The sequence below is a fragment of the Amycolatopsis sp. genome, from assembly GCF_025464955.1.
Taxonomy (GTDB): Bacteria; Actinomycetota; Actinomycetes; order Mycobacteriales; family Pseudonocardiaceae; genus Amycolatopsis.
In genome coordinates this window covers 1-53,059 of sequence record NZ_JAODNM010000126.1, presented here as the reverse complement: position 1 = coordinate 53,059, position 53,059 = coordinate 1, and the positions used below count along the sequence as shown (strand labels likewise).

The window sequence follows — 53,059 nt, the reverse complement described above, 5'->3', positions numbered from 1 at the left end:
GCTGTTGAACCCGACGACCACCGAGGACGGCTGGACCCGCGAGGCCACCGTCGTCCAAGTGGTCACCGACGACATGCCCTACCTCGTCGACTCCGTGGCCGCGGAGTTCGCCCGCGACGGAGTGCAGGTCCAGCGGATCGTGCACCCGATCGTGGTGGTGAGCCGCGAGCTGACCGGCGAGTTGCTGGAGGTCTACCCGACCGCCGACGCGGCGTCGCCGCCGGAGGGCGCGGCCGCAGAGTCGTGGATGTATGTCGAGATCGATCTTGTCTCGGACCCGAACCGCGCCCGTGAGCTCGACAACCGGCTGTCCTCGGTGCTCGGCGACGTCCGCGAGGTCGTCGAGGACGCCGACAAGATGGCCGAAGCGGCGTGCCAGCTGGCCGCCGAGCTCGACGCCCATCCGCCGCTGCTGCCCGCCGACGAGGTTTCCGATGGCGCGGACCTGCTGCGCTGGCTCGCCGACGGCAATTTCATGTTCCTCGGCTACCGCCGCTACGAGATCGTCGAGGACACGAACCCCGGCACCGATGAGCCGGCGCTGCGCACGGTGCTCGCATCGGGGCTCGGCGTCCTGCGGCAGGACAGCCTCGCCGCCCGCAGCCTCACCGCCGGTCCGGACACCGCGCCCAGCGCGCTCGAGCCGACCCTCCTGGTGCTGACCCAGGCGAGTGCGCCCTCGACCGTCCACCGGCCGATCTATCCGTACTACGTCGGTGTCAAGACGTTCGACGAGCGGGGCCTGGTGACCGGGGAACACCGCTTCCTCGGCATGTTCACCACCACCGCGCTGCACGCCAACGTCCTGGACGTCCCGGTCATCGGCGGCCGTGTGCGGCAGGTCATCCACCGCGCAGGCTTCCCGATGGAGTCGTTCTCCGGGCAGCGGATGCTCGAGGTGCTGCAGAACTGGCCCCGCGCGGACCTGTTCTCCGCCGACACCGACTCGCTGTACTCGACCACCACCGGCGCGATCACGCTGTCGGACCGGCGGCGGCTGCGGCTGTTCTTGCGCCGTGACACCTACGGCCGGTTCTACTCATGCCTGGTGTTCCTGCCGCGTGACCGCTACACGACGCGTTCGCGGCTGGCGATGCAGGAGGTGCTGCTCTCCGAGCTCGAGGGCACCCAGCTCGAATACAGCGCGCGCATCGGGGAAACCGTGCTCGCGCAGGTGCATTTCATCGTGCACACCGACCCGGCCAGCCGGATCGAACCCGACACCGTGGCGATCCAGGAGCGGCTCAACACCGCCGTCCGCAGCTGGGACGACCTGATGGTCGAGGCCATCCTGGCCGAACGCCGGGAGCGCGCCGAAGACGGCACCACCGCGCTGGGCATGCTCCACGAGGAGTCCGCGGTCGAGCTGGGGCAGCGGTTCGCCTCGGTGTTCCCGGAGGGCTATCGCGAGGACTTCCGCGCGAGCGAGGCACTCGCCGACCTGCGCCAGTTGGACTCGCTGTCCAACGACGGCGAGCTCGCGATGTCGTTCTACGTCCCGGTCGATGCCGAGCCCGGCGAACGGCGGTTCAAGCTGTACCTGCTCGGCGAGGGCGTGACGCTGTCGAAGGTCCTGCCGATGCTGCAGCGGATGGGCGTCGAGGTGGTCGACGAGCGGCCGTACGAGCTCCGCCGTGACGACGGCACCTGGTCGTGGATCTACGACTTCGGGCTGCGCATCGAGCCGCGGGTGCTCGACCAGATCGCCGCCGGCGGCGAGTCCGACCTGCAGACCCGGTTCCAGGACGCGTTCAACGCCGCCTGGTGCGGCCAGACCGAGGTCGACGACTTCAACGCGCTGGTCCTGCGCGCCGGGCTGTCTTGGCGCCAGACCGCGATCCTGCGCGCGTACTCGCGCTACCTCCGGCAGGCCGGGAGCCCGAACTCCCAGGAGTACATCCAGGACGCCGTGCTCGCGCACTGCGATATCGCGACCGAGCTGGTGCGGCTCTTCGAGCTCCGGTTCGACCCGGCGCGCCCGGAAGCTGAACGCAAGAGCCTGGGCGACGCGCTGACGACGTCGATCTCCGAGCTGATCGACGAGGTCAAGAGCCTCGACGAGGACCGCATCCTGCGCCGCCTGCTCGCGGTCATCGGCGCGACGCTGCGCACGAACTACCACGTCACCGACGCCGACGGGAAGGCTCGGCCGTACCTGGCGATCAAGCTCGACCCGCAGGGCGTGCCCGATCTGCCCGAGCCCCGGCCGCGGTTCGAGGTGTTCGTCTACTCGCCGCGGGTCGAGGGCGTGCACCTGCGCTTCGGCCCGGTCGCGCGTGGCGGGTTGCGCTGGTCCGACCGGCGTGAGGACTTCCGCACCGAGGTGCTCGGCCTGGTCAAGGCGCAGGCGGTGAAGAACGCTGTCATCGTGCCCGTGGGCGCGAAGGGCGGGTTCGTCGTCAAGCGTCCGCCGTTGTCGACCGGTGATCCCGGCTTGGACCGGGAGGCGCAGCTCAAGGAGGGCATCGCCTGTTACCGGATGCTCATCTCGGGGCTGCTCGACATCACCGACAACCGGGTCGAGGGCAAGACCGTGCCCGCGCCGGACGTCGTCCGCTACGACGGCGACGACAGCTACCTCGTCGTCGCGGCCGACAAGGGCACCGCCACTTTCTCCGACATCGCGAACGAGGTGTCGGCGGATTACGGCTTCTGGCTCGGAGACGCGTTCGCTTCGGGCGGTTCGGTCGGCTACGACCACAAAGCCATGGGCATTACCGCCAAGGGCGCGTGGGAGAGCGTCAAGCGGCACTTCCGCGAACTCGGCAAGGACTCCCAGGCCGAGGACTTCACCGTCGTCGGTGTCGGCGACATGGCCGGGGACGTCTTCGGCAACGGCATGCTGCTCTCGGAGCACATCCGGCTCGTCGCCGCGTTCAACCACATGCACGTGTTCCTCGACCCGGACCCGGACGCCGCGACTTCATTCGCCGAACGGCGTCGCCTGTTCGACCTGCCGCGCTCGTCGTGGGACGACTACGACCGCTCACTGATCAGTAAGGGCGGCGGCATCTTCCCGCGCAGCGCCAAGATCATCCCGATCAGCCCGCAGGTGCGGCGCGCGCTCGGCCTCGGCGACGACGTCGTCAAGCTCGCGCCCACGGACCTGATGCGCGCGATCCTGCTGGCGCCGGTCGAACTGCTGTGGAACGGCGGCATCGGCACCTACGTCAAGGCCGAGCGCGAGACCAACGCCGACGCCGGGGACAGGGCCAACGACGCGGTGCGTGTCAACGGCAGCCAGCTGCGCGCGAAGGTCGTCGGCGAGGGCGGGAACCTCGGGCTGACCCAGCTGGGCCGAATCGAGTTCGCCCGGTCGGGCGGCAAGATCAACACCGATGCCCTGGACAACTCCGCCGGCGTCGACTGCAGCGATCACGAAGTCAACATCAAGATCCTGCTCGATCACCTGGTGGCGGCCGGCGGGTTGGAGCAGGGGCAGCGCAACGAGCTGCTCGAGGAGATGACCGACGAGGTCTCCGCGCTCGTGCTCGCCGACAACTACCAGCAGAACGCGGTGCTCGGGGTCAGCCGGGCGCATGCCGGGCCGATGCTCTCGGTGCACCAGCGCCAGGTCGCCGCGCTGGTGGCGGCCGGCGCGTTCGACCGCAAGCTCGAAGGGCTGCCGTCGACCTCGGAGTTCCGGGCGCTGGACAAGGCAGGCAACGGCCTGTCTTCGCCGGAGCTCGCGACGCTGCTGGCGCACGTCAAGCTGGAGCTCAAGGACGAGCTGCTCGCCAGCGAGCTGCCCGAGTCGGAGGTGTTCGCGAGGCGGCTGCCGGAGTACTTCCCGAAGCCGCTGCGTGACAGGTTCGGCACGGCGATCTTCGACCACCCCCTCAAGCGGCAGATCATCACCACGCTGGTCGCCAACGAGGTCGTTGACGGGGCGGGCATCTCGTTCGTCTTCCGCCTCGCCGAGGAGATGAACGCCACCGCGACCGACGCGGTGCGTGCCTATGCCGTGGTCAACCACGTCTTCGACCTGCCCTCGCTCTGGCGTGAGATCGCCGCGCTCGACACGGTGGTCCGCACCGAGGTTGCGGACGCGATGATGCTCGAGACCCGGCGCCTGCTCGACCGCGCGGCGCGGTGGTTCCTCACCAACCGGCCGCAGCCGCTGGCCCCGCTCGCCGAGATCAACCGGTTCGGCCCGGTGGTCGCCGAACTCGCGGCCAAGGCGAGCGGGCTGCTGCGCGGTCGCGAGGCCGAGTCCTTGCAGGCCGGTGTCGACAAGCTGGTGGCGGACGACGTCCCGGAGCCGCTCGCGCGGCGGATTTCGGTGCTGCTGCACGCCTACGGCCTGCTCGACGTCACCGAGGCCTCCGAGCTGGCCGAGCACCAGGCCGGCTCCGACGCGGTGCGGCACCCGGAGGTCACCGCGGAGCTGTACTACGCCCTGTCCGATCACCTGAACGTCGACCAGATGCTGACCTCGATCAGCGCGCTCGAGCGGGGCAACCGCTGGCACGCACTGGCCAGGATCTCGTTGCGCGACGACGTCTACGCTTCGTTGCGGGCGATCACGCTGGACGCCCTGCGGCACAGCGATTCAGAGGACACAGTGGACGAAAAGATCGAGTACTGGGAGCGGGCGAACTCGCTGCGGCTGTCCAGGGCGCGGGTTGCCCTCGACGAGATCAACCGGTTGGGCCGGTTGGACCTGGCGACCCTGTCCGTCGCCGCGCGGCAGATCCGCAGCACCGTCAGATGACCGACAGGGCCTACGTCGCGACCGTCCGGCCGCGGTGGACCGACATGGATCCGTACGGGCACATCAACCACGCCAAAATGGTGACGGTGCTCGAAGAGGCGAGAATCCCGCTGCTGTTCGGCGAAGCGAACCGCGCTGGTCTCACCGACCTGCCGAAGGGGATCGTGGTGGCGAGCCTGACCGTTCGCTACCTCGCGCCGATCATCGTGTCCGGGCAGGAGCTCCGGGTCGACATCACGCTGACCCGGTTGAAGTTCGCGTCGTTCACCCTCGGCTACGCCGTCCACGATGGACCGTCCGCAGAGGACAAGGTGGCCGTCACCGCGGAAACCCAGCTGGCGCCGTACGATCTCGTGTCCGGGCGGCCGCGCCGGCTGACCGATCCCGAGCGTGACTTCCTGCGGGACCGGATCGCCGCGGGCGACGCTATGAAGGGAACCTGAGCGTGCCTGAACTCCGCATTCCCGACGAGGCCGATCGGGAGACGCTCGGCGCGTTCGTGGCCAGGGCCGTCCGGCTCGACGGTCAGACGTTCGTGCGGTTGCGTCAACGGCCGGGAGCCGGCGTGGTCGAAGCGTGGGTGTCGACGCCGTTCGAGGTGCTCGCCACCAGGGCGGTCGCCGGTGAGATCACCCCCTCGGACATCACCGTCTCGGGGAACGAGCTGCTGGCCGCGCTTACCGTCGTCGGCGGCGAGCGGATGGACCCGGGACCCGCGCGCGACATCATGTGGCATTCGGAGCTGCCGGCGGCCGAGGGCTGGCAGCTGGTGGACGAACTGCCGGTGATCGTGGTGGCCGACCTCGCCGACCGCGGGGTCACCCTCGCCAAGGACAACGTCGGCCCGCACGGCACTCCGCCGGCCTCGTTGATGGATCAGCCGGTGCTGACCGTCACCGGGGAGAAGGTGGAGATCAAGGTGCAGCTCCGGTGCCTGTTCGCCTTGTCGGGCATGGGGTTCCTCGACTCCACCATCGCCGGCGACGTGGTCCGGGTGACCGCCACGGACTCCTGGATGCGCCTCGACGCCCGCTACGGTGCCGTGTTGAAACGCCGTCACGCACTGCTGCCGCTGCTCTTCTAACAGCTCCTAGCGGCTTCTGGCGTCGATTACGGGTTTCTTATCGCTCGCCCGGCTGGTGGTGCCGGGCGAGCGGCGGTGCCACAGTGGGGTCATGATCGAGCGACGCGGCACCGAGGACGACGGGGACCCGACGGCGGATTTCCTGGCCGACGTCGTGCCTGGTGAGACGCCGTGGCGCACCGAACGTCCCGCCGATCCTGCCCCTGAACAGGCAATGGAGGCCCATACCGTCGTGCGGCCCGCGCAGAAGTGGGCGCGGACCAGGGCGGTTGGTCGTGGCACGGCGAAAGCCGCGCCTTACGTCCAGGCCGCGGCGGTCGTCGGCTGGCTGGTCACCGAGGCCTTCGAAGCCGGACATAACTCCGGTGGATCCGCCTGAGCTTTTCCGGCTCAGTACACCTCGCAGGGCGATTGTCCGCAGCGCGGCGGATGGGATCGAAAGCTCCCCGATCGGCACCCTCGCCGTGCTGAGTTTTACCTGTTAAATCCCGGCCCTTCCGGGTGGGTGGCCGTTCACCTACGGTTACTCGGAAATCCGATTCCGCCGGGGAGGGCCGTGTGACCGTTCGTCTGGGGGAAACCGGTTCATTTCCGGAAGTGCTGCGTGCCGCCATCCGGGCCAGGGGACTGGGGTTGGAGCGCATCCAAGAGCGGTTGTCGCGCGAAGGGATCTCAGTCAGCCTGGCGACGCTGAGTTATTGGCAGAACGGCCGCAGCCGCCCGGAACGGCCGAAATCGCTGGTGGCGCTCGCCCGCCTCGAAGAAGTGCTCGGACTGCCGGAGGGGACGCTCCTCGGGCACCTTCCGCCGCCGCGCAAACGGGGACGATGGCTGAAGGCCGCTGGTGCGGACCACCGGATGTCCGCGTTCTGGACGCAGCCCGAGCAGGTCTCGGACCTGGTGAGCGGGCTCGACACGCGGTGGGACGACCGCCTGGCCAGGATCAGCCAGCACGACCGGGTCACCATCGGATCCGACCGCGGCGAGCGGTCCTTCCTGTCGCGTCAGGTCCTGCGCGCCGAGGCCGACGGTCCCGACCGGTGGGTCGTGATCATGCACCTCGACGAGCACAACCGGCCGGTTCCGCGGGTGCGGGCGCTGCGCAACTGCCGGACCGGCCGGGTCGTCGCCCGCCCGGACATTGGTTTTCTCGCCGCCGAGCTGCTGTTCGAGCGGCCGCTGCGACGCGGCGAAACGGTGCTCACCGAACACGAACTCGTCACTTCCGCGCCGTTCCCGCCGGCCACCAACTACGAGCGCAAGTTCCGGTTCCCCGTCCGCGAATACGTGCTCGAAGTCGGTTTCGACGGCGACGAAAAGCCCGCGCGCTGCATGCGATACGCCCGTCCCGATACCGGAAAGGAAGAGGTCATGGCCATGCCGATGGACGACGTGTCCTCCGTGCACGCGGTGGCGCTCAACTTCGGCCCCGGCTGCTACGGCTTCCGCTGGGAATGGGACTAGTGTCGCGTGAAAGGGACTTTCCGTGCGGTGGACGCAAGGAAAGTCCCTTTCACCGCACTGTGGTTACAAGGTGATGGACCAGCCGTTCAGCGTGCCGGTGTCGCCCGGTCCGTTGTCGGCGACCCGCAGCGTCCAAGTCCCCGAGGCCTGCTGGCCGGAGACCGGGACCGAGTACGTCTCGCCCGCGGGGTAAGCGTGGCAGGTCGCGCCGCCGGACCGCTGCAGCGTGTACCTGTTGCCGGACGGCGAGACCAGCGTGATCGTCAGGTCTTCCACGCACGTGTGCGTCGCCGAAACCCCGACGGTGACCGGTGAAGCGGCCGCGCCGGTGGCCGTCGAGCGGATCGGGCTGACCGACACTTGGAAGTCCTTGATGGGATAAGCCGTGGTGCTGCTGAAGACCCGGCCGCTGCTGCCAGGCGGCGTGCGCACGCTGACCTCCGAGCTCGCGGCCGAGGAGTTCCCCGCCGCGTCTTTCGCCTTGACCGTAAACGAGTACGCGGTGTCGGCGGTGAGACCGGTGATCGTCGCGGAGGTGCCCGAGACCGTCGTCGCCACCGTTGCGCCGTTGCAGACGTCGTAGCCGGTCACACCCACGTTGTCGGTCGAGGCGTCCCAAGCCAGCGAGACGCTCGTCGCGGTGGTGGACGTTGAGCGCACGTTCGCGGGAGTGCTGGGGGCCTGGGTGTCCGTTCCACTGCCGCCGCCGGTGAACAGGGTCAGCGACCACTTCTGGAGCGCCTCGTTCACCGGCTGGAAGATCGACTGGTTGTCGGCACCGCCCGGCGCGCATGAGGACTGCCCGCCGGAGTGCAGGCCGACGGCCTTGTCCGCGGCGAGCCACGCGCCGCCGGAATCGCCGCCCAGCGAGCACGCGTTGGTCGTCGACAGCCCGTCGACGACCACGCTGCCGTAGTCGATGCTCTGGTCGACCGCGGTCACCGTGCCGCACTGCCAGTGCGAAGTGTTGCCGGAATGGCACACGGCCTGGCCGACAAGTGGCTCGGTCGAACCGGTGACGGTCACCGCGGCGCCGCCCCAGGTGTTGACCGACGCCGACAGCGTCCAGCCGGGCTGGTCCACCGCGACTACACCCATGTCGCCTTCCTGCGCGTCGACACTGTGCGAGCCGCCGACGTTCGACGTGCCGACCCGGTTCTGCTGCCCGCTCGCGCCGTACACCGGCTGGTCGGCGTCGTTGGTGCAGTGCCCGGCGGTGACGAAGTCCTTGCCGCCCTGGGCATCCGTGGCGTCGAAGCCCACCGAGCAGTTGGATTCGCTGCCCGGCCACCACGGATTTCCCGGCTGCACGGTGCCCGACTGCCGGGTTGGCAGGCCGGCGACGTCCTTCGTGCGGACGCCTTCACCGAGTGTCGACACCGCGTCCAGGAACCGTGCCGTCACGGCGGTGGCCGCGGCTCGGTCGACCGTGACGACGACGCTGTCGGTCACCGGGTCGACACCCCAGCCGCCGATGCCGGGTACGTGCGGCGCGGCCAGTTTGCCGACCGCAGCGGCCAAGCCGTCGAGCTGGGCCTTCCCCCGGGTGACGAGGTGGGGCTGGGCACCGGCCGCGAGTGCCGCGTTCGCGGCGGCCTGATCGGTGACGGCCACGGCGAGTTGCCCGCTCTGCGCGTCGAACCATTCGCCCGCGAGCGCGGCGCGCAGTGACTGCGGGAGCGCTGCCGAGATTCGTTGAGCCCCGTCCTGCTGTTGTAGTCGTTCGCGTGCTTGGTCCGTCGAGAGGTGCAGAGCGTGGGCGACCCCGTCGACGGCGGCCGGCGGGGGTAGCGGTTGCGAGGCGGAAGCGGCCGGCGCAAACATGGACAGCGGAATCAGGGTCGTGGCGAAAACAGTGGAGAGCACCTTGCCGCGAATACGCATACTCGATCTCCTCTAAGCGGGGAAATAGTTGGGAGCAGACCGAGATTAAAAGAAATTCGCGTCGTTAAGAACGTTTAACACTTAACAGCCCGGTTCGCCTCAGACGAGCCAGGCAGCCGCGTCCGGGGGCAGTTTTCCGTCCTCCAGTGGACTGCTGGAAAGCAGAACTTCCCCTGGCGGCAACGTAATCGGTGAAGCCGAGGTGTTCAGCGCGCACACCAGCCCGCCCGCTTTGCGCCGGAACGCGAAACATCCCGCCGGTGCGCCGTACCACTCGAGTTCGTCGCCGGAAAACGCCGGATGCTTCTGCCGCAGCTCCACCGCGCGCCGGTACAGCGAGAGCGTGGACGTCTCGTCTTCGAGTTGTTTTTCCACCGTCAGCGGGGCCCATTCGGCCGGCATCGGCAGCCAGGTGCGGGTGGTGCGGGAGAACCCGAAAGGCGGTTCATCCCCTTCCCACGGCAGCGGCACGCGCGAGACGTCACGCCCGTACTCCGGCCCGCTCGTCCTCGCGCGCGGGTCGGCCATGGCCTCCGCCGGCATATCGACGTTCGCGAGCCCGAGCTCTTCGCCGTTGTACAGGTACACCGCGCCCGGCAACGCCAGCTCGACGACAGCCATCGCCCGCGCCCGGCGGACGCCCTGTGCGCCGCCGCCGTACCGGCTGACCTGCCGCCAGACGTCGTGGTTGGCCAGCGTCCACGTCGCCGGCGCGCCGGTCGCCATCGGGACGGCGAGGGACCGGTCGATCGTGGTGCGCAGCGCGTCGGCGTCGAAATGGGTCAGCACCAGCCGGAAGTTGAATGCCAGGTGCAGCTCGTCGGGCCGCAGGTATCGGGCGAGCCGCAGTTCGTCGGCGACCCAGATCTCGCCGACCGCCATCGTCTGCGGGTACTCGTCGAGCACCTTCCTGATCAGCTGGTGGATCTCGTGCACGCCGTCGTTGTCGAACCTCGGGTCGCCGTAGTCGCCGCTGCTGAGCGCGCTCACCCGCGGATCCATGTCCGGCAGGCCCGGCGGCTTGGCCATCCCGTGCGCGACGTCGATCCGGAAGCCGTCGACGCCCCTGTCGAGCCAGAACCGCAGTGTCCGTTCGAAGTCGGCGCGCACCTCGGGGTTGACCCAGTTCAGGTCCGGCTGCTGCGGCGCGAACAGGTGCAGGTACCACTGCCCGTCCGGCACCCGCGTCCACGCCGGTCCGCCGAACGCGCTGACCCAGTTGTTCGGCGGCTCCTGACCACTTTCGCCCTTGCCGTCGCGGAAGAGGTACCGCTCGCGCTCGGCGCTGCCCGGCGCGGCCGCCATCGCCGAGCGGAACCATTCATGGGTGTTGCTGGTGTGGTTCGGCACCAGGTCGATGGTGATCTTGATGTCGCGGCTGTGCGCGTCGGCCACCAGCGCGTCGAAATCGCCGAGGCTGCCGTACGTCGGGTCCACCTCGCGCGGGTCGGCGATGTCGTAACCGTGGTCGGCCATCGGGGAGGGGTAGAACGGCGTCAGCCACAACGCGTCGACGCCGAGGAGTTCGAGGTAGCCCAGCCGGGTGCGCAGGCCTTCGAGATCACCGACGCCATCGCCGTTGAAGTCGGCGAAGGAGCGGACGTAGACCTGGTAGAAAACGGCGTCATGCCACCACAGGGTCCCCTGCGGCTCGTCACGCCTGCCTTCGGTGGTTCTTCGCATCACTCAAAACTGTTCATCATGCTGTTGGCGGCCATCTCGAGGTAGGCCCACAGCTGCTGGCGGTATGGCTCTTCGAAGCCCACCTCGTCCACGGCCTGGCCGATCGCGCGCAACCACGCGTCGCGCTCGTTCGGGCCGACCTTGAACGGGTTGTGCCGCATGCGCAGGCGTGGATGGCCCCGCTGGTCGGAGTAGGTGTGCGGGCCGCCCCAGTACTGCATCAGGAACAACCGGAAGCGCTCCTCGGCCGGCCCGAGGTCCTCCTCGGGGTAGAGCGGCCGGAGTATCTCGTCCGTGGCCACCAACGCGTAGAACTTGGCTACGAGCTTGCGAAAGGTCGGTTCGCCACCGACCGCGTCGTAGAAGGTCTCCGGCTCTGCCGGGACTGCCTGACTGCTCACGTCTGCCACCACTCCATTTTGCCTCTTCCCGGCTACTTCTCGACGGCCGGAGTGTTGATGAACCGGCCGAGCGGCGGATCGAAGCCCGCTTCTTCCAGCGCGGCGATGATCGAGGCGCGCAGTGCACGCTGCACGACCCATTGCTTGCCGGGGCGGACTTTGGCCGTCAGCCGCAGTTCGATGCCTTCCGGTGTCACGCTTTCCACGCCGAGCACCTCCGGCGGCCCCAGCACCAGCGCCGACAGCTCCGAGCTCTTGACCGCCGAAGAAATCGCGTCGGTGATCACGGCGGTGGCGCGGTCGACGTCGGCGGTGTAGCTCAGCGGCACGTCGATGACGGCGACCGCGAAGCCCTGGCTGGAGTTGCCGACTCGCAGGACTTCGCCGTTGCGCATGTACCAGACGGTGCCCTTGATGTCGCGCAGCGTGGTGATGCGCAGGCCGACCGCTTCGACCGTCCCGCTGGCACTGCCGAGGTCCACGACGTCGCCGACGCCGTATTGGTCCTCGACCATCATGAACATCCCGGACAGGAAGTCCCGGACCAGGTTCTGCGCGCCGAACCCGATCGCGACCCCGACCACGCCCGCCGACGCGATGATCGGGCCGAGGTTGATCCCGAGCTCGCCCAGGATCAGCACGAAAGCCAGGCCGTAGATCAGGAAGGTGCTCATCGACTTCAGCACCGAGCCGATGGTCGTGGCGCGCTGACGCCGTCGCTCGACGACCACCGGGCCCAGCGTGTCCGGCGCGCGTTCACGCAGCGGCCGCAGCAGGGTCGGGAGCTTGCCACCGCCGCGCGGGATGGTGGTGAGCCTGCCGATCAGTCGCCTGACGAGGCGCTGGACGAGCAGTGCGACGAGCAGGATCAGCAGGATCCGGACCGGTTTGGTGATCAGCCAGCTGCCCGAACCGGCCAGCCACGCGTTGTGGGTCCACTGGAAGATCTGCGCGCACCAGGAGCCGGCTTCGTTGATGCAGGTTGGCTGCTGAGCGGACAGGGGATTCACAGCTGGAAGCACTCCTTTTCGCCTGGTGTGCCCCTCAGGTCCGCCTGCGTTCGGCCACGATCTCGTGGACGTCGTGTGACACGTCACCTAACACACGTGCGCGGAGGGGCACATCTATGGTCGACTATGGCTTGTATTGGTGGAGGTGGTCGAGTGCCAGACCGACAACCCATCCCCCTCGGTGTGCCGGGCCAAGCCGTGGCCGGGCAAACACCGGAGGTCGTTCTGTGTGCCCACTCGGGTGGGCCCGGATCGCGGCCAGGGGGTGTATCCCGACCGCCCGGACAGCGTAGAGGGCGGGACCCGGCGCCCGGGGCCGCACCCACTGCTCTGGCCACGGGCCGACGGCGAGTTCTCCTGCTCAACGCCACATTCGAGCCGCTCACAGCGTTGCCGCTCCGTCGCGCTGTGGTGCTCGTCATGTGTGGCAAGGCCGAGGTGGTGCACGGCGATCCGGCCGGGCTCCTGCTGCACGCGGCGTCGGTCTCCCTGCCGGTGCCCTCGGTGATCCGGTTGAGCACCTATGTCCGCGTCCCCTACCGCGCGAAAGTCCCGTTGACCCGCGCCGGCCTGATGCATCGTGACCACTTCCGGTGCGCCTACTGCGGAGGCAGGGCCGAGACGATCGACCATGTCCAGCCGCGCAGTCGTGGCGGACCTCACACCTGGCAGAACTGCGTCGCCTGCTGCGCGAAGTGCAATCATCGCAAAGCCGACAAACTGCTCTCGGAGCTGGGTTGGCGGCTGCGCGTGGTGCCCCGTGCCCCGCACGGGCCGCACTGGAAGCTGCTGGCGCACTCGACCGAGGCGGATCCGCTGTGGCGTCCCTACCTGGGCGCGCCTGCCGCCTGAGCGTGGATATGCCGGCGCCCCGGCTGCCTGGGAAGGCGGCCGGGGCGAGCCGGAGGATCTTCTACGCGGTTGTGTGGCCGATCAACTGTGTGGCCGATCAACTGTGTGGCTGAGTGACGCTCTTCAGCTGGCGGTGACGCGGGTGCCGGCCGTGACGCGTGTGCCGCGCGTCACACGGGTGCCGCGGGTGACCCGCGTGCCGGCGGTGACCCTGGTACCGCGGGTGACCCGTGTGCCGCGTGTGACACGGGTGCCACAGGTCACTCGGGTGCCGGCGGTGACCCTGGTGCCACGGGTGACCCGTGTACCGCGAGTGACACGTGTGCCGGCCGTCACACGGGTGCCACGCTGAAGGAGGGCTCCGTCAGCAGCGAACAGTGACGGAAAGTTGTCCGCAATAGCCTGGGTGGGTGCCTGAACGCTCTGCATGATGAGTCCTCTCGAGACCGGTGCGTTACCTATTGGGGACCTAGGGCGAGGCGCAAGGCCCGTACAGGTGAAAAAGCTACGAGCATTTCACTCAGCTAACAACCCATGGGCGCTCGGTGCGGCCGCCCGCACGGTGAGTTGCAACCTTTCGCGCGGCGGCCTTCGGCTCAACGTTCCAGTCCGGACGCGGCAAGCGGCGGACGGCGCCTGTGGTGGGGTGAACGGTCACCGGTCCGCAGTGCCCGAAGGGGTGCCCAAAAGGCCGCCCGAAAGGGTGCCCGCGAAGGGCGGCGTGGCCGGGTAGGCCCGGCGGGCATCCGATACGCTGCCGACGTGAATGTTGTCGAGACGATCCTGGTCTACGCCGCGATCCCGGGGGCCATCTACGGCGCGGTCGGACTGATCACCAACCGGTCCAAGTTCTCGGGCAGGCCCCGGTACCGCTCGGGCCAGGCCTGGGATCACCCGCCCCTGTGGTGGAGTGCCAACCCCGACGGCGTCGGCGCCATCACGCGGCACGGCGCTGCGGGCGCCGCGATCCCCGCCCTCGGCGGCTCGACCGTAGGAGGAGGCGCTCGTGGCAACTGGTGAGAGCACTGTGACCGAGACTGCCACCGAGGTACACGGCCGGCATGAAGCTGCCGTCGTCGAGGCTCCCGAGGCCGAATACGGCGTCGCGATTACCGCCAGCGGACGGCGCTCGGCAGCCAAGATGTATGAGCCCGATGCGCCATCCGGCCCATTCAGCCCCAAGCAGCTCGCCCGGCTCGACGAGGCGTTGACGCTGGCGAGCCGTGAGGCCGGCCTCGACTTCAGCATCTACCTCGGTGCGCTCGGCGAGGACAGCCAGGCCGAGGCGGCCCGGCTGCACGCCTCGATCGGTGAAGCTGCCGCGCAGGCCGTGCTGGTCGCGGTGTCGCCGGGGGAGCGGCGCATCGAGATCGTCACCGGCACCTACGCCGCGGAGCGCCTGCCCGACCGCGGCGCCAAGCTTGCCGTCGCCAGCATGGTCGCGTCGTTCAAGGAAGGCGATCTCATCGGTGGCCTGGTGAACTCCCTGCGCATGCTTTCCGACCAGGCGGGCCCCGCGCCGAAAGCCTGAAGCTCGACAACGTCGGCTAGCAACGTCAGAGGGCCCCTTCCGCGCGGCGGAAGGGGCCCTCGGCGTTCTCTGCTAGGCCTGCTGGTCGAACTCGCGTGCGGCGAGGGCGCGGACGATGCCGGCCCGGCCTTCGGAAACCAGCCGCAGGAGCGCGGCGGGCTGTCCGGTGGCGAGCCACGCGTCGGCCGCCTCGACCGTGCCGGGTTCCACCGCCCAGGACGGGAAGAGCCCGATGACGGTCGGCTGGGCCCGTTCGCTCGACCGGCGCTGCCAGACCTCGTCGATCACGTCGAAGTACTTGCCGACGTAGTCGCCGAGCATGGCCTTCTGACCTGGATGGGCGAACCCGGAAATGAGCGAGTCGCTCACCGCGTTGGGCAGTGCGTCGTCGTAGACCGCGCGCTGCCAGGCGTCCGCCTTGGCCTCCAGGGTCGGCCGTAAGGCCCGCGCGCGTTCCGCGTGACGTCGTCCGGCCGAGGTGTTGTCCCGGGCCAGCTCGGCGTCGATCTCGTCCTCGCCGGCCTTGCCGTGGGCCACCAGCGAGTGCAAGAGCCGCCAGCGCAGGTCTGTGTCGACGGTGAGGCCGTCGAGCGGGGCGGAACCGTCCAGCCAGCCCGCGATGGTCGACGTCGTCGCGTCGTCGAGCACCGAACCGGCCAGCGAACTGACGAACGACAGCTGGTGGTCGGAACCCGGCTCCGCGGCCAGTACCAGCTCGAGCAGCCGCGCGCTGAACGCCGGCCAGCCCTGTTCACGGGCCCAGGTCTGGTCCGCGTAGGAGTTGATCGCGGTCTGCGCCTGCATCAGCAGCCGCTGGACGACACCGACTTCGCTCTCCGCGTGGATCCCGCGCAGCACGAGGGTGACGAAGTCGCGGGCCTTGAGCTCGGCCTCCCGCGTCATCTCCCACGCCGCCGACCAGCACAGCGTGCGCGGCAGCGGGTCGGTGATGTCGCCGATGCGGTCGATCAGCGTGATCAGCGAAGCCGGGTCGAGGCGCATCGTGCAGTAGGTTAGGTCGTCGTCGTTGACCAGCACGAGCTTGCCCGCCGCGACCCCGGCGAGCTCGGGCACCTCGGTGCGGTCGCCGTCGACGTCCAACTCGACTCGCTGGGTGCGGACGAGCTTCCCGGCGCCGTCGTCGTCGTAGATACCGATGGCGACGCGGTGCGTGCGCAGCTCACCAGCGCCTGGCTTGGCGCCGCTCTGGAGTACGGCGAAGGAGCTGAAGTTCCCTGCCGCATCGAGCTGGTAGCGCGGCGTGAGCGAGTTGAGGCCGGTCGTCTCCAGCCACTGCGCGCTCCACCACGACAGGTCCCGCCCGGACGCCTCTTCCAGCGCGGACAGCAGGTCCGACAGGGTCGCGTTGCCCCAGGCGTGCTTGCCGAAGTAGACCTTCAGTCCATCCAGGAAGTGCTGGAGACCGACGTAGGCGACCAGTTGCTTGAGGACGCTGGCGCCCTTGGCGTAGGTGATGCCGTCGAAGTTCACCTCGACCGCGTGCAGGTCCACGATGTCCGCGGCGATCGGGTGCGTCGAAGGCAGCTGATCCTGCCGGTACGCCCAGGATTTCTCGATGTTCGCGAAGCTGGTCCACGCGTTCTTGTATTCGGTCGCCTCCGCCTGCGCGAGCACACTGGCGAACGTCGCGAACGACTCGTTCAGCCACAGGTCGTCCCACCAGCGCATGGTGACCAGGTCGCCGAACCACATGTGCGCCATCTCGTGCAGCAGTGTCTCGGCGCGGCGCTCGTAGGAGTAGCGGGTGACGCGACTGCGGAAGACGTAGTCCTCGAGGAAGGTCACCGCGCCCGCGTTCTCCATGGCGCCTGCGTTGAACTCCGGGACGAACAGCTGGTCGTACTTGGAAAACGGATACGGCGTGGCGAAAGTACGGTGGTAGAAACCGAAACCCTGCTTGGTCTCGGCGAACAACCGGTCGGCGTCCATGTGTTCGGCGAGTGAGGCACGGCAGTAGACGCCCAGCGGGATGACCAGGTCCCCGGTGTCGGTCTGCTCGCGATACTCGTCGCGCCATTCAGCGAACGGCCCGGCGATCAGCGCGACCAGATAGGTCGAAAGCCGTTCGGACACCTTGAAAACGGTCTTGACCGCGCCCTCGGGGGTTTCTTCCGACGACTCGGCGAGGGTGTTGGAAATGAGCTTCCACTCGCGCGGCGCGGTGACGGTGAGCCGGTAGACCGACTTCAGGTCCGGCTGGTCGAAGCAGGCGAACATGCGCTTGGCGTCCGCGGTCTCGAACTGGCTGTAGAGGTACACGCCGTCGTCGACCGGGTCGACGAACCGGTGCAGCCCTTCACCGGTGTTCATGTAGCGGCAGTCGGCGTGGACGACGAGCTCGTTGGACTCGGCGATCTCCGGCAGTGCGACGCCGTTGTCCTCGACGTAGGTGCTGACGTCGAGTTCGGTCCCGTTCAGGTTCGCCGAGCGCACGGCTTCGGCGACGATGTCGACCCAGGACGACCGACCGGCGTGCTTGCTCGAGAAGCGGATCCTCGTGGTCGATTGGAATGTCTTCTCACCAGGACCACCGCGGCCGTCCGTCACGTCGAGTTCGATGTCGTAGGACTCGACGTCCAGCAGCTCGGCGCGCTGCTTGGCTTGGTCGCGGGTCAGGTTCGGGGCGGGCACGGGCACCTCTGGTTGTCTGGTTAGTGGCATCGGTTGTCGCCTACGGCGTACTCCTGGCATCCAATCATGGACGACACGCCGCCGACGATGGGAACAAGCGTCCCGCTCCCGGCGTTGCGGCGCTGTAGGGGCCAGTGGCTCACCTGAATCTGAGCTTCCGCTACGAGGAGATACCGATGACCGCCAGTTCAGAGACCGTGAAGGTCGACTTCTATTTCGACCCGATCTGTCCGTTCGCCTGGATCACCTCACGGTGGATCCTCGACGTCGAAAAGCAGCGCGATCTCGACCTGAACTTCCGCGTGATGAGCCTGTCACTGCTCAACAGCGGCCGGGACGAACTGCCCGAGCAGTACAAGGAGCTCCTGGCGCAGGGCTGGGGCCCGGTGCGCGTCGCCGTCGCGCTGGCGCAGCACAAGGGCCAGGACGCCGTCCGCCAGTACTACACGGAGTTCGGCACGCGTTTCCACAACGACGGCAACAAGGACCGTGACCAGGTCATCAAGGAAGCACTCGAAGCCGTTGGTGCGCCTGAGCTGTTCGAGGCCGCGAACTCGACCGAGTACGACGAGGCGCTCAGCAAGAGCCACCACGAGGGCATGGACCCGGTCGGCATGGACGTCGGCACGCCGACCATCCACATCGACGGCGTCGCCTTCTTCGGCCCCGTGCTCAGCTCGATCCCCCGTGGCGAGGACGCGCTGAAGGTGTTCGACGGCGCCCGCGCGCTCGCCAGCTACCCGGACTTCTTCGAGCTCAAGCGGACCCGCACCGGCGACCTGAACTTCAAGTAACGCCTCGTGAGCGTTCCGGCCGGGTTCTAACCGGCCGGAACGCTCACGAGTCAGTCGGCTTCGGCGACGAGGGATTCGAGCACCAGCTCCGGGTTCATCCGCTGCATCACGCGCATGACCATGTCACTGCCGAACAGGGCCAGCAGCTCGCCGTCGCCGCGGACGAGGACCTCGCTGTTGCGACCGCCGTCGACGATGGGCCGCTGCGCCGGATCGGCGAGGCGGCGCACGGTCGCGTAAGGGAGCACGTCGAGGATCGCCGGGGACTTGAACTCGACTTCGAGCCGGTGCGACGCGACCTCGAACTGCAGCGGGCCGACGGCGGCGAGTACGGGCGTGCCGTCGCCTCGCCGATCGGATCGCAGCAACTGCACGACACCTTCGGCGCCGAGCTGCTCGATGCCCTTGCGGAAGTGCTTGACGCGGCTGAGGTCCTTCGGCCTGGCGACCGCGAAGTGCGCCGGCGCGAAGCTGGGCAGCTTGGGGAAGCGCACCGGCGGCTTGCCGTCGTACAGCGTGTCCCCGACACGCAGCGCGGACGCGTTGATCAGGCCGACGACGTCACCGGGGTAGGCGACATCCACCGTGGAACGCTGCTGCCCGAACACCTGCTGCGCGTACTTCGTCGCGAACGGCTTGTTCGTGGTCGAGTTCATCACGACCATGCCGCGCTCGAACATCCCGGAGCAGACCCGCGCGAACGCGACCTGGTCGCGGTGGGCGGAGTCCATGCCGGTCTGCACCTTGAACACGAACGCGGAGAAGGGCGTGTCGAGCTCGCGCGGGTTCTTGTCCTCGTCGAGCCGCGGCTCCGGCTTGGGCGCCAGCTCGGCGAGCAGGTCCAGCAGATGCCGGACGCCGAAGTTGGTCACCGCCGCGCCGAAGAGGACCGGCGTGGCCGTGGCCGCGTAGAACTTGTCGACGTCGAACTCGCCGCCCGACTCCGCGAGAAGCTCGGACTCCTCGTACGCGCGGACCCAGTCGTCACCTTCTTCGGCTTCGGCGCGCTCGGGGGCGATGCGCTCCTCGGGGGCGGCCGTCGCGCCGCCGGCTGTGCGCTGGAAGCGGACGAAGTTGCCGTCGGCGCGGTCGAGGACGCCGCGGAAGTGCCCCGCGTGGCCGACGGGCCAGGTCAGCGGCATCGGCTGCAGGCCGATCCGTTCCTGCAGCTCGTCGCACAGCTCCAGGGCCTCGCGGCCAGGACGGTCCCACTTGTTGATGAAGGTGATCACCGGGATCCCGCGGTACCGGCAGACGTCGAACAGCTTCAGCGTCTGCGGTTCGAGGCCCTTGGCGGCGTCGATGAGCATCACCGCGGAGTCGACCGCGGTGAGCACGCGGTAGGTGTCCTCGGAGAAGTCCGCGTGGCCGGGGGTGTCGACCAGGTTGATCACGGAGTCGCCGTAGGAGAACTGCAGCGCGGCCGAGGTGATCGAGATCCCTCGGGCCTGCTCCATTTCCATCCAGTCGGACACCACGCCCGCGCGGTTGGCCTTGCCGTGCACGGCGCCGGCGCTCGTGATGGCCTTGGCGTGCAGCGCGAGGGCCTCGGTCAGGGTGGACTTGCCCGCGTCGGGATGGCTGATCACCGCGAAGGTACGACGACGGCCGGCTTCCCGTGTCACTTCGGTCGACGGGTCTGCGGAACTGGCCGCGGTCATGTTCGGGTCACACTCTGAATTTACCTTGTCGTGGCTTGGCGCTCGCCGACGCCACCTGTGCTCAACCGGCGGCCGGCACGCCGAGGGCCGCGCGGGTGACGTCTTCGGGATAGCGGGAGCGGGCCACCGCATCCTCCTCGGTCAGTTCCTTGGTGCGGACTCGGGCGTGCAGCTCGGCCAGCTCGGTGAGCTTCTCGCGCTGGTCCGTGACGAACGCCACGTCGACGGGTTCACCGTGGCCGGGAACGACCGTCTGCGCCCCCATGGCCTCGATCGCGGCGAGCACGCCCGGCCAGCTGCCGAGGTCGTTGTCGACGCCGAACGACTCGGCGCTGAACCCTGCCGGGGCGTTCTCGACGACGTCGCCGGCGAAGACGACACCAGCGTCGGGGACGTGCACGAGGACGTCGTGGTCGGTGTGCGCCTTCCCCACGTGGCGCAGCACGACCCGCCGGCCGCCGAGGTCGAGCACCGCTTCGTCGGCGAAGACCTTGCCGGGCAGTTCGATCGTGGTGCGGTCGAGGTCGTCGGCGATCGTTGTCTTGCCTTCGGCGCGGTAGGACGCAGCACGTTTCCCGCGGGCCTGCTCGCCGTAGGTCGTGAGTTCGGCGACGCAGGCCTCGTGGGCCCAGACGTCGCAGGGGAGGAACGGTGTCGTCCCGAAGCAGTGGTCGAAGTGCGCGTGGGTGTAGACGACGGTCCACGGCAGGCTCGTGAGCTCGCGTACCGCCGCGGCGAGCTCCGTGCCCTGCCCGACGTCGCCGCGCGTGTCGACGACCAGGCAGCCGGACGAGCCGACTACCAGCCCGATCGTCAGGTCGAGTTCGGGATAGCGCCGCGAGTAGACGCCTTCGGCGAGGTCGATCCAACGTCCGTCCGTCATCCGCGGAGCACTCCTTCGATCAGTCGTGGAGCGGCTGTGCTGATGTCGACATGGGACGCGAGTTCGACGTCACCGGCGTGACCTGCCGCGATCAGCTCGCGACCGGACGAACAGTCCGGCAACGTCGTCCGGATGTCCGTGGCGGCGTACGCCGACGCCGCCAGCTGGGCCTCCGCCGACACCGAGCGGCCGAGTGTGCGCAAAGCCGCCACGATCGCCCCCGCGCCGAGTTGGTCTTCGACGCACGGCCGGAGCGGTCCGAGTGCGTCCGTCGTCGTGCTGAACATGTTCACGCCCCAGCGCTCGCCGCCGGGAATCACCCCGATCGCGGCGCTTCCGGCCACGTCATGAGCCGCTTCGGCCACCGCGGAGGCGTTGCGCAGGCAGCCGGCGAAGACGTGCGCACCGGTTTCCGCGGCAGCCGAACAGAGGGTCGCTCCGTTCGGCGACGGCAGTCCGAACAGCATCGACGGCGGCATCGTCACCACCGATGACGGCCGCAGTGTCCAGTCCCTGGCCCCGGCCAGCACCGCTCCGGCGGCGCTCGCGGCCTCAGCGGCCTGCTCGTCGCGCCAGCGCAACGGCAGGACCTGGCTGCCGTTGCCGACGACCAGGTCGACCGTCGTACCGAACGACAGCACGTCGACCACGACCAGCACTGCGCAAACGCTTCCGAGTGTGGCGACCCCGTCCGATCCCCATTCGAGCCGGACGTCGTTGCCGGCTTGCCCCCAGATGTCCACCCCCACATCATGCCGGGACCCACCTCGGATGGCACACTCCTTTTCGTGCGTGTTTATCTGGGATCCGACCATGCCGGCTTCGAGCTCAAGAACCACCTGGTGGACCACCTCAAGGGGCAGGGCCACGACGTGACCGACGTCGGTCCGCGGGTTTACGACGCGGAGGACGACTACCCGGCCTACTGTGTCGAGGCCGCGCGCCGCGTCGTGGCCGACGAGGGCAGCCTCGGTGTCGTCATCGGCGGCTCCGGCAACGGCGAGCAGATCGCCGCCAACAAGGTGCCCGGCATCCGGGCGGCGCTCGCCTGGAAGCCCGAGATCGCCCAGCTGTCGCGTCAGCACAACCACGCGCAGGTCGTCGGCGTCGGTGCGCGGATGCACACGGTCGACGAGGCCGTCGCGATCGTCGAGGCGTTCCTCGCGACCGAGCCCTCGCCCGAGCCGCGCCACGCGCGCCGGATCGAGCAGCTCCTGGACTACGAGCGCACGGGCAACCCGCCGCCGCTGCCGGAGGCCTGATGCCCGAGGGGCACACGCTCCACCGCCTCGCCCGGCTGCACAAACGTCGTTACGGTGGCAAACCGGTCGCCGTCACGAGCCCGCAAGGGCGCTTCACCGCCGACGCGTCCGTTGTGGACGGTCACGTGCTCGTCGGCGCCGAGGCGTACGGCAAGCACCTGTTCCACCACTACGGTCCACAGGGGACGATCCACGTTCACCTCGGTCTGTACGGCACGTTCACCGAGACGAAGCTGCCGGACACCGAGCCCATCGGGCAGGTCCGGATGCGGCTGGTCGGCGGTACACATTGGACGGACCTGCGCGGGCCCAACCGGTGTGAGCTGATCGACCCCAGCCAGGTCGACGCGATCAAGGCGCGGCTGGGCCCGGACCCGCTGCGCAAGGACGCCCGGCCGGACCTGGCGTGGGAACGCATTTCCTGCTCCCGGACTTCCCTCGCCGCGTTGCTGATGGACCAGACCGTGCTCGCCGGTGTCGGCAACGTCTACCGGGCCGAAGTGCTGTTCCGACACGGCGTCGCGCCGATGATCCCGGGGACGTCGCTCGACCGGGCACTGTGGACAGACATCTGGGCCGACCTCGTCGGGCTGATGCGGGAGGGAGTCCGCATCGGCCGGATCGACACCGTCGCCCCCGAGCACCTGCCCGAGGCCACCGGCCGTGCCCCGCGTGTCGACCGGCACGGCGGCGAGGTCTACGTCTACCGGCGCACGGGCGAGCCGTGCCTGGTGTGCGGAACACCGGTGGCGCACGCCAACCTGGCCGGCCGGAACCTGTACTGGTGCCCCAGCTGCCAGCTCTCGTGAGTGTTCCCGCCGGGTCTAACCGGCGGGAACACTCACGAGTTCAGAAGTCGAAGCCTCCTCCGCCGTTGTCGAAGCCGCCACCGCCGAAGCCTCCGTCGAAGCCGCCGCCGTCGAAGCCCGCGTTGTCGAACCCGCCGCCGTCTCCGCCGTCGAACCCGCCTCCGTCACCGCCGCCCATGTCGCCGCCGTCGCCGCCCATGTCACCGGAGTCGATAGCGTCCTGCTGGCCGGCGTCGTAGCCCGATTCCCAGGCCGATGCGCTGGCGATTCCGCCCATGCCGGAGAACATCGCGCTGAACAGGAACATCGAACCGATGCCCCAGGCGCCGGCGACGAGCGCCGGCTTCCACCAGGGCTCGCTGTACCAGCCCTGCGGCACCGGTCGACCGGCGACGCGGCCACCCGGGTAGTAGTGCGGCGTTTCCTCGCCGGGCTCGGGCGAGGCTTCGTAGGTCTGGCCTTCGACGTCGACGCGACGATGCTCGGAAACCTTGCCTGCGCGCTCGCGCTCGGCGTCCTCAGGCAGCGCGGGCCCGGGGTCCAGGCCCATCGCGGTCCTGGCGGCCCGGACGTAGTACAGGCCCTCGACCGCGGTGTCCTTCACCAGCCTGGCCTGCTCGACAGTCTGCGCCTGCTCGAGCTGCGACCCGGCGGCGTTGTAGCGCTCCGACGCGTCGGCCATCGCCTGCTGGGACGCGGTATTCGTGCCGTCGATGTTCAGTACCTGGCCGCCGAGCCGCTCCACCAGGCGTCGGGCGTCGGCCTTGGCGTCGTCGAGCCTCTGCTGCTTGGCGTTCGCCTGCGACCTCACGAGATAGAGGCCGCCGGCGACGACAAGCGCGAGAAGCACGATGAGGAAGATCGTCGTGCCCATGGTCACTCCCGATTGTTCGATCCCTTGAACCGGACAACGCGGACAGCCCGTCTGGGGTTCCCCAAGTGACGAGCCGCACCTACCGCTGATCCCTGGCCAGGAAAACTAGAACACGTTATAGTACTGAGGTATGAAGTTCACCCTCTCGGTTGCGATGAACCCGCTCGATCAGCTCGCCGAGCTGGCGCGCACGGCCGAGGAGTACGGCTTCTCGTCGATCGCTCTGCCGGATTCCCTGTTCTACTCCGAAAGCGTGTCCGCCGACTACCCGTACACGCCGGACGGCAGCCGGTTCTGGACCGCGGAGACGCCGTGGGTGGACCCGTTGATCGCGGCGGCGGCGATGGGCGCGGTCACCAGCCGGCTCGAGTTCTACACGTCTGTGCTGAAGCTCGGTTCACGCAATCCGGTGCTGCTCGCGAGGCAGGTCGGTTCGGTCGCGGAGCTCACCGGCGGCCGGTTCGGGCTCGGGCTGGGCGTGGGATGGTCGCCGGAGGAGTTCGAGTGGTGCGGCGCGCCGTACGAGCAGCGCGGCAAGCGTGTCGACGAAGCGATCGACGTCCTGAGGCTGATCCTCGACGGCGGCATGGTCGAGTACCACGGCAAGTTCTTCGACTTCGACAAGCTGCAGATGAGCCCGACGCCGAAGAAGCGGGTCCCGTTCTACATCGGCGGTCACACCGACGTCGCCTTGCGCCGCGCGGCTCGGGTCGCCGACGGCTGGGCGTCCGCGATGATGAAGTTCGACGACCTGCGCGACACGATCGGGCGACTGCGGGCGCTCCTTGGCGAACGGGGCCGCGGTGATGACCCGTTCGAGTACCAGGCTGTCTGTATCGACAGGTTCGGTTTGGACGGCTACCGCGAGCAGGGGGACATCGGCGTCACCGACATCCTGACCATGCCGTGGGTCTTCGACGGCCTCGGTTTCGATGCCGCGATCGGGCCGAAGAGGGATTCGATCAAGAAGTTCGGCGACGAGATCATCTCCCGGTTCTAGGAAGGGCAGCGCTGTGGGTATCGAGGTTTGCTGGGACCAGTCCGCCGAACAGCCCGCGGCGCGCATCGCGGCGTGGCGCTCGATGGACGCGGTGACTCGCGGCGCGAAAGACGAGTGGCTGGCGCTGTTCGCCGTCGACGCTGTCGTGGAGGACCCGGTCGGGCCGTCGATGTTCGACACCGAAGGCAAGGGGCATCGCGGGGTCGAGGCGATCTCGGCGTTCTGGGACGCGACGATCGCGCACGTGCAGCGCTTCGACTTCGAGATCAGGGATTCGCATGCCTCGGGGGACGGCACCGAGGTGGCGAACGTCGGCACGATCACCACGTACCTGCCGGGGAACTACCGGGTGGACACCGTCGGCGTGTTCGTTTACCGCGTCGGCGAGGACGGTCTGATCCGGTCCATGCGCGCGTTCTGGGAGCCCGAACGGGCGATGGCGACAGCCCGCCAGATCGACGGCTGACCTGCTCTCGCGTCCCCTCGCCGGACCGGTGTGCTCTCGTTCGGCTACGCCAACGGCACCACCACCACCCGCCCGGTGGACGTCACGGTCATCGGACTGCCCGGCCAGCCTCGACTAGCTCAACGTGACCCCCACCTGACGCGAAATGCCCTGCTCACAGGCCTCGTGAGCAGGGCATTCCGCAGTGTGGAGCGGGTGACGGGAATCGAACCCGCGTAGCTAGTTTGGAAGACTAGGGCTCTACCATTGAGCTACACCCGCACGCTCCCGGAGTACCGGGTGCGAACCCAGCTTAGCGGCTACCGCTAGGCTGTTGACACACCACCCCGTCAGGGGCGGATCGGGATGTGGCGCAGCTTGGTAGCGCATCCGCTTTGGGAGCGGAGGGTCGCAGGTTCAAATCCTGTCATCCCGACCAGAAAAAAGGTCTCTGACCAGGGAATTCCGGGGCGCAACCACCTAGGTGGTTGCGCCCCGGGTCTCATTTAGGGGCTCAGTTGTACCTTTAGACGGCCACCGATGCCGGGTCGGGATCGTCGTCGTCGCCCCGTTTTTGCTGCCCTGGCAGCATGTCCGCGAGCAGCGCGACTAGGGCTTGCCGCTGGTCGTCGGTCAGGCCCATGGTCGGTGCCTTCGCGATGCCCGGCGCTGCCTTCCACAACAGCCCTTCCACCTGGTCGGCAATGCTCAGGATCACCTCGGTTGGCACGTGGACGTACCGCTTGGCAACCGACGCCTCACCCCAGCCCATGACCTCCATAATCGCGGGTAGAGGCACTTTCAGGACCAGTAGCATTGTCGCGGCGGTGTGCCGCGCATCATGCAATCTCGCATCCCTCACTTTCGCTTCGGATAGGAGGCTCTTCCACTCGTCATGGTCGGCACGTGGATCGATCGGCCGGCCGGTGGGCTGAGCAAATACCCAATCGCCTTCGTGCCACGCCGTACCAGCAAACTCCCGCTCGGTATCTTGAGCTTTTCTATGCTCGCGTAGTGCCTCCAATAGCGGCTTGGGTATGCCGATCGTTCGCTTACCGGCCCGGGATTTCACCTCGACTTCCCGTAGGCCGCCACCGTGCCGCTGAGGGCATTTGGAAGCGTGACGGGCGCAGTCCGGCGAACAAACTGGCGGACACGGTTGCTTATGCCTATTGCATGTTTTCTTGCACGGAATCAGCTTATGTAGTGCCTTGCCGCACTCCTGGGGATCGTCACAGCCGTGTTTCCACTTGTGGCGTTGGAGTTGGCGCGGCGTGTGGAGTACTCCCTTCTCTAAATCGAGTCGCGTCCACTTAAGTCCTAATGCTTCTCCCTTTCGTAGTCCAAGGGAGAGGGCCACCGCGAAGCGCACGCCGTTACGTCGATTCTTGGTCGCCGCGAGGATTCGTTGAGCTTCGTCTACCGTGAAAGGGATGATCTCGTCTTCGTCGACCCGTGGAGGTTTTGCCAGCTTGGCCGCATTGTTGGTAACGTGTCCTCGGTTGAGCGCGACAAAGAGTGCGGTCTTCATCGTTCGGTGAACCTGGTGTGCAGTGCCAGGCTTGTTTCCCTCCTTGAGAATTCGGACGTAGAGCTTCTCCAAGTGCTCAGGCTGCAGCTTGTCGATCCGATGCGCGCCGATCCCGGGAATCAGCCATCGGTAAACGGCCGTCCGGTATCCGGCAAGCGTCGTGTCCCGGACAGACGGGGCGGCGATGGTTTCGACCCAATGCGTCAGCCACTTCTCGACCGTCCAGGCGTGACCAGGCCGACGAATCTTGCCGCTGGCGCGCTGCTGCTCCAGCTTTTTAACCCCGTCTTTGGCGCTCGTCTCGGTCGTTCTCTTGACGTGGCGACGGTCCGGCTCGCCGTTGTCGAGCACGCCCATGGTGACGCGGCCGTGCCATTTTCCGTCGGCACCGAGGTAAACCGTGCTGTCGCCGTTCGGCGCGCGGGTGCCTTCTTCTCGTTTCTTGCGCGGCATGTGGTGGCATGTCCCTTCGGGTTAGGCGGCCAGCTGGACGGTGGTGAGTTGTTGGACGTAGGCGGCTAGGGCTTCGACAGGAACGCGACGAAGATTGCCGACGCGAACGCTGAGCACGTCTCCCGATTTGATGAGGGCGTACATAGTCGTGCGCCCGATGCTGAGTTGTTCGGCGGCGGCTTCGACGGTTAGTAGGGTTCGCGGCGCGGATCCGGCGGTGGCATCCATGGCGTGTGTGCTCCCTGGGGGTTTGTGGCTGAATTCGAAGGTCAATCGAACGTGCTCGGGCCGGGTTAGGGGTCGGTTCGAACAACGGTGCGGACAGGCAGGCGAGATTGCGTAGAGTGACCGCTGCCCCCTCCGTATCCGCCTGCTCTGGTCGAGAGCGGGCGGATACGGAGGGGGCAGCGGGAGGCGGGTTCGCAGTCGGGAGTGCGGGGGCCGGAAACAAACCCGCAAACCCGCAAACCCGCAAAGTGGCCTCTGACCTGGGTAGTCAACGTGCGGGTTTCTTACGCGGGGCGGGTCTCCAAACCCGCAAACCTCGCCAAACCTGCGGGTTTGCGGGTTTCTCTCCCGACTCCCGGAAGAGAAACCCGCAAAGATCAAAAACCTGTTTAAGCAGGTCAGAGAGTTACTAGAAGATCTTTTGCGGGTTTGCGGGTTTGCGGGTTTCTTCTGGTGGTTTCCTTGGGCTGTCGTCGTCGGTGTCCTCGTGGTGGACCCAGTAGGTCTTGCAGTTGAGGTGCGGGTCCATCGCGCTGCGTAACACCACGTCGCCGCGCCACCGGTCGATCTGCCCGGTCAGCCGCCGGCCGAGCGACTTGCTCGGGATGAGCTTCCCGGCGTTGGTGGTGGGGAAGCTGCCCGCCCACGGGTCGGTCACGCCGAACTCCACTTCGGCGCTGGCGCGGATCTGCTGAGCGCTCATCGGGTTGCCGCCGTGCAGGGCGTGCCACTTGAGCAGGAACTGCCGCCACTCCCCGGCGTCATCGTCAAGCGCGCGGCCGTCGTCGGCGTTGTCGAGGAACCCGTCCACTCCGTGGTGGGCGAGGAACCCTCCGAGGTACTGGGCCCAGCGGGTGAACTGCCGCATCTGCGGTACTCCTTTCGCCATCGGTGCGCCGTTTGCGGTCCAGTCCAGGACCAGGATCAGGACGTGCCGAAGCACGGTCGCGCGGTTCGCGGGGTCGAGAATCCAGCTGTCCAGGTTCGGGATCGTGAACCCCGTGCGGGCTTCGGGACGCGGGCAGTCCGGGTCGAGCCGCACCCACACCGCGCGGGAGGCCATGTCCCCGCCGGTGCGCAGGTTGTTCCCCGTCGCCAGCCACAACCGGTCGTTGGCGAAGGTCGCCGCGGAGTTGGTGCCGAGCCGACGGTCGGACCAGGTCCGTTCGGTGACCAGCCGGGCGAGCACCGCGGAGTTGACGACTTCGCCTTCGGCGAGGTTGTCGAACACCACCACCCCGACGCTGTCGGCCAGCACCGTCGTGATCGATTTCCGGAGCTCGTCTTCACTGTCGGTCCACGTGAGGACCCGCTGCCCGACCAGCAGGCCGACACACCCGGCGAGGATCGTCTTCCCCGAGCCGGGCATGGAGGCCTCGATCATCCCGAACGGGCTCAGCGACCGCGTGAACGGCCGTATCAGCGGAGTGACCAGCAGAGCCAGGTAGTTGGCCCGGTCGGCGGCACTTCGCCACGGGAAGTCCCGCAGGAACGTGCCCAGCAGAAACCCCCGAGCCTGCTCGACCTGCTCGGGTGTGGGCCGGTCCGGGATCTGCTCGAGGTGCCCGGTGTCGGCGAGGTAGAACCCCGTCGACTCGTCGTAGCCCGGGGTTTGCAGCAGTGTCCCGTCCGGTCGCAGGACCGGGGTGGAGATGATCCTGCGCAGCACCGGCAGACCAGGCCAGGTCCGCCGGGACAGCACCGCGGTGAGTTCCGGACCGGCCGGGGAGATCTCCTCGTCTTCAACTCCTCCGCCCCTCGTGGGCTTGGGGCGCAGGACCTCGGTGTGGTCGGCGAGCAGACCGGCCAGCAGTCCCGGTTTGAGTACGGAGATCGAGAGCGGGAGCACGACGTCGTCGTCCCCGGCGGTGGGGTCGGCCGCCCCGGAGACTTCCTCGACGACGACCGGTGCCCCGTCGGTGACGTAGGTGTTGGGGATGATCCCGTTGTCGAGCGCGGCGGTGAGGACCCGGATGGTGTCCGGGGACTCACCGACTCGCAGGACCGGGCGCCCGCTCGCGCCGGCCGGGTACGTCACCGGGCCGGGGTGGCCCGGTGCGGGTGTGGTGTCGGTGGCGGGCGGGGTCACCTCGGTCCCGGTGACGGCGCGGAGCGCGCGGGCGGTGTGTGGCATCGGTGTTCTCCTCCACAAGCGGTACAGCGGGGCTGGTCGGGTCGGGCGCTAGGCGTTCGGTCCCCTCCTGGTGTGGCGCGGTCACCGGCTCGGCTGTGCTACCCGCACCCGGTCGAGGTGGTGGACTTCGTGCCAGCCTTCGGCGGCCAGCGTCGGTGCGGCCAGGGTGATGGCGTGGTGCATCTCCCGGACCCGGTCGTCGTCGACCCGGCGGGCGTAGCCGCACACCCGGCACCGGACGGGGTCCCGGCCGCCGTTGCGCACCAGCACGGTGGCCAGCGGCGGCAGAGCGAGCACGGCGGTGGTGCGGGCACCGTGTCGGGCGGCCGTGCGCAGCATCCGTGCCCGTGCCCGCCAGAGGTACGCGGTGGTGTCCCACACCACGGTGCGGCCCGCGGCGAGCGCGGTGTTGGTGATGTCGAACCCGACCGTGGTGGCGGCGTCGTTGACGGCCTGGTTGGACGAACACCCGCACGGGGACAGGTCCGCGCGGATGTCGTCGAGGGAGACCAGCACGGCACCGGCCGGGGTGTAGAGCGGGCGGGCGGTGCTCTTCCCGGCCCCGGGCGGGCCGATGGTCGCGATCAGGTGCGGCGTCAAGGTTCTCCTTCGGTTGCGGGGTGATCGGTGCGGGTGGCGGTCGTCAGCTCAGCGAGTCGACGACGGCGCGGATGAGCAGTTCGGCGGCGGGCGGGGTGACGCCGTTGCCGAGCTGACGGACCTTGTTGCGTTTGCTGGTTCCGCAGATGACGTAGTCGCGCCGGAAACCCATTGCCTCACCGATTTCTGCGGTGGAGAGCATCCGGAACGTGCAGTCCTCCACTCGCGGTGCCGCACCGGATCCCGTGCTGGGTTCCGGGTGTCCGGTGAAGGGCGGGGTGCGCAGGACGCCGTTGTGGTCGTTGCGGACGAGCATGTGGTGGTTGCCGCCCGCGCACACCGCGGCGAGCGGCTCGCTCACCGGCCGGACAAGGCTGCCGCCGCCGCGAAGTTCCGCGATGAACGCCAGCCCTGCGGTGTCGACCGTGGTCATGGTCGGCATGACCTCGGTCGCCGGTCGTGCGCGGCCGGTGCCGTAGTAGGGCACGACCAACGCGGTTTCCGCCCGGGTCGACTGCGTCCGCATCGGCATCTCGGCCGTGCGGGCCCACTTGCCGTCGCGGGCTTCGAGCGGCACCAGGAGTCCTTCGGTCTCCCGGGTGGTCCGGGCCCTAAACGGTGCGGTGACCGGGGTGGTGTCGGTGTTCCAGGTCCCGCCAGCCGGGACCAGTTGCGGTACGGCGTAGCGGGCGAGCCCGGCGGTGATCCGGGCCATGGTGGCGGGTTCGAGCGGGTCGGTGCGGTCTCCGATCCGGCCGCCGGGATCGGACCAGTCGATGACTGCGGAGGCGGGTACCACGTAGGGCTCGACGTCGGCGTGGCAGCGCGGGGTGGGGCAGCGGTAGACGTACTGGGTGCGGTATTTGCCCCACCGCGCGAGCGGCCATCTCTTGGTGCGCGGCTTGAACACCTGCACTGCCTTGACTTCCTTGTCGCACGGCCCGCACCAGGCGGCCGGGCGGAGGTCGAGGTCCGGCACGCGGTTGCCCTTGCGCCAGAACACGACGTACATCCGGTCGCGGGACTGCGGTGCCCGCGGCGAGCCGATCGCGGCTGCGTGCATGCTGTTGAGCCACACGATGTGGCGGTCGTAGCCGAGCAGGTCCATCGCCATCAACCAGGCGGGGAACATTTCCCACTGCGCTGCCTCGACGACGTTCTCCACCACGATGGCCTCGTAGCGGTGGTGTTCGGCGAAGCGCGGGACGTCCCACATCGTGGCCCGCGATCGCACCGCCGACGAGTCGGGTTCGCCGTCGAACAGCGTTTGCTGGGCGAGGCGTTTGCGGGCCTTGGCGTTGGAGTGGTTGGTGCATTCCGGTGACGCCCACAGGATCGAGGTGCGCCGGTAACGGCGCGGTTCGACCTGGGAGATGTCAGCGCAGTCGTGGTCGGTGCCGGGGAAGTTCGTCTGGTGGGTCTCGATCGCCAGTTCCCAGTGGTTCGCCGCCATCGTCAGCTCCACCCCGGGTACCGCGCTGGCTCCGAGCCCGGAGCCCCCGGCTCCGCAGAACAGGTCGGTCACGGTGTAGGTCATCGGTCTCCTCGGCAATCGGTCGTGTAGGGCAGAAGCGGGGCGGTGCGGTGGACGTAGAGCGGGTGGCGCGGCGAGCCGTCGCGGGTCAGGCCCAGGCAGCGCAGCGAGGTCCGGCGTGTGCGCAGCGCCCGGGTCACCGCGTTGGCCCGGGATCGGGCGTGGGTATGGGCTCCCCACGCGGCGACGACCAGCCCGGCGGTGTCGTCGTCGGTGATGGCGCGGATGAAGCCGTCGTTGTCCGGCCCGATCGGGTCGGGGTGTGTGTCGAGCTCGCGCGGATCGGTGGCCCGCAGGGCGTAGAGGTTGAGCACCGCGATCGCGCCGTGCCCGTCGCGGCGGGCGAAGCGGACGCACCGGCGGATGGTGGGGTCGTCGGTGAACGCGTCGGCGGTCGACGGGTTGAGCATCACGAACACCAACGCCGGCCCCGAATCCCACCGCCGGGTGAGCAGGTAGCGGTGCGACCTGGTCGGGTTGAACACCGCGAGGGCCGCGGTGCCGAGCAGGTCGGTCCGGTCCTCGACGACCATCCGCTCGGTCGGCTCGAACCGCAGATCCCCGATCATCAGGACGCCCGTCCCCGGTGTGTCACCTTGTTCTCCGCACCGGCTTTGAGACCGGCGTCGACGACGCGGGCGAGGTCGCGGACGTCGTGCGGCCAGCCCTCCGGACCGACCAGGGTTTCCCCGGCGGCGATCAGGTCCGCACGTGCGGCGGCGTGGTCGATCAGCCGGCCGCCGACCTTGCGGCCGACGGTGTACGCGGCCGAGGACACGACCTCGTTGCAGGTACCTGCCGTGGCCCCACGGACCCGGTCGCACTCGCCCCGCAATGCCGCCGCTCCGTAGGCGGTGGTGTCAGCAGAGCGCAGCAGAACGGGCGCTGTGCTGGCCGCTACGGGCCGTTCGACCCACACTTGGACCAACCACCCGGGCAGCTCGGCCGGGTCGTAGTCGTCGAGGAACTCGTAGGTGCCTGCCTCGGTGACCGAGCCCGGTCCTACTACGTATCCGCCTCCCGCCCTGGTGTCGATGTGCGGCGCGATGTGGCCCTGGGTGTTGCGCAGCCGGGTGCCTGCCGGGGCGGTGTAGTACAGGTGCCGACCGCCGGACGGCGTGATGACGACGAACGTGTCCGGGACGGGCCCGCCGCGTTCGTCGGCGAGCGCGGCCAGCGCGGCGACCCCGTCGGGCCGGTCGTCGCCGTCCTTCGCGGCGTCGAGGTCGACCACGGCGAGCCCGGCGGGCCCGGTGGCGATCCCGATGTTCCACGGGATGCCCGACCAGCACCGGGTGATGCGGTCGGTGTCGGTGGTGGCGCGCTTCTCCCAGGTGCTGTGTCCGTCGGCGCACTGCCCGGTGCCGGGGCAGTTCTTGCCGTCGTGTCCGGCGGGCTGCTTGCTGCCGGGGCGGAGCGGGAAGATCGGCCAGCCCATCGCGGCGAGGTAGAGCGCCATGTGCAGCATCGGTGTGTCTGGGGTGTCCATGGGCGTCCTTCCACTGTGGAGGGTTAAGCGGGGGTGGTGTGGTGGCTGCCGGGCCGGTGGGAGCAGTGCTCGGCCACCGGCCCGGCAACGGTTCGAGGGGTTCAGTACTTGCTGATGCGGTGCGCTGAGGCCAGCGTCCTGGTGCACGCGATGACCTTGTCGGCACTCGCCACCGCCGACGGTGACACCTCACCGCGACTGCGAGACGCGGCGACCTTGTCGTTGAAATAGTTGATGTGGCGGGCGGTGTCGCAGAAGGCGTTGTACTTGTCAGCGGTCCACTGTTCTCGCTGCGCACTGCCTGCCCTGCTCAGCGCCAACCACAGCGACAAGTGGGGTTTAACCTTCTTTTCCAGGGCATCGAGCGCGGACTTGACGGCGTTGCGGTCCATCGACCGGGATCCTTTCGGTTGGGTGAGATGGCGGTGTGTCAGCAGTGGGCGAGTACGGCGGCGATCGCGTCGTGCTCGGCCTGGTCGACCGAGAGCGAGTAGGCGGCCTTGACCGCGACCCAGTGCGCGACGTAGTCGCACCGGTCGTGCTTGGGCAGCCAGCCTGCCGGGTCGGAGTCGCCTTTCTGCCGGTTGCTGGTCAAGGTGACCGCGACCAGCACGGACGGGTCGTTGGCGTAGTGCTGGCGTTGGGCCCGGGTCCAGTCGCGCGGCCCGACCCGCCGGCCGCCGTCGATGCGTCCGGAGCGGGCGACTTCGGCGAGCGGGACCATGTGGTCGATGTCGAGCACGCGGGCGTCGGTGGTGCTGACCCCGTCGTACGGGCTGGTCCACTTCCCGCCGGTGATCGCGCACCCCGCTCCGGTGGTGACGCCGGTGCCTTGGGTTTTCAGCGTCATCTCGCGGGAGTCGCACGGGCTGCCCGGAACGGTCGACCAGTGCGGCCAGTCGGCGCGGTTGTAGTGCGCCCCGGTGTCGGCCGGCGCGACCTGCAACCCCGCCAGCGCCGTCACCGCCGCCGGGATGCTGTAGGCCGTGCTGCCCGCCGCCGGGCCGGACGCGGTCGGCGCGGTGCCCGCGGCGGCCGGGTGGCATGCGGAGGTGAGCACCGCGACCGCCGCGAGCCCGGCCGCGGTGCGGAGTCGGGTACTGCTCATTCGTCCCCCGAGAGGTAGGCGTTGACTTCGGCGCGGTGCCGGGGACAGTCGGCGGTGTGCCCGGACTCCCGGTCGTCGGGGTGCGGGTCGTCGGGGCCGTGGTCGCGGACCCGGGCGGTGCAGTCGCGGCAGGTCCACCACAACCCGCTCGGTGGGGCGAAGCGGTCGAACGCGACCGACGCGCGGTCGCCGTCGTCACCAGGCAGGTCGAGCGCGTCGCCGATGTCGCACCACGTGTGGCCCTCGCCGCGGGCCTCGCGGATGTCACGCAGGATCCGCACCTCGACCTGGATGTTCAGGGCGAGCGCGGCGGTGAGGCTGTAGAGCGGCTTCGGCCGGCGCCGCGCCCACCGCGGGTTGTCCCCGGGCGGGGCGGTGATGTGGAACCCGTCGTCGGGGTGCGCGAGCGACACGATCTGTGCGATGGCGCGGTCAACGCCGGTGGTGGCGCGGAAGTCGCGGTCGCCGAAGATGTCCGGCGGCGTGGTCGGTGTGTCCATGGGTCTCCTGTCGGTGGTGCGCCGGTGGTGGCGCGGCCGGGTGGTTCAGTCGTCGCGGGTGGTGGAGGTGTGGGTGCACTTCGGGCAGCCGAACAGGCGGGTGGCGGGGGCGAACCAGCGTTCGGGCCATCCGCAGTTCGGGCAGTCCGCGTCGATACACAGGTGCAGGTCCTCGAAGCGGATCTTGTTGGCGGCCATGGGTTCTCCTGTCGAGGTCGGGTGATCGGTGTGGTGCGGAGTGGGGCTACTGCCGCCAGGCCGGGACGTTCTTCGCGGCGTCGCTGACGGCGCGGTTGAGCCGCCGGTAGGTGGCGGTCTCGCGGGTGATCCCGGCGGCGATCTCGTGTTCCTGGTTGTCGAGCAGGGCGCGGCGGGCGTTCTTGTAGCGGCGGATCGCGGCCGGGCTGCCGTAGTCGGCCGGGTGGGTCTTGGTGGTGGCCATCGGTGGTGTCCTCTCGGGTGGGCGGGTTACTTGTTGGCGCAGATCGAGCACATGACTTGGCCGGCGGGGATGCGTTTCCCGCACTGGCACATGGCGACGAACCGGGCGAGTGGTGCCCGACGGCGGTGGTGTGGTGCCGTCGGGTCTTCATGGCGACGACCAGCCGCGTCAGGTCCACATCAGTGGCGCTGCGTCCCATGGGATTCCCCTTCCGTTGATTACTGGGTGTGACTGATTTAGGGCAAGGGGTGCCGACGCGGCGACCCGGTCGGGTCGTCGACGGCGGCGGATCAGGTGCGGTTCGGCGAGTGCGCGAGTGAGTGCGCGACCGGAAACGGAGTGTTTATGTCATTCGGGCAGTGCGCGGGCCGCGCACTGGGTGTGATCTGCTCAAAGTGCGCGAGTGCACCGAGTGCGCGGCCAGCGCGTGATGCTGGCGAAACCCCGTTTTCGAGGGTTTTCGCGCGGCGCGCGGGCCGCGCACTCGGTCATGCGGTGAGTTAGTCCTCGTCGTCGTTGTCGAGGTGGTCCCGCTCGGCGATGTACTCACGGATAGTCACCGGATCGATGGGGTAGGCCCGGTTGGTCGAGGGCGGGCGGATGTCCTCGGCCGCGAGCAGTTCACGCAAGGTCTTGCCGTCGAGGTCGTCGTAGGGCTGGTAGTCGGGGGCGAGCGTGCGCAGCCGGGCCGGGACGTCAGCGGCCCGCACGGGGGTGTCACCGAGGACCTCGGCCAGGTCGTCGAACAGGTCCCGTTCCTCGGTCACGGTGCGGGTGGTCCCGGTCGTGACGTTCGCGTCCTCGCACAGGCCTACGGCCCGGTCCACGATCGGGGTGATTTCGTCGACGCCGGCGTGCTTGCGGATGTGGTGGGTGCGCAGCAGACCGGCGCGGGCGGCGAAACCGCTGGCCATGGCGGTGCCGATGTCCTCACCGGCGACCAGGCTGGTCGCGGTGATCCCGGCCTTGTGCGACCCGGTACCGAGGATCGCGTCATTGCCGACGTGGTCACCGATGGCGAAGCACACGGCGTGCGACACCGTCTTGGCCAGGTCACGCGGCAGGCTGTCCGCGCTGGGTGCGGGGGTGACGAACACCAGCGTGATGGCGCATTTGCGGGCCTTCATCATCACCTTGATCGCGAGCTGCTTGGCCTCCTCGCCGAACTTCTCGTGCCGGAACAGTTCCTGGCACTCGTCGAACACCACGACCTTCGGGCGCATCCGAGGGTCGGCCAGCGCCATCTTGCGGGTCAGCTTCGTCTCGTCTCCGCCCAGCTCAGAGAGGATTTTTCCCTTCAGGGTGACCTCGCTGCGCAGGGCTCGCAGCGCGTTCATCGCCGCGACGATGTGTTCGTCCTCGTCGCCCTTGACCAGCGTGCGCAGCCGGCGCTTCATCGGGTCGTAGTCGGCGTTGTAGGCCATGACGTAGACCTCGATGTCGACCAGCGGGTCGAGCATCGCCCCGCACAGCAGGTTGATGACCAGGGACGTCTTGCCCGAGCCCATGATCCCGGCGACGGCGTAGTTGCTGGCCATGAGCTTGCCGACGACCTGCCCGCCGCGCTGGTCCACCCCGATTGGTACGCCAGTGAAGTAGTCCGCGGTGCCCTCGGTCAGCAGCGGGTACGGGTCGACCGGTCCGGAGAGGATTCCCTGGTCAGCGACCCACAGGTCCAGTACGCCGGGCTGGCGTTTCGGCTCGGTGGGCCACACCTCGACGGGCAGGCGCACCAGGTTGTGCGCTAGGACGGCCTTCTTCTCGTTGATCATCTCCACGGTGACGCCCGGTGGCAGTTCGAGCTGGGTGCGCCACCCCTTACCGTCGCGGCCGGTGCCCTGGACCCACCGCGGCTGCCACCCTTCCTTGATCTTGCGGTTGAGCGGGGCGAGGTTGAGGTTGCGCAGCGCGTTCATGATCGCGCCCTCGTCCGGGACCAGGTCCCGGCCCTCGCCGGTGGCCGTGCCGGTGGAGACCCAGCCAGGTGCCTCTGCGTGGGTTCGACCGGTGTTCCACAGGTAGAGCAGCCCCGCGGCGGTCCCTGCGAGCAGCAGAAACGCACCGTAGGCGATGACGAACCACACCACGAACGCCACCGCGTCGACCACCGCGGTGATCGGGGCGAGGATGTCGCCGGCGTCCTTGCGGGCGATGGCCAGGAGAATGCCCAGGACCAGCAGCAGTCCCGCGAACGCGACAGTGCCGAGCGCGGCGGCCTTGACCAGCTCCAACGGGGACTTCACCCAGTCCATGACGCGGTCGTGACGCTTCTGCTTCTCCGCGACGTCGCGGGTCTCCCACTCCATGAGCCGCTCGTGGTTCCCGTCGACCTCGGCCAGGCGCATCATCCGCTCGTAGCGGTTGGCGCCGTGGGTGTCGCGCCACCGCTTGACGACGACGCCGGTGCCCTGGATCGGGTAGTAGGCGTTGCGGATCAACGCTTTGCCCGCGGTCTTGGTGCGGTCGTGGGTGACGACCTTCTTCGTGACCCGCCCGACGGTGACGAGGTCGCTCTTGTAGCCCGCGTAGCGGGCGAGCTGGCGGCCCCGCTGGGTCGCGAGCCTCGCGCGTTGGTACTCCTCCTCGGAGACGATCTCGCCTTCGATCGGTTCGGTCTGGCCGGTGGCGGGCAGGTAGTGGACTTGAGCCAGCTCGCGCCGGTCGTCGTGGTCGTCGGTGGTGTTCACCGTGGCGGTTCCTTCCGTGATCGACGCGCGCTTGCGTCCGGGTAGTCCAGCGGGGATCGAGGGGTGACGGGGTGGGTGCCGATCGAGGTCGGCACCCACCCCGCTGGCGGGGGTGGTTACTTGGGGCGGCGTTCGTTGCGCAGTTGCTGTGCACGCTTGGGCGAGCACCGCAGGGCCTTGCGGATCGAGTTGGCCGAGAGGTTGATCGCGGCGGGATCGGCCTCGATCAGCGCGTCCAGTTCGGCTCGCAGGTCGTCCATCGATCGCACGGTCGGGCTCGGGATCGAGTCCGGTCGGCGGTTCGATTTCCGCTGGTCGTCGTCGGGGTCGAGGGTCGCGATCGGCCCTCGATCGGCCCCACCCGGGCGGTCGTCGACCGGGCCGGTGGGCGGGTCGATCGAGGGTCGATCCTGCTCGGCCAGCCACGCGGCTACTTCGTCGCCGATCGCGTCGGACAGGTCCTCGATCGGATCGACCGGCAACCCCGCGACCGTCGCGGGGGCGAGCCGGCCGGTGCGGCCGATCGTGTACCGGCCCGGCGCGAACAGCAGAGCAACGTTGCCCTTGGCGTCGATGTCGGCGACCGCGGTACGCACAGCGGCCAGCCGGATCCGGTTGGTCTTGCTCGCGGCCTGCCGGGCGATCCGGGCTTCGGCCCGCTCGGCTGCCGAGCGGCGCGGTGAGGCGGTGAGCAGTTGGTGGGCGACAACCCCGGCGATCGAGGCCGCGCCCATCACCACCGCCGACGACCACCCGTCCGCGAGTCCGTGCACCACGTTGAGCGCGAACCCGGCACCGGCGAACACCCACAGACCGAGCTGCAGTGCCCACACGGGCCGCTCGGGGTGCCGGGTCCGCGACACCATGACGGCGATCGCGAAACTCCACATCCCGAGTTCGGAGAGCAGGGGCAGGACCCCGCCGGTCGCCGACCGGTACACCTGGAACCCGTAGATCCCCATGGACGGGATCGCCATCACGGCCGACGCGACCGCGAGTGGGTAGATCAGCAGGTCCACCGCGTGCTCTGTCGCCCATGCCCGGGTGGTCTTGGTCAGCGCGGCCAGCCGCGCCGACCGGGCGTCGCGCTTGGCCGTGTTGCGGGCGTCGCGCTCGGCCTTCTCGGTGCGGGCCTGCTCGGCCAGCGCGGCCCGCACGTGCAGGGCCTGCTCCGCTGTCGCGGCGGCCTCGCGGACCCGCCGGGCGCTGGCCGCGTCGGCGTCGGCGCGGGCTTGTTCGGCCGCCGCGACGCGGTCGGCGCGGCGGTCGTCTCGGTAGGTCATGCGCTCTCCCCGTGGTGATCGGCCGAACCGGAGCCCGGCGCGGCGGTGGTGGTGGCGGTCAGTTGTGCGGGCGGCTGCCCGGCGCCGGCCAGGGCCTTGGCCTGGCGGGCAAGGCGGAGGTCGTGGAAGCCCCACCACACCGCCACCGCCCCGCCGGCCAGGAGGAACCAGACGTCGACGGTGGCGGCGAGCACGACCGGGACGGTGACGCCGGTCAGCTCCCCGAAGTGGGCCACCGCCCACGTGACGGCGTGATCGGTACGGGTCTTGGTGTCGGTCATGACGGCTGGTCCTCTCCAGGCTCGGGGGGTTCGGGGTTGTCGCAGGGGATCCACCGCAGGTCCGACCAGGCACCCAGGGCGGTGCGCACGTTGGCCAGGAACCCGCACGCGGCGATGACCGCCGCGGCGACGGTGACGAAGGTCCAGCCCTGTCGAGGGAGCACCAGGGCCGCTCCGAGTCCGGTGACGACGGCGAGGCCTGCGAGGCCTGCCATGGAGATCAGGGCGTCCGTGATCTCCATGCGGGATTCCTGGTACCAGTCCTCGCATTCCTCGCAGCCGCACCGCGTACCCGGCGGGCGGGGGTAGGGGTGTGAGGCGGTGGTGTCGGTGGGGTCAGGTGTAGGCACCGTGGGTCTCCTGTGCGTGTGGGGTGAAGAACTGGTTAATCGGGCGGGTCGGGCGGGCGGTGGCCTGCCGGACGGCGAAGGCGTCGACGCGGCGCATGACGCCTTCCAAGATCCGGGCGAGGATCACCAGGGGCAGCCGGACGGCGTGCAGGGTCAGGAACAGCACCACCGCGCCGACAAACCGGAACAGCGCGGCGGTGCCGTGGCGTTCGAGGACCTCGAAAATCGACATCAGGACTGCGCCTCCCTCGGTTCGGTGTCGAGCGCGCCGATGAACGCCTGGCCCCACGCAAGGCGTTGCTCGTGCGGGGCCGACCAGGTGATGTCGGGGTCCTGCTCGAACGCCCGCGCAGCCCGGACAGCGAGAGCCTGCGATCGCAGCGAGAACGGGAACCCGGTAGCCCGTTCTCCGCGCAGGCACAGCACGATCCAGACGTCCAGCCGGATCCGAAGGCCGTTCCCGTCCGGCTCGATGAACGGCGAGACGAACAGGCCGTCACCGATGTCCATCAGTGGGCGGTCGACGGCCACCGTGGTGCCGTTGACGTTGTGCTCGCAGGTGACCGCCCTGACGGCACCGCGGGTGACGTAGTGGGACGGGAGCTTCAGGTAGTTGCTCATTCTCAGCACTCCTCTCCGGTCAGGTGACCGGGAATGTTGGTGGGGCCGTAGATGAAGCTGTGCAGCGCGCGGTGCAGCAGAGCGGCGTCCATTCCGGACAGTGCGGGTGCCGGGAAGCCGTGGCGGACCAGGACCCCGAAGACGTCGAGCACGAGGTCGGTGGTGAACAGGAGGCCGGACGCGGCGGCCAGCTCGCTGAGCGGGTAGTTGCGGGCGTCGGTCGCCATCACCACACCCCGAGTTCCGCGCGGACCGTGGCCAGCCACCGCCGCATGTTCGACGGCGGTGACACCATCCCGCCCTGCACGCGCCGGGCCGCTTCGCTGGCGGTGTAGTCCATCGCTGCCAGGTGCGCGGTGTCGGCGAGCACCAGGGCCACGGCGAGCTGTTCGCCGGTGGACCACGCGCCGTTGGGGTGGCCGTTGTTGTGCGCGAGTGCCCAGCGGCAGCGCCGGACAATGTCGTCGGTCGTGCTCATCGTTTTCCCCTTCGGGTCGTGGTGGTGGTCAGGTTCCGGGCGAAGAACAGCCGGGCCACGCCGTGCCCGGCGAACAACCCCGGGACCGCGAGGACCGCGGTGGTGACGACCGGGTTGCCGGTGCGCAGCCCGGCCCACTGCAGGGCGGTGATCCCGATCGCGGCGGTGACCGTCTCCAGCGCAATCCCCGAGAGCCGGGTCACTTCCCGGACGCGGCGGGTCACGGTGTGGGTGGTCTTGCGGCCCGCCCGCCACAGCGCGAGCACCCCGACCCCGGCGAGCACTGCGACGGCGAGCAGAACAGGTTGCGTCGTCACCGGCCCTCCGCCTTCTGGATTGCCAGGCACGCCCGGCAATTCGTGGAGGCGAACCAGAACGTCTTGTGCTTCCCGCGCGGGTAGGTGATGCCGCACAACGTCGTCGCGGTCCCGGAGAACCACGACCGCGACCTCTCCAGGTGCACGACCTCCCGGGCCATCACCGGCCCGCCCCGCGGTAGGCGGCGATGACCCGGGCCATCGCTCGCAGTCGAGCGCCGACGTTGAAGACCAGCGCGCCGACGACCATGTCCGCGATCGGCGAGTGCACGCCACCGAGCCCGGTGACCAGGAGAAGCAGCACCGCGATCGCCGCCGACGCGCCGGCGGCGACGCGCTGGCGCCGCTTCGCGGCCTGGTAGCTCAGGTCCCACTGGGCCGCGACGACCTGGCGGTGATGCCAGCGCCGCTGACCGAACACGGGTTCCTCGACGTAGCCGTCCGGGGCCCAGTAGGCCGAACCGGGGTTGTTCCAGGTGTTGCGGGGATCCATCAGGCCACAACCTTTCGCAGGTGGGCACCGTCCACCCGGGACGGTGCGCGAGGTATCGGGACGACCGGGGCGAGCACCCCGGCCGGGGCGGGCCGTGACCGGCGGTCGAGGTCCGCGTGGTCGTCGGCGGTGAAAGTCGGTGTGCCGGTGAGGAAGTCGTGCAGGTAGCTGTCCGGGTCCAACCGGCCGCCGCTGTACAGGCAGGCCTCACACGTGCGGTGGGCCTTGGGCAGTTCGGCGTAGCCGGTCTCACCGCAGGTGCGGCAGGTGCGTCGGGCGGCCATCGCCTTGTCCAGCGCGGCCCACCGGGCCGGGGTCATCGGCCGCACCGGGCGAGCCAGCGCGATCAGGTAGAGGTTCGCGAACACCTGCTTCGCGGCGCGGCGGCACCGGAAGTACAGGACCGCCACCGGGTCCTGCCCACCCGGCCGCAAACCACGCTTGCGCAGCTGGCGTTTGGTGGCGAGCAGGGTGTGCGGGCCGGTGCCCCAAGAGAGCAGGATCGTGCCCTCCCAGGTCCCCCGGGTGAACTCCCGGCAGTCCGACCACGGCACCGCGCGTAGGTCCCACGGGAACTGCCGCCCGCTCACCGCCGTGCCGCCGGTGGGCGGTTGATGACGTAGATCGCGGCCCGCCCGGCCCGGACCTGCTTGAAGCCCTGGTAGCGGCCGGATGCGTCGACGTCGGCCCGGAAACTCGTTCCCGTCGGCAAACCGTCGGGGCCGAGCATCGAAACCAGGACCTTGTCGCCGGGCCGGACGTGGGCGGACATGTCGACGTGGGTGCGGGTCACCGTGCCCCACCACCCAGCGCGGCGAATTCGGCATCCCAGTCGATCCGGTCGGACTCCGTACCCGCCGGGACCAGACACTCGATCTCGTCGAGGACCTTTTCCAGCGGTGCGCGGTCGAACACCAGCAGCACGACGCCTTCCGGCGAGGACAGCTCGACGGCGACGGTGTCGCCGCGCTCTCCCGGCGCGACCTCGACCGGCGAGACGTGGACGTCGCCCTCACCGGTCGGTGCGTTGAGGCCGTCGGCGAGCAAGTCGCGGGCCATCTGCCAGCGAACCCAGCCGGACCGTTGCGGTGTGGCGATGTCGAGGATCACCGCGTGCGGGTCGCCGGCGGTGTAGCGCAGGTTCACCCGGACCGGGCCGAGCGAGTTGCAGGTGTAGGCGCGGGCGATGAGGTGGGCGGTGACGCCGGCGGGTGTTCCGCCGGGCAGGGCGGTGCCTATCATGGTGGCTCCCATGTGGTCTCGTAAGGGATTCGTGTGGGTGGTGAGACCCGGCCCGGCGGGCTGTTCTTGGTGGTTCGGACCGCGGGGCCGGGGCATCACCACTTCCGCAAGCAGGCGTACTTGAGCCGGGCGGTGATCTGTCGTCGGTGGTCAGTGGCGGGCGAGGCGCAGCGCGAGCTTCAGGCCGTTGACCCCGTCGGCGTAGGCGCTGACGGTCAGCTCGATCCGGCGGATATCGGCGGCGGCCCCGGCGCGCCGGCCGGTCCGGATCGCCTTGTCGGCCTGCTCTTCGAGGACCTCCACCGCGGTGGCGTGCCCGTCGCCCTTGGGGGCGTCGCGCTCGACCCGGCGATGGATGACCTTGGCCTGGTAGACGCGGTGTTCGAGGTCGCACAACTGGCGTTCAGTGCTCATGCGGTGGTCCCTTCCGGTCAGAGCTTGCGGGTGATCCAGCGGACGAACGTGAGCTGCGCTTGCGGGGCGTCGGCGCCGAACTGGTGCTGCAGGTCGGCGGTGATCTTGGCGTCCGACCAGCCGTCCCAGTGGTGGTTGGCGATGTCGGTCACGACCAGGCCGATCAGGGCCTCGCGGTGGCCGAGCTTCTTCGAGGCCTGGGTGATGATGACGTCGACGTTGGTGATCTTGATCGTCATGGCGGTGTGGTCCTTGTCGTTGGCGGGCAAGGGATGAGCAGGCAGAGCGGGCCGGGGCGGGCGGTCAGAGCTGGCGGGTGACCCCGCGGACGAACGCCACATCGGTGTGCGGGCCGTCCTGGTGGGACCGGCGCTTGAGGTCGGCGGCGATCTTGGCGTCCGACCAGCCGTCGTTGTGCTTGTTGTAGATGTGCACGACGATGTCGGCGGCCCAGGCGTCGGGGCAGCGCAGCTTCTTCCTGGCGGCCTTGATGATCGCTTCGAGGTCGACGTCCTTCTTGGCACCCATGGCGGTGGAACCTTTCCGTTGCAGTGGTGGGGGATGTGCGGGCTGGTGGTCAGAACTTGCGGGTGATGGACCGGACGAACGCCGGTTGCGCGAGGGGCTCGTCGTCGCCGAAGTGGTCCTTCAGCTCCTCGGTGATCGAGCGGTCGGTCCAGTCGACCCCGCGACCTCGGGCGATGAGGTACAAGACGGCCTGGATGCGGTGGACGCGGCTGGTGTTCTTCCTCGTGCCGTCGCGGAGGAACCGGCGAAGTTCGGTTCGCCCAGCGCCGGTGAGGGCGGTGTCCCAGTTGATCGTGAAGGACCCGCGGATGCCGTCCCCGGCCCAGGACACGGTCTGTTTGCTGCCGTTGCGGTGGACTGTGACGCGAAGGTTGTCGCTCATGCTGTGTCGCTCACTTCCGTTGCGGTGGTGCGGGTGGTGGTGGGTGGTGAGACCCGCCCCGGCGGGCTGCGAGGTTGGTGGTTCGGACCGCCGGGCCGGGGCGGAGCTACCAGCGAGCGGCGATCTTCTTCGTGCACGCCACCCGGGAGCAGTGGCCCGCTCCGGAGCGGACCTTGCGGCCGCATCCGCCGCACTGGTTGGGCGGGCAACTCGACGCGGCCACGACCCGGCGGCCGACACCGCGGCTGGCCATCTCGGCGGTCCGGTCGAAACCCCGGGCAACGGCCTTGGTGGTCTTGACGGTCTTGGTGAAGAAACCCATGGCATGGAACCTTTCTGACGGAACGGGATGTGCTGGAACAGAGCGGGTACGGAGGGGGGCGGCTACTTCGGGAACAGGGGCAGGACGTGGTTGTCGAGGACCTCGGCGGGGGTGAACCACTTCGGCAGGTAGGCCCAGTCCATGACCTCGGCCGGGCTGGTGGGGGACATCGCAGATCTCCTTCGGTTGAGCGGAAAAGCGGGTTTGAACAGGGGGTTCAGGCGGCCAGTGCCAGGGCGTGGCGGGCCGTGATCTCCAGCAGTTCGGTGACGTAGTTGATGAACCAGCCGGTGGCGACGGGGTGCGGCTGACCGCCGAACAGCTCCCGCATCCAGGTGGTGATGCGGGCGGCCGACCAGCCCGCCCGGTGCTTGGCGGTGATGGCTTCCAGCGCCGGGTCGAGGAACTGCGGACGGATGACCTTGTCGGTTCGGGACTGCACGAATCCGGAGGCCGCGATGGACAGCGCGGTGATGCTCGACCGGCGGGCGGGAACAGACTGGAAGCGGCGAGTCCGGGGGGCGGCTGTTGCGGGCATGACGGGGTCCTTTCGGGCATGGCGGTGCCGTGGCGGCATTTCCGGGGGATTTCTGCGAGCGCGCTACCGGCCGTGTGAGCGGGGCCGGGCGGGGTGTTCGGTGGTGCTGGTCAGGCGGCGAAGCTACGAGCGGAGCGGCGACCAGCGGCCGGGGCGGGCCGAACGGGGGTGGTGTCGTCGGTGGCGAGGTGGGACAGGACCAGCTCGCGCTGACGGCACCAGGCCGCGCTACCGCGGGGAAGCAGGTTGAGGCGTCCCATTTCGGCGACCACGTTGTGCCTGGCCATCACGCGACCTCGGCTTCGGCGCCGGTGAGCGGGGTGACCCGGGTGGGCAGCGACCGCAGTGCGGCGCGACCGGCGCGGCGGTGGGTGCGACGCGGGGTCTGGCGGTCGGTCAGGTCGATCAGTCGGCGGGCCGACTCGGCGCGGCGCCCCGCCGCAAGCTCCCGGTCGATCTCCTCGACCAGCTGGTCGATCGAAGGCTCGTAGGTGTCGTAGAAGGTAGCGACGTACTCCTGCAGGTCGGAGACGTCGGCGTCGAAAACCGAGAACGAGCCTTCGGCCTGGCGGCGGGTGGTGATGTGTGCGGACCTCATCTGGTTTCCTCTCGTGACTACGAAACTGGGTCTGGTGTTGACTAATGCGAACTAGCCGGGCGTGGCGATCTCAGGGGACTCGATGGGTGGCCCGGGTAGCTCTGAGACTGCTGCGCACTTCTCGAGGTAGGCGTTCACCGCGTAGCCCGGGATCCGGAAAGCTCCCTTGCTGGTGCCGAATTTGAGTGCACCCAGGTCGCCGGTTTTGATCGCTCGATAGATCGTTGCCCGGTGGACATCGAGCAGGTCGGCAACCGTCTTCACCTTGAATATCTGCTGATCCTCAACTCTCATCGCTGGCTCCTACGTTGTCGATGCCGGCCCCGGCTTGTCCTCGAACACCGCCGGGGCCGCTTGCTGCGTGGCGGGGAAGTTCTGCGATCCCTGCGACAAGAGAGACGTTAGAGAATTCTGCTGACCTAGGCAATACAGCTGAGCTGTTATCACCCGTTCGGCCTAGCTGAGCCGACCGCGTAAGCTGTCTGACGTGGACAAACTTGATCCGGACGACTTGAGGCCGCCCTACCTGCAAGTCGCAGCTGCAATCCGCAACCAGATCCAGGACGGCACCTACGCGGTTGGCTCGAAACTCCCGCCGCATCAGGACGTTGCTGACCATTTCGGCGTGTCCGTGAACACCGTGAAACGTGCTTATGGGGTGCTCCAAGAGGATCGGATGATCGTCCCCCGGCAGGGGATGGGCACATTCGTTCGGCGCGAAGCCCCGGAGGTCGCCGGGCAGGACCCGACCGACGTTCTGCCTGCCGTGCTTGAGCAGCTTGCGGAGCTTCGACAACGGCTCGATGCGGTCGAGGGCGAGTTGCGGAATCGGGCCGCTCATGACTAGTTCCCGACCTGACGGAAGAAGGACACGACGCCCGTGATCGCGTCGCTCGCCGCACCGGCGATGGCCTTGACCCAGTGCGCGGCGTCGCCGGGGTACTTCACCACGACGACCAGCAGGGCGCCGATCACGAGGACCGCCACGAGCTTCGACAAGATGCCGCCGCCGGTCTTCAGTCCTGGAATCGTGTTCTTGGCCATTACTGCCTCCTGTGCTGGCGTTGCTGCCGTTGCTTATGACGCAAGCCAACCGCGCCAGGGTGGGGGTGCGGCAGCGTGCACAGGGGGGTGCACTTGTGCATTCGGGGGGTGCACGGAGGTGCTTTACTGGGACTGGGAGAGGTGATCAGGTGGAGTCGACGAAGGAGCCGAACCGGCGTCTAGCTGCGGTTATGGAGGCGGCGGGGGTCAGCAACAAGGGACTTGCATCCCGGGTTCGGAGCGCCGCCGTGGCAGCGGACCTTGCGATCTCGCCGGACCATGTGTCTGTCCGCCGCTGGCTTGACGGCGGCCGACCGCGTGACGAGACCATTCGATGCATCGCCGCAGCGTTGAGCACGAAGCTCGGCAGGGATGTGTCCTTCGCTGAAATCGGGTTCGACTCCGTGCAGGGCGCGGCACGCGCTGACATCACCGAGGACGGCACTCGCTACCCCGTGGAGCTCTCGCAGGCTGTTGATCTGCTCGATTCGCTGACCACCGCCGATCTTGCGGTAAGTCCAACGGTCACGGGTTCAGCCTGGACCCCGGAGACCGCGCCGGGCGTCATCACCGGATACCTGTTCTCCGCACCGCTAGGGCAGCCTTATGTCGCATCGGCTCCGGAAGCGCCAACCGCAGCGCGAATTCGGACGACGACCAACCACCTCACGGAACTCGACTTCCAGTTTGGAGGAGGGCACACCCGCTCCCTGCTGCTCTTCTACTGGAAGTCGGAGATCGTCCCGACGCTGCGAAATGGCCACTCTGGCGTAGCTCGCCGCGAGATCTTCAGTGCAGCATCCGGCGCGGCCAAGGTGCTTGGCTGGAGCGCGTACGACGCTGGCCGACATGGGGATGCACAGCGGTACTTCGTTCAAGCTCTACGTCTTGCTCGGGAGGCAGACGACCACGAGATGGGTGGTCAAATCCTGTCCAACCTGAGTCACCAGGCCAACTACCTGGGCAAATTCACCGAGGCGGCCCAGTATGCGCGCGCTGCGCAATCCGCCATCGCCGGATCGGCCGGCGGGACGGTCCGGGCGATGTTCCTGACGATGGAGGCGCGGGCGCTGGCAAGTCTGGGAGATACCAAAGGCTGTGTTGACGTGCTCCACCGTGCTGACCAGGAATTTGAGCGCCGCGACCCGGTCAACGATCCGGACTGGAGTAGCTACTTTGACGCACTGGAGCTGGCCGGAGAAGCTGCGCACTGCTTTCGAGACCTGGGACGGTCGCGCGAAACGCAGCAGTTTGCGGCGCAGGCAATCGAGCCACTCCTTACCCCGCCCAGGACCCGTGCGTTTATCGGAATGGTCAACGCGGCAGGGGCGCTGAATGGCGGGAACTTAGAAGAAGCAATCTCGTTAGCGAGCGAAGCGGTTAGTCTCGCTGGGTCTCTTCAATCCAGTCGCTATCTTCGGTATGTGTCAGACTTTCATCAATCTCTAGGTGGCTCCCATGCTGGGCACCCCCTGGTCCGGAGATTCACGGATCTCGTAAAGGGGTCTTACCCGGATATCAAGATCGGCTCATAAATCGCTCAGAAGGCGCGCCAGGATTGTGACCTATCGCCACGGATGGTTTTCATGCGGACCTGGTATTCCGTCGCGGCGTCGGCCGACTCGTTTACGTTCTGCATGAGCCAGGTGGTCATCTTTAGCTCGTGTACTGACCGGAGTGTTTCAAATCCCTCGTGCCATGACATGACGTCGTAACCGTAGGCTTCTGTAAACGTGTTGTACTCCCTTTCTGTCAGCCAACCTGCGGTTTGATAAGACGTCGCTGATACGGCCAAGTCCCATTCGGGTTGACCCCACGCGAACCGTTCAAAGTCGATTAGAACGGGCTGATTGGCGCAGATCATCAAGTTCCCGGTATGGGCGTCGCCGTGCGTTGGCGCAGGCTCTAGCGGAAACTTGAGGGCAGACAATTCCCCCCTCAGTTCTTCAAGTCGTGCAAGCAGGAAGTCTTTATCCTGCGACGGAACCGGCGCTACCTCTACTCGCGATTGCACTCGGCCGAGAATATTTTCGTTCGGCAGTTCGAAACTGTCGGGGCGGGGAAGCTTGTGTAGCGTCCGAAGAACAGTTCCTAGTGTTCCTGTGTCAGTGCGGTCACCCTCGCGCCCGTCGATGAACTGCCAGAACGTCACCGGGTGCCCGTCTGCTGCAATCGGCTGAGCTACCTCGTGCACTTCGGCGGCCGAGATCTTCTGATCTGCAAGCCAGCGAGCTACCTCAACCTCGTTTTTCGCGTCATCCCAGTAGCTCAGCGTGCGGGCGATTCGCACCACAATACGGTCACCGGGGAGCCGGAAAATGGCGTTCTCGCCAAGCCTGATCAGCGTGGCGCCGTCGCAGCTGATGCCTGCGGTACCGCAGGCGATCTGTAGGACACGTTCAGCGTCGGTGGCGCTGAACTGGCTTGCTGTGTTACCGCTCTTGCGAGGCATAGCATCCACCCTACGGAGTCATGGTGTACGGACGGGTTTCAGGACGAGCTGAGAGAGAGGCTGTACCAGGTGGGGGGCTCTGATGGCCCGCTGAGAGCGTCTCTCCCGGACGATCGGGCGTGGGGGTGGCGACGGGGGACCGGGGGAGCGCCCCTCCTGGTCCAGCCGGTTTCAGTCTCAGTCGAGGGTCTCAGTGAGGGGCTCATTTAGGTCCCGTTCAGCCCCGTTCAGAGTCGCTGCCCTTGTCGCACACGTGGCGTTGACCTGTGTAAACGTGCGGACCTGGACCCCCTTGCACAGCTTCTCCGGGTCTTTGGGAGCGGAGGGTCGCAGGTTCAAATCCTGTCATCCCGACCATATAGTCTTCGTTCACACCGCCCCTGGCGAGAGAAATCTCACCAGGGGTGTTTGCGTATGCACGTTCTGTGACGGTGATGCGTTCGCCGAAGGTCGCCAAGAGGACGTCAGACGGGCGGGCACGGTCGGCGGGTAGATCGGTGCCAGGCGCATCCGCGACACCAGAGGCGTTCTGGGGCACCGGATCGGTGGCTGTTGGCGATGCGGCGAGCCGGATTGCCTCCCCCATCTCAAACAGCGCGGCGAAGGGCTCGGTGAGGTCAACCCGCTCGACGCTGCCGTCCCGACCGATGTAGAGCTTTTCGAAGAAGCCTTGGTTGATCTGTCGGCGGATGGTGTTTGGTGCACTGAGGTAAGCCACCTCGCAGTTACGGGCGGCGGCCAGCGCCCGTTCAAGGGTGGCTTCGACGTCGGTCATGGTGACCTGGGCCGCTCTAATCTCGCCGACGGCCTCGGCGAGGGCGCGGGTCAACCGCTTCATCTCGGAGGCCAGGAGGTCTTGAGGGATGGCTCCGGCGTAGTGGGCGCTAAGCAACTTCGCACGCTCGTCCTCCACACGCTGCTTACTTCGGCGGGCGTGCTCCAGGCCGCGGGTGGCCTCGGCCTGCTGGCTGGTTAGCTCTTGCCGGACGGCGGCCTTGGATCTGCCGGGCGTGCTCAGGGCGAACACGAAAGGTGCTATAGAAGCTGGCGATGCCTTCCTCGATCTTCTCGGCACGAACGGCGGACCGCTGGCAGTTGTTGGTCTTGGTCTTTTGCTTGACGCAGAAGAAGTAAGGGTAGATGCCACCGTTGCCCTTGCTCTCCGAGTAGATTTTGCGCCTACCGCAGGCTGAACAGAAAATGGTTGAACGCAGGTAGTGGTTGTGCGTGCGGTCTTTTTCGCCCGTGAAGATCGCCGAACGAGTGTGCCTGTGGTTCGGCACCTGGCGCACCGACACCGTGCGGGTCATTCTTGTCACAGACACCGGACGCACCACCAAAACCAGTACAGCAGACGGGTACGACATCGCGCTGATCACCACCGACCTCACCGCCACAGCCGAGGAGATCATCGCCCGCTACGCGGCACGCTGGGCCATCGAGGTCACGTTCTTCGATGTCAAGAACATCCTCGGTGTCGGGGAAGCACACAACCGCACCACGAGAGCCGTGGAGCGGACCGTCCCGTTCGGACTGTTCTGTCACAGCATCCTGATCGTCTGGTACGTGCTGCACGGCCACGATCAGGACGACGTGGCCAAACGCCGCGCCTTAACGCCTTGGTTCAAGACCAAGACCTAACCATCCACCCTGGACATGCTCATCAAGCTCCGATGCCAGATCATCGCCACCCGATTTATGCCAACATCACCCCGACCAGCAACAACCCAGGAAATTATGGAAGTCCAGCAAGCCTGGGCACAAGCAGCCGCATAACCGCGAAAGTCGAGTTATTTTACCTAGCTAAGCTAAATAGCACTGTGTGCGCATGGAGGCGTTTCCGTGAAGGAAGATCAGTTCAGAAGTCTTGAGCCGAATGTTTCGGAAAACGACGACCTACGTGAGCCCCAGCGGCTTGCCTATGCTGCAATCAAGGCGCATGACTTCTCGGCTGGTGACGCTCGTGAAATTGGCATCGTCCTTCCGGTTGGCTGCGGTAAGTCGGGGCTGCTCGCCTTGGCCCCTTTTGCTGTCGGATCGAAGCGAACGCTCCTTGTTGCGCCCAACCTCAACATTGCCGACCATTGCTCAAGCTGCATCCCGTGACTCTAGTCCCGCCGGCCTTGACTTGGCGGCTACCAGCAAGCCATGGGGCCAACCCGAGGGTTGAACTCGGCCTCCGGCTCGTCCTCGTCCCGCAGGTCGTGCGCGAACACCACGCGGTCGCCGCAGTGGTTCGACTGGTTGTCGAGCTGGCCGAGCAGGTCACGGACAATGCGGTGCGAGCGGTTGCGCTATGGCAGCGACCGTCATAGTGCAACCGCTGCTCCGTGTCTAGTTCGGTTCACCCGGCGATCTGCACCCGGGGGTAGACCGGGACAACTCGACACTTGATCGGGCACCCTTGCCTCTCCCTAAGCACCGGGAAGCGCCGGATGCTCACCAAACGGCTCGCGCGCGACCGGTCTATTCATAATGTCGTCGATCACAAACCTTACATCTTCAAGGTGGATCTGGCTTTGGTGTTCGAGGTACCGATTGACGAGGAGCATTTTGTATTCTCGCACAATTGCCGCCTGTGCTTCTGCCCGCCGCACAGCAACTACCCACTGCGCAAAGTAAGCGCCAAGACTGGTGAGTAATGACAGGCCAACGATAATGGCTGTCGCACTCGAGGTGAGGCCCGTATTGCTCGCCGACAAGACCAACGCGGCAATACCAAAGAGCAGCAATACGCCCGGGAACCCTAGGAACGTGTTCATCTCTTTCGCGCTCGCACTGAAGATGCGAAGCACGTCCAGTTGCATCGCAGGCGACTTCCCCTTTGACTCGGCCGAATTCCTTGCGCCTGGGTCGATCACAGCGCTCGCATCTGGCTTGATCACGTCTTTCGCGCTCCGTCCGAGCATTTCTGCCACCCTCCTGGACTCGTTCCGTCGGTAATCTTTAGCACCTAAGTCGGGACAAGGAATAGACTTGTTGCAAGCAGTATGAATCGTGGCCGCATCGTCGCTTCTAGGAGGCAGATCTCTAGTGCGTGAGATCTGCCTGTTGGCGGTCGTCGCGTCTGTCCTGATCCTCGTCCAGCGCGCAGTCGCGCACTTCAAGTGAGAGTCGGGTAGGTCGTGGGCTTCGGTATCCGGGTCGGAGCGATGAGGCCGACGACGAGCGCACCGACCGACAGCGCGATCAAAGCCGTGATCTGGAAGCCGCCGCTGGAGAGATGTACTTGCCACGGCGAACCTGGCATGGCGGTGAACCACGCTGCCGGGCGATGGTCGGCGCGATGATCTCGGTTCGGCCCAGGGCGTTCAAGCCGGCGACGTCAGGGGCATTAACTGTCTCGTGGGCCTTGGTCTTCCGCAGGAACAACAGCCATGCGATCACGGGAGTAGCCAGCAGCCAACTGCCGTACCACGCAAAGCGGAACGGCAAGTACGCGCCGGGGTTGGCGGGAGTCGCCAGGCTTATGGCCAGGGCAAGACCAGCTGTGTACGCCGCCAGAATCTCAGTGGGGATGGCGCTGACCAGCGCCTTACCCCACGTGACCTCCTCGTCGCCGAGCTTGACGGTCGTCTCGGCCGGGTTGGTAGCGTCACGAGCTACCGCGAGGGTTGTGCACGTGGACAAGCTCATGGCTGGTCATCTCGCTTCGTCGCGCTGAGCGTCACCGCCCGCACCATCACACTCGCGGCCACCGACCTGATCGTTACGCTTCGTGACAACCGTGCTGCGACCGTTACCGGCCGACAGCTCCCCTGATGTGTAGAGGATCAACGTTGTGCGACTGATCGCGGTGGCAACTGGTAAGAGCAGTGAAGCCGAGCTGGCAGAATGCGGGAGCACAGGTCACGGTGCCAGATCTCATGCATGTCGTGGATCTAGTACTCCAGCCGGACTTCGTGATGTCGCTGGTGGGCTGCCCGCAGGCAGGTGCGGCCACCAGTTGATCATGGTCGGTTGTGTGGACTAACCCTGATCGGCTGGTGGCCGCAGGCCCCAGCGTA

Annotated in this window: 67 protein-coding genes and 2 tRNA genes (1 of these 69 cut by a window edge); 18 read left to right on the top strand and 51 right to left on the bottom strand. The window is 68.0% G+C overall.

Annotated elements, in window-relative coordinates; translation table 11 throughout:
* The 5 genes from JWQ81_RS33250 to JWQ81_RS33230 form a co-directional block, all read left to right on the top strand.
* On the top strand, positions 1–4,714 hold the 3' portion of the coding sequence (locus JWQ81_RS33250) for an NAD-glutamate dehydrogenase (RefSeq protein ID WP_297547754.1). 275 nt of this gene lie to the left of the window's left edge; 4,714 of the gene's 4,989 nt are visible here — the last part of the coding sequence; its start codon lies off the left edge, out of view; the stop codon is at positions 4,712–4,714.
* The gene (locus JWQ81_RS33245) at positions 4,711–5,157 is read left to right on the top strand and encodes a thioesterase family protein (RefSeq protein ID WP_297547753.1); all 447 of its coding nucleotides are present in this window, start codon (positions 4,711–4,713) and stop codon (positions 5,155–5,157) included. The genes JWQ81_RS33250 and JWQ81_RS33245 overlap by 4 nt, the downstream gene beginning before the upstream one ends.
* A gap of 2 nt (positions 5,158–5,159) precedes the next feature.
* On the top strand, positions 5,160–5,798 hold the full coding sequence (locus tag JWQ81_RS33240; RefSeq protein WP_297547752.1) for a hypothetical protein: 639 nt from the start codon (positions 5,160–5,162) through the stop codon (positions 5,796–5,798).
* A 91-nt stretch (positions 5,799–5,889) separates the two neighbouring features.
* On the top strand, positions 5,890–6,177 hold the full coding sequence (locus tag JWQ81_RS33235; protein WP_297547751.1) for a hypothetical protein: 288 nt from the start codon (positions 5,890–5,892) through the stop codon (positions 6,175–6,177).
* A 179-nt stretch (positions 6,178–6,356) separates the two neighbouring features.
* Positions 6,357–7,262 carry a helix-turn-helix transcriptional regulator gene (locus tag JWQ81_RS33230; RefSeq protein ID WP_297547750.1) on the top strand — a complete coding sequence of 302 codons (906 nt, stop codon included), beginning with the start codon at positions 6,357–6,359 and terminating at the stop codon, positions 7,260–7,262.
* 63 nt (positions 7,263–7,325) lie between these two features.
* On the opposite strand, the gene JWQ81_RS33225 is transcribed toward JWQ81_RS33230, so the two are convergent.
* The 4 genes from JWQ81_RS33225 to JWQ81_RS33210 form a co-directional block, all read right to left on the bottom strand.
* Positions 7,326–9,146 (bottom strand): proprotein convertase P-domain-containing protein, encoded by a 1,821-nt coding sequence (locus JWQ81_RS33225; protein WP_297547749.1) that lies wholly within the window; start codon positions 9,144–9,146, stop codon positions 7,326–7,328.
* A 99-nt stretch (positions 9,147–9,245) separates the two neighbouring features.
* Positions 9,246–10,829 (bottom strand): glycoside hydrolase family 13 protein, encoded by a 1,584-nt coding sequence (locus JWQ81_RS33220; protein ID WP_297547748.1) that lies wholly within the window; start codon positions 10,827–10,829, stop codon positions 9,246–9,248.
* Positions 10,829–11,230 (bottom strand): globin, encoded by a 402-nt coding sequence (locus JWQ81_RS33215; protein WP_297547747.1) that lies wholly within the window; start codon positions 11,228–11,230, stop codon positions 10,829–10,831. Before JWQ81_RS33215 ends, JWQ81_RS33220 begins: the two co-directional genes overlap by 1 nt.
* A gap of 32 nt (positions 11,231–11,262) precedes the next feature.
* On the bottom strand, positions 11,263–12,240 hold the full coding sequence (locus JWQ81_RS33210) for a mechanosensitive ion channel family protein (protein WP_297547746.1): 978 nt from the start codon (positions 12,238–12,240) through the stop codon (positions 11,263–11,265).
* A gap of 420 nt (positions 12,241–12,660) precedes the next feature.
* On the opposite strand from JWQ81_RS33210, the gene JWQ81_RS45150 reads away from it, so the two are divergent.
* The 3 genes from JWQ81_RS45150 (at position 12,661) to JWQ81_RS33195 (ending at position 14,623) form a co-directional block, all read left to right on the top strand.
* A complete protein-coding gene (locus tag JWQ81_RS45150; RefSeq protein WP_366942364.1) occupies positions 12,661–13,092 on the top strand; it encodes an HNH endonuclease in 432 nt (143 codons plus the stop codon).
* Between the two features lie 762 nt (positions 13,093–13,854).
* Entirely contained in the window at positions 13,855–14,112 is a 258-nt protein-coding gene (locus tag JWQ81_RS33200) for a hypothetical protein (RefSeq protein WP_297547744.1), read from the top strand.
* A gap of 88 nt (positions 14,113–14,200) precedes the next feature.
* On the top strand, positions 14,201–14,623 hold the full coding sequence (locus JWQ81_RS33195) for a DUF5130 family protein (protein WP_297547834.1): 423 nt from the start codon (positions 14,201–14,203) through the stop codon (positions 14,621–14,623).
* Positions 14,624–14,695: 72 nt separating this feature from the next.
* On the opposite strand, the gene pepN is transcribed toward JWQ81_RS33195, so the two are convergent.
* The gene (gene pepN, locus JWQ81_RS33190; RefSeq protein WP_297547743.1) at positions 14,696–17,275 is read right to left on the bottom strand and encodes an aminopeptidase N; all 2,580 of its coding nucleotides are present in this window, start codon (positions 17,273–17,275) and stop codon (positions 14,696–14,698) included.
* 176 nt (positions 17,276–17,451) lie between these two features.
* On the opposite strand from pepN, the gene JWQ81_RS33185 reads away from it, so the two are divergent.
* On the top strand, positions 17,452–18,069 hold the full coding sequence (locus JWQ81_RS33185) for a DsbA family protein (protein ID WP_297547742.1): 618 nt from the start codon (positions 17,452–17,454) through the stop codon (positions 18,067–18,069).
* A gap of 50 nt (positions 18,070–18,119) precedes the next feature.
* Here the strand turns inward: JWQ81_RS33185 and JWQ81_RS33180 are convergent, their stop codons facing one another.
* From JWQ81_RS33180 to JWQ81_RS33170, 3 genes are all read right to left on the bottom strand, one after another.
* Positions 18,120–19,730 carry a peptide chain release factor 3 gene (locus tag JWQ81_RS33180; RefSeq protein ID WP_297547741.1) on the bottom strand — a complete coding sequence of 537 codons (1,611 nt, stop codon included), beginning with the start codon at positions 19,728–19,730 and terminating at the stop codon, positions 18,120–18,122.
* A 61-nt stretch (positions 19,731–19,791) separates the two neighbouring features.
* On the bottom strand, positions 19,792–20,613 hold the full coding sequence (locus JWQ81_RS33175; protein WP_297547740.1) for an MBL fold metallo-hydrolase: 822 nt from the start codon (positions 20,611–20,613) through the stop codon (positions 19,792–19,794).
* A complete protein-coding gene (locus JWQ81_RS33170; protein ID WP_297547739.1) occupies positions 20,610–21,356 on the bottom strand; it encodes a 2-phosphosulfolactate phosphatase in 747 nt (248 codons plus the stop codon). The genes JWQ81_RS33175 and JWQ81_RS33170 overlap by 4 nt, the downstream gene beginning before the upstream one ends.
* A gap of 45 nt (positions 21,357–21,401) precedes the next feature.
* Here JWQ81_RS33170 and JWQ81_RS33165 point away from each other — a divergent pair, with 45 nt between their 5' ends.
* Positions 21,402–21,875, top strand: a complete 474-nt coding sequence (locus JWQ81_RS33165) for a ribose-5-phosphate isomerase (RefSeq protein WP_297547738.1) — start codon at positions 21,402–21,404, stop codon at positions 21,873–21,875.
* The gene (locus JWQ81_RS33160) at positions 21,875–22,684 is read left to right on the top strand and encodes an Fpg/Nei family DNA glycosylase (protein ID WP_297547737.1); all 810 of its coding nucleotides are present in this window, start codon (positions 21,875–21,877) and stop codon (positions 22,682–22,684) included. The genes JWQ81_RS33165 and JWQ81_RS33160 overlap by 1 nt, the downstream gene beginning before the upstream one ends.
* 40 nt (positions 22,685–22,724) lie before the next feature.
* Here JWQ81_RS33160 and JWQ81_RS33155 read toward each other — a convergent pair whose 3' ends face one another.
* Positions 22,725–23,558 (bottom strand): hypothetical protein, encoded by an 834-nt coding sequence (locus JWQ81_RS33155; protein WP_297547736.1) that lies wholly within the window; start codon positions 23,556–23,558, stop codon positions 22,725–22,727.
* A 130-nt stretch (positions 23,559–23,688) separates the two neighbouring features.
* Between JWQ81_RS33155 and JWQ81_RS33150 the strand changes: the two genes are divergently transcribed.
* Positions 23,689–24,558: a TIGR03619 family F420-dependent LLM class oxidoreductase gene (locus JWQ81_RS33150; protein WP_297547735.1), complete on the top strand. Its 870-nt coding sequence runs from the start codon at positions 23,689–23,691 to the stop codon at positions 24,556–24,558.
* A gap of 13 nt (positions 24,559–24,571) precedes the next feature.
* Entirely contained in the window at positions 24,572–25,024 is a 453-nt protein-coding gene (locus JWQ81_RS33145; RefSeq protein WP_297547734.1) for a nuclear transport factor 2 family protein, read from the top strand.
* A 187-nt stretch (positions 25,025–25,211) separates the two neighbouring features.
* Here the strand turns inward: JWQ81_RS33145 and JWQ81_RS33140 are convergent.
* Positions 25,212–25,285, bottom strand: a tRNA-Gly gene (locus JWQ81_RS33140).
* An 80-nt stretch (positions 25,286–25,365) separates the two neighbouring features.
* Between JWQ81_RS33140 and JWQ81_RS33135 the strand changes: the two genes are divergently transcribed.
* Positions 25,366–25,442: transfer RNA gene (locus tag JWQ81_RS33135), tRNA-Pro, on the top strand.
* A gap of 87 nt (positions 25,443–25,529) precedes the next feature.
* On the opposite strand, the gene JWQ81_RS33130 is transcribed toward JWQ81_RS33135, so the two are convergent.
* The 35 genes from JWQ81_RS33130 to JWQ81_RS32960 form a co-directional block, all read right to left on the bottom strand.
* Positions 25,530–26,987 (bottom strand): site-specific integrase, encoded by a 1,458-nt coding sequence (locus JWQ81_RS33130; protein ID WP_297547733.1) that lies wholly within the window; start codon positions 26,985–26,987, stop codon positions 25,530–25,532.
* A gap of 21 nt (positions 26,988–27,008) precedes the next feature.
* Complete coding sequence (locus JWQ81_RS33125; RefSeq protein WP_297547732.1) at positions 27,009–27,215, bottom strand: helix-turn-helix domain-containing protein; 207 nt, start codon at positions 27,213–27,215, stop codon at positions 27,009–27,011.
* A 409-nt stretch (positions 27,216–27,624) separates the two neighbouring features.
* On the bottom strand, positions 27,625–29,349 hold the full coding sequence (locus tag JWQ81_RS33120; protein ID WP_297547731.1) for a hypothetical protein: 1,725 nt from the start codon (positions 29,347–29,349) through the stop codon (positions 27,625–27,627).
* A gap of 81 nt (positions 29,350–29,430) precedes the next feature.
* Complete coding sequence (locus tag JWQ81_RS33115; RefSeq protein ID WP_297547730.1) at positions 29,431–29,949, bottom strand: ATP-binding protein; 519 nt, start codon at positions 29,947–29,949, stop codon at positions 29,431–29,433.
* A 43-nt stretch (positions 29,950–29,992) separates the two neighbouring features.
* Positions 29,993–31,486 (bottom strand): DNA cytosine methyltransferase, encoded by a 1,494-nt coding sequence (locus tag JWQ81_RS33110; RefSeq protein WP_297547729.1) that lies wholly within the window; start codon positions 31,484–31,486, stop codon positions 29,993–29,995.
* Positions 31,483–32,052: a DUF1643 domain-containing protein gene (locus JWQ81_RS33105; protein ID WP_297547728.1), complete on the bottom strand. Its 570-nt coding sequence runs from the start codon at positions 32,050–32,052 to the stop codon at positions 31,483–31,485. Before JWQ81_RS33105 ends, JWQ81_RS33110 begins: the two co-directional genes overlap by 4 nt.
* Positions 32,052–32,972, bottom strand: a complete 921-nt coding sequence (locus JWQ81_RS33100) for a bifunctional DNA primase/polymerase (protein WP_297547727.1) — start codon at positions 32,970–32,972, stop codon at positions 32,052–32,054. The genes JWQ81_RS33105 and JWQ81_RS33100 overlap by 1 nt, the downstream gene beginning before the upstream one ends.
* 101 nt (positions 32,973–33,073) lie before the next feature.
* On the bottom strand, positions 33,074–33,364 hold the full coding sequence (locus JWQ81_RS33095) for a hypothetical protein (protein ID WP_297547726.1): 291 nt from the start codon (positions 33,362–33,364) through the stop codon (positions 33,074–33,076).
* Positions 33,365–33,402: 38 nt separating this feature from the next.
* Entirely contained in the window at positions 33,403–34,080 is a 678-nt protein-coding gene (locus JWQ81_RS33090) for an HNH endonuclease family protein (RefSeq protein ID WP_297547725.1), read from the bottom strand.
* A complete protein-coding gene (locus tag JWQ81_RS33085) occupies positions 34,077–34,580 on the bottom strand; it encodes a hypothetical protein (RefSeq protein WP_297547724.1) in 504 nt (167 codons plus the stop codon). The genes JWQ81_RS33090 and JWQ81_RS33085 overlap by 4 nt, the downstream gene beginning before the upstream one ends.
* Before the next feature lie 45 nt (positions 34,581–34,625).
* Positions 34,626–34,778, bottom strand: a complete 153-nt coding sequence (locus JWQ81_RS33080) for a hypothetical protein (RefSeq protein WP_297547723.1) — start codon at positions 34,776–34,778, stop codon at positions 34,626–34,628.
* A 46-nt stretch (positions 34,779–34,824) separates the two neighbouring features.
* A complete protein-coding gene (locus tag JWQ81_RS33075; RefSeq protein WP_297547722.1) occupies positions 34,825–35,022 on the bottom strand; it encodes a hypothetical protein in 198 nt (65 codons plus the stop codon).
* Between the two features lie 500 nt (positions 35,023–35,522).
* On the bottom strand, positions 35,523–37,709 hold the full coding sequence (locus JWQ81_RS33070) for a zonular occludens toxin domain-containing protein (RefSeq protein WP_297547721.1): 2,187 nt from the start codon (positions 37,707–37,709) through the stop codon (positions 35,523–35,525).
* 116 nt (positions 37,710–37,825) lie between these two features.
* The gene (locus JWQ81_RS33065) at positions 37,826–38,992 is read right to left on the bottom strand and encodes a hypothetical protein (protein WP_297547720.1); all 1,167 of its coding nucleotides are present in this window, start codon (positions 38,990–38,992) and stop codon (positions 37,826–37,828) included.
* Positions 38,989–39,273 (bottom strand): hypothetical protein, encoded by a 285-nt coding sequence (locus JWQ81_RS33060; RefSeq protein WP_297547719.1) that lies wholly within the window; start codon positions 39,271–39,273, stop codon positions 38,989–38,991. Before JWQ81_RS33060 ends, JWQ81_RS33065 begins: the two co-directional genes overlap by 4 nt.
* Entirely contained in the window at positions 39,270–39,623 is a 354-nt protein-coding gene (locus JWQ81_RS33055; protein ID WP_297547718.1) for a hypothetical protein, read from the bottom strand. The genes JWQ81_RS33060 and JWQ81_RS33055 overlap by 4 nt, the downstream gene beginning before the upstream one ends.
* Positions 39,610–39,855 carry a hypothetical protein gene (locus JWQ81_RS33050; RefSeq protein WP_297547717.1) on the bottom strand — a complete coding sequence of 82 codons (246 nt, stop codon included), beginning with the start codon at positions 39,853–39,855 and terminating at the stop codon, positions 39,610–39,612. Before JWQ81_RS33050 ends, JWQ81_RS33055 begins: the two co-directional genes overlap by 14 nt.
* A complete protein-coding gene (locus JWQ81_RS33045) occupies positions 39,855–40,244 on the bottom strand; it encodes a hypothetical protein (protein ID WP_297547716.1) in 390 nt (129 codons plus the stop codon). Before JWQ81_RS33045 ends, JWQ81_RS33050 begins: the two co-directional genes overlap by 1 nt.
* A gap of 2 nt (positions 40,245–40,246) precedes the next feature.
* Positions 40,247–40,471, bottom strand: a complete 225-nt coding sequence (locus tag JWQ81_RS33040; RefSeq protein ID WP_297547715.1) for a hypothetical protein — start codon at positions 40,469–40,471, stop codon at positions 40,247–40,249.
* Positions 40,471–40,722, bottom strand: coding sequence for a hypothetical protein (locus tag JWQ81_RS33035; protein WP_297547714.1), 252 nt, complete (start codon positions 40,720–40,722; stop codon positions 40,471–40,473). The genes JWQ81_RS33040 and JWQ81_RS33035 overlap by 1 nt, the downstream gene beginning before the upstream one ends.
* On the bottom strand, positions 40,719–41,039 hold the full coding sequence (locus JWQ81_RS33030; RefSeq protein ID WP_297547713.1) for a hypothetical protein: 321 nt from the start codon (positions 41,037–41,039) through the stop codon (positions 40,719–40,721). Before JWQ81_RS33030 ends, JWQ81_RS33035 begins: the two co-directional genes overlap by 4 nt.
* Positions 41,036–41,203: a hypothetical protein gene (locus JWQ81_RS33025; protein ID WP_297547712.1), complete on the bottom strand. Its 168-nt coding sequence runs from the start codon at positions 41,201–41,203 to the stop codon at positions 41,036–41,038. Before JWQ81_RS33025 ends, JWQ81_RS33030 begins: the two co-directional genes overlap by 4 nt.
* Complete coding sequence (locus JWQ81_RS33020) at positions 41,200–41,532, bottom strand: hypothetical protein (RefSeq protein WP_297547711.1); 333 nt, start codon at positions 41,530–41,532, stop codon at positions 41,200–41,202. The genes JWQ81_RS33025 and JWQ81_RS33020 overlap by 4 nt, the downstream gene beginning before the upstream one ends.
* Positions 41,532–42,122 (bottom strand): RRQRL motif-containing zinc-binding protein, encoded by a 591-nt coding sequence (locus JWQ81_RS33015; RefSeq protein ID WP_297547710.1) that lies wholly within the window; start codon positions 42,120–42,122, stop codon positions 41,532–41,534. The genes JWQ81_RS33020 and JWQ81_RS33015 overlap by 1 nt, the downstream gene beginning before the upstream one ends.
* Entirely contained in the window at positions 42,119–42,325 is a 207-nt protein-coding gene (locus JWQ81_RS33010) for a hypothetical protein (protein ID WP_297547709.1), read from the bottom strand. The genes JWQ81_RS33015 and JWQ81_RS33010 overlap by 4 nt, the downstream gene beginning before the upstream one ends.
* Positions 42,322–42,774, bottom strand: coding sequence for an SsgA family sporulation/cell division regulator (locus JWQ81_RS33005; protein ID WP_297547708.1), 453 nt, complete (start codon positions 42,772–42,774; stop codon positions 42,322–42,324). The genes JWQ81_RS33010 and JWQ81_RS33005 overlap by 4 nt, the downstream gene beginning before the upstream one ends.
* Before the next feature lie 150 nt (positions 42,775–42,924).
* Positions 42,925–43,188, bottom strand: coding sequence for a hypothetical protein (locus JWQ81_RS33000; protein ID WP_297547707.1), 264 nt, complete (start codon positions 43,186–43,188; stop codon positions 42,925–42,927).
* A gap of 17 nt (positions 43,189–43,205) precedes the next feature.
* The gene (locus JWQ81_RS32995) at positions 43,206–43,427 is read right to left on the bottom strand and encodes a hypothetical protein (protein WP_297547706.1); all 222 of its coding nucleotides are present in this window, start codon (positions 43,425–43,427) and stop codon (positions 43,206–43,208) included.
* Between the two features lie 64 nt (positions 43,428–43,491).
* Entirely contained in the window at positions 43,492–43,716 is a 225-nt protein-coding gene (locus tag JWQ81_RS32990; RefSeq protein WP_297547705.1) for a hypothetical protein, read from the bottom strand.
* A gap of 49 nt (positions 43,717–43,765) precedes the next feature.
* Positions 43,766–44,098 (bottom strand): hypothetical protein, encoded by a 333-nt coding sequence (locus JWQ81_RS32985; RefSeq protein WP_297547704.1) that lies wholly within the window; start codon positions 44,096–44,098, stop codon positions 43,766–43,768.
* 106 nt (positions 44,099–44,204) lie between these two features.
* Positions 44,205–44,420, bottom strand: coding sequence for a hypothetical protein (locus JWQ81_RS32980; RefSeq protein ID WP_297547703.1), 216 nt, complete (start codon positions 44,418–44,420; stop codon positions 44,205–44,207).
* Positions 44,421–44,637: 217 nt separating this feature from the next.
* Positions 44,638–44,958 (bottom strand): hypothetical protein, encoded by a 321-nt coding sequence (locus JWQ81_RS32975; protein ID WP_297547702.1) that lies wholly within the window; start codon positions 44,956–44,958, stop codon positions 44,638–44,640.
* A 110-nt stretch (positions 44,959–45,068) separates the two neighbouring features.
* Positions 45,069–45,245, bottom strand: coding sequence for a hypothetical protein (locus tag JWQ81_RS32970; protein ID WP_297547701.1), 177 nt, complete (start codon positions 45,243–45,245; stop codon positions 45,069–45,071).
* Entirely contained in the window at positions 45,245–45,556 is a 312-nt protein-coding gene (locus JWQ81_RS32965; protein WP_297547700.1) for a hypothetical protein, read from the bottom strand. The genes JWQ81_RS32970 and JWQ81_RS32965 overlap by 1 nt, the downstream gene beginning before the upstream one ends.
* 51 nt (positions 45,557–45,607) lie before the next feature.
* Positions 45,608–45,850, bottom strand: a complete 243-nt coding sequence (locus JWQ81_RS32960) for a helix-turn-helix domain-containing protein (protein ID WP_297547699.1) — start codon at positions 45,848–45,850, stop codon at positions 45,608–45,610.
* A 193-nt stretch (positions 45,851–46,043) separates the two neighbouring features.
* Here JWQ81_RS32960 and JWQ81_RS32955 point away from each other — a divergent pair, with 193 nt between their 5' ends.
* Positions 46,044–46,403, top strand: a complete 360-nt coding sequence (locus JWQ81_RS32955) for a GntR family transcriptional regulator (RefSeq protein ID WP_297547698.1) — start codon at positions 46,044–46,046, stop codon at positions 46,401–46,403.
* Here JWQ81_RS32955 and JWQ81_RS32950 read toward each other — a convergent pair.
* Positions 46,400–46,600 carry a hypothetical protein gene (locus JWQ81_RS32950; RefSeq protein WP_297547697.1) on the bottom strand — a complete coding sequence of 67 codons (201 nt, stop codon included), beginning with the start codon at positions 46,598–46,600 and terminating at the stop codon, positions 46,400–46,402. The two genes, JWQ81_RS32955 and JWQ81_RS32950, sit on opposite strands and share 4 nt — an antisense overlap.
* 248 nt (positions 46,601–46,848) lie before the next feature.
* Between JWQ81_RS32950 and JWQ81_RS32945 the strand changes: the two genes are divergently transcribed.
* Positions 46,849–48,135, top strand: coding sequence for a hypothetical protein (locus JWQ81_RS32945; RefSeq protein WP_297547696.1), 1,287 nt, complete (start codon positions 46,849–46,851; stop codon positions 48,133–48,135).
* A gap of 5 nt (positions 48,136–48,140) precedes the next feature.
* Here the strand turns inward: JWQ81_RS32945 and JWQ81_RS32940 are convergent, their stop codons facing one another.
* The 3 genes from JWQ81_RS32940 to JWQ81_RS45145 all read right to left on the bottom strand — a co-directional run bounded on the left by JWQ81_RS32940 (position 48,141) and on the right by JWQ81_RS45145 (position 50,362).
* A complete protein-coding gene (locus JWQ81_RS32940; protein ID WP_297547695.1) occupies positions 48,141–49,052 on the bottom strand; it encodes an aminoglycoside phosphotransferase family protein in 912 nt (303 codons plus the stop codon).
* Between the two features lie 217 nt (positions 49,053–49,269).
* On the bottom strand, positions 49,270–50,079 hold the full coding sequence (locus tag JWQ81_RS32935; protein WP_297547694.1) for a hypothetical protein: 810 nt from the start codon (positions 50,077–50,079) through the stop codon (positions 49,270–49,272).
* Positions 49,973–50,362, bottom strand: a complete 390-nt coding sequence (locus JWQ81_RS45145; protein WP_366942363.1) for a zinc ribbon domain-containing protein — start codon at positions 50,360–50,362, stop codon at positions 49,973–49,975. The genes JWQ81_RS32935 and JWQ81_RS45145 overlap by 107 nt, the downstream gene beginning before the upstream one ends.
* Here JWQ81_RS45145 and JWQ81_RS32930 point away from each other — a divergent pair.
* Positions 50,298–50,693, top strand: coding sequence for a hypothetical protein (locus JWQ81_RS32930; RefSeq protein ID WP_297547693.1), 396 nt, complete (start codon positions 50,298–50,300; stop codon positions 50,691–50,693). The genes JWQ81_RS45145 and JWQ81_RS32930 overlap by 65 nt on opposite strands.
* A gap of 201 nt (positions 50,694–50,894) precedes the next feature.
* Positions 50,895–51,158: a hypothetical protein gene (locus JWQ81_RS32925; protein WP_297547692.1), complete on the top strand. Its 264-nt coding sequence runs from the start codon at positions 50,895–50,897 to the stop codon at positions 51,156–51,158.
* Between the two features lie 308 nt (positions 51,159–51,466).
* On the opposite strand, the gene JWQ81_RS32920 is transcribed toward JWQ81_RS32925, so the two are convergent.
* Positions 51,467–51,970 (bottom strand): hypothetical protein, encoded by a 504-nt coding sequence (locus tag JWQ81_RS32920; RefSeq protein ID WP_297547691.1) that lies wholly within the window; start codon positions 51,968–51,970, stop codon positions 51,467–51,469.
* Positions 51,971–52,241: 271 nt separating this feature from the next.
* A complete protein-coding gene (locus JWQ81_RS32915; RefSeq protein ID WP_297547690.1) occupies positions 52,242–52,688 on the bottom strand; it encodes a hypothetical protein in 447 nt (148 codons plus the stop codon).
* Between the last annotated feature and the right edge of the window lie 371 nt (positions 52,689–53,059).

Coding starts and splice junctions, on each gene's coding strand:
- JWQ81_RS33245 (WP_297547753.1), top strand. CDS start 4,711: ATGACCGACAGGGCCTACGTCGCGACCGTCCGGCCGCGGTGGACCGAC.
- JWQ81_RS33235 (WP_297547751.1), top strand. CDS start 5,890: ATGATCGAGCGACGCGGCACCGAGGACGACGGGGACCCGACGGCGGAT.
- JWQ81_RS33225 (WP_297547749.1), bottom strand. CDS start 9,146: ATGCGTATTCGCGGCAAGGTGCTCTCCACTGTTTTCGCCACGACCCTG.
- JWQ81_RS33220 (WP_297547748.1), bottom strand. CDS start 10,829: ATGCGAAGAACCACCGAAGGCAGGCGTGACGAGCCGCAGGGGACCCTG.
- JWQ81_RS45150 (WP_366942364.1), top strand. CDS start 12,661: ATGTGTGGCAAGGCCGAGGTGGTGCACGGCGATCCGGCCGGGCTCCTG.
- JWQ81_RS33185 (WP_297547742.1), top strand. CDS start 17,452: ATGACCGCCAGTTCAGAGACCGTGAAGGTCGACTTCTATTTCGACCCG.
- JWQ81_RS33180 (WP_297547741.1), bottom strand. CDS start 19,730: ATGACCGCGGCCAGTTCCGCAGACCCGTCGACCGAAGTGACACGGGAA.
- JWQ81_RS33175 (WP_297547740.1), bottom strand. CDS start 20,613: ATGACGGACGGACGTTGGATCGACCTCGCCGAAGGCGTCTACTCGCGG.
- JWQ81_RS33160 (WP_297547737.1), top strand. CDS start 21,875: ATGCCCGAGGGGCACACGCTCCACCGCCTCGCCCGGCTGCACAAACGT.
- JWQ81_RS33155 (WP_297547736.1), bottom strand. CDS start 23,558: ATGGGCACGACGATCTTCCTCATCGTGCTTCTCGCGCTTGTCGTCGCC.
- JWQ81_RS33150 (WP_297547735.1), top strand. CDS start 23,689: ATGAAGTTCACCCTCTCGGTTGCGATGAACCCGCTCGATCAGCTCGCC.
- JWQ81_RS33130 (WP_297547733.1), bottom strand. CDS start 26,987: ATGCCGCGCAAGAAACGAGAAGAAGGCACCCGCGCGCCGAACGGCGAC.
- JWQ81_RS33125 (WP_297547732.1), bottom strand. CDS start 27,215: ATGGATGCCACCGCCGGATCCGCGCCGCGAACCCTACTAACCGTCGAA.
- JWQ81_RS33120 (WP_297547731.1), bottom strand. CDS start 29,349: ATGCCACACACCGCCCGCGCGCTCCGCGCCGTCACCGGGACCGAGGTG.
- JWQ81_RS33110 (WP_297547729.1), bottom strand. CDS start 31,486: ATGACCTACACCGTGACCGACCTGTTCTGCGGAGCCGGGGGCTCCGGG.
- JWQ81_RS33105 (WP_297547728.1), bottom strand. CDS start 32,052: ATGATCGGGGATCTGCGGTTCGAGCCGACCGAGCGGATGGTCGTCGAG.
- JWQ81_RS33100 (WP_297547727.1), bottom strand. CDS start 32,972: ATGGACACCCCAGACACACCGATGCTGCACATGGCGCTCTACCTCGCC.
- JWQ81_RS33095 (WP_297547726.1), bottom strand. CDS start 33,364: ATGGACCGCAACGCCGTCAAGTCCGCGCTCGATGCCCTGGAAAAGAAG.
- JWQ81_RS33090 (WP_297547725.1), bottom strand. CDS start 34,080: ATGAGCAGTACCCGACTCCGCACCGCGGCCGGGCTCGCGGCGGTCGCG.
- JWQ81_RS33085 (WP_297547724.1), bottom strand. CDS start 34,580: ATGGACACACCGACCACGCCGCCGGACATCTTCGGCGACCGCGACTTC.
- JWQ81_RS33080 (WP_297547723.1), bottom strand. CDS start 34,778: ATGGCCGCCAACAAGATCCGCTTCGAGGACCTGCACCTGTGTATCGAC.
- JWQ81_RS33075 (WP_297547722.1), bottom strand. CDS start 35,022: ATGGCCACCACCAAGACCCACCCGGCCGACTACGGCAGCCCGGCCGCG.
- JWQ81_RS33065 (WP_297547720.1), bottom strand. CDS start 38,992: ATGACCTACCGAGACGACCGCCGCGCCGACCGCGTCGCGGCGGCCGAA.
- JWQ81_RS33060 (WP_297547719.1), bottom strand. CDS start 39,273: ATGACCGACACCAAGACCCGTACCGATCACGCCGTCACGTGGGCGGTG.
- JWQ81_RS33050 (WP_297547717.1), bottom strand. CDS start 39,855: ATGTCGATTTTCGAGGTCCTCGAACGCCACGGCACCGCCGCGCTGTTC.
- JWQ81_RS33045 (WP_297547716.1), bottom strand. CDS start 40,244: ATGAGCAACTACCTGAAGCTCCCGTCCCACTACGTCACCCGCGGTGCC.
- JWQ81_RS33040 (WP_297547715.1), bottom strand. CDS start 40,471: ATGGCGACCGACGCCCGCAACTACCCGCTCAGCGAGCTGGCCGCCGCG.
- JWQ81_RS33035 (WP_297547714.1), bottom strand. CDS start 40,722: ATGAGCACGACCGACGACATTGTCCGGCGCTGCCGCTGGGCACTCGCG.
- JWQ81_RS33020 (WP_297547711.1), bottom strand. CDS start 41,532: ATGGATCCCCGCAACACCTGGAACAACCCCGGTTCGGCCTACTGGGCC.
- JWQ81_RS33005 (WP_297547708.1), bottom strand. CDS start 42,774: ATGATAGGCACCGCCCTGCCCGGCGGAACACCCGCCGGCGTCACCGCC.
- JWQ81_RS33000 (WP_297547707.1), bottom strand. CDS start 43,188: ATGAGCACTGAACGCCAGTTGTGCGACCTCGAACACCGCGTCTACCAG.
- JWQ81_RS32995 (WP_297547706.1), bottom strand. CDS start 43,427: ATGACGATCAAGATCACCAACGTCGACGTCATCATCACCCAGGCCTCG.
- JWQ81_RS32990 (WP_297547705.1), bottom strand. CDS start 43,716: ATGGGTGCCAAGAAGGACGTCGACCTCGAAGCGATCATCAAGGCCGCC.
- JWQ81_RS32985 (WP_297547704.1), bottom strand. CDS start 44,098: ATGAGCGACAACCTTCGCGTCACAGTCCACCGCAACGGCAGCAAACAG.
- JWQ81_RS32980 (WP_297547703.1), bottom strand. CDS start 44,420: ATGGGTTTCTTCACCAAGACCGTCAAGACCACCAAGGCCGTTGCCCGG.
- JWQ81_RS32975 (WP_297547702.1), bottom strand. CDS start 44,958: ATGCCCGCAACAGCCGCCCCCCGGACTCGCCGCTTCCAGTCTGTTCCC.
- JWQ81_RS32970 (WP_297547701.1), bottom strand. CDS start 45,245: ATGGCCAGGCACAACGTGGTCGCCGAAATGGGACGCCTCAACCTGCTT.
- JWQ81_RS32965 (WP_297547700.1), bottom strand. CDS start 45,556: ATGAGGTCCGCACACATCACCACCCGCCGCCAGGCCGAAGGCTCGTTC.
- JWQ81_RS32960 (WP_297547699.1), bottom strand. CDS start 45,850: ATGAGAGTTGAGGATCAGCAGATATTCAAGGTGAAGACGGTTGCCGAC.
- JWQ81_RS32950 (WP_297547697.1), bottom strand. CDS start 46,600: ATGGCCAAGAACACGATTCCAGGACTGAAGACCGGCGGCGGCATCTTG.
- JWQ81_RS32940 (WP_297547695.1), bottom strand. CDS start 49,052: ATGCCTCGCAAGAGCGGTAACACAGCAAGCCAGTTCAGCGCCACCGAC.
- JWQ81_RS45145 (WP_366942363.1), bottom strand. CDS start 50,362: ATGACCCGCACGGTGTCGGTGCGCCAGGTGCCGAACCACAGGCACACT.
- JWQ81_RS32915 (WP_297547690.1), bottom strand. CDS start 52,688: ATGAGCTTGTCCACGTGCACAACCCTCGCGGTAGCTCGTGACGCTACC.